The sequence below is a fragment of the Nostoc sp. ChiQUE01b genome, assembly GCF_034531255.1.
Lineage (GTDB): Bacteria > Cyanobacteriota > Cyanobacteriia > Cyanobacteriales > Nostocaceae > Nostoc.
In genome coordinates this window covers 1-57,671 of sequence record NZ_JAVRBM010000027.1, presented here as the reverse complement: position 1 = coordinate 57,671, position 57,671 = coordinate 1, and the positions used below count along the sequence as shown (strand labels likewise).

The 57,671-nt window shown below is 40.9% G+C and carries 53 protein-coding genes (1 of these 53 running past the window's edge); 20 read left to right on the top strand and 33 right to left on the bottom strand.

Translation table 11 applies throughout. The features are described from left to right. From RMY63_RS18905 to pdxA, 4 genes are all read right to left on the bottom strand, one after another. A protein-coding gene (locus RMY63_RS18905; protein WP_322730171.1) for a hypothetical protein crosses the window boundary here: on the bottom strand, positions 1-2,157 show its 5' portion. Its footprint begins 216 nt before the window's first position; the window shows 2,157 of its 2,373 coding nt (coding positions 1-2,157); the start codon lies at positions 2,155-2,157; the stop codon falls past the left edge of the window. A 1-nt stretch (position 2,158) separates the two neighbouring features. Continuing rightward, a complete protein-coding gene (locus tag RMY63_RS18900; protein ID WP_322730170.1) occupies positions 2,159-4,108 on the bottom strand; it encodes a hypothetical protein in 1,950 nt (649 codons plus the stop codon). Positions 4,109-4,142: 34 nt separating this feature from the next. After that, a complete protein-coding gene (locus RMY63_RS18895) occupies positions 4,143-5,243 on the bottom strand; it encodes a caspase family protein (RefSeq protein WP_322730169.1) in 1,101 nt (366 codons plus the stop codon). A gap of 404 nt (positions 5,244-5,647) precedes the next feature. Continuing rightward, positions 5,648-6,739, bottom strand: a complete 1,092-nt coding sequence (pdxA, locus tag RMY63_RS18890) for a 4-hydroxythreonine-4-phosphate dehydrogenase PdxA (RefSeq protein ID WP_322730168.1) — start codon at positions 6,737-6,739, stop codon at positions 5,648-5,650. 204 nt (positions 6,740-6,943) lie between these two features. Here pdxA and RMY63_RS18885 point away from each other — a divergent pair, with 204 nt between their 5' ends. The 7 genes from RMY63_RS18885 (at position 6,944) to RMY63_RS18855 (ending at position 12,032) form a co-directional block, all read left to right on the top strand. After that, positions 6,944-7,048, top strand: a complete 105-nt coding sequence (locus RMY63_RS18885; RefSeq protein WP_094344256.1) for a PetM family cytochrome b6-f complex subunit 7 — start codon at positions 6,944-6,946, stop codon at positions 7,046-7,048. A gap of 260 nt (positions 7,049-7,308) precedes the next feature. Next, positions 7,309-8,307 (top strand): SDR family oxidoreductase, encoded by a 999-nt coding sequence (locus RMY63_RS18880; RefSeq protein ID WP_322730167.1) that lies wholly within the window; start codon positions 7,309-7,311, stop codon positions 8,305-8,307. Positions 8,308-8,437: 130 nt separating this feature from the next. Further along, positions 8,438-9,355, top strand: coding sequence for an NAD(+) kinase (locus tag RMY63_RS18875; protein WP_322730166.1), 918 nt, complete (start codon positions 8,438-8,440; stop codon positions 9,353-9,355). A 334-nt stretch (positions 9,356-9,689) separates the two neighbouring features. Beyond that, complete coding sequence (gene nblR / locus RMY63_RS18870; RefSeq protein WP_322730165.1) at positions 9,690-10,376, top strand: response regulator transcription factor NblR; 687 nt, start codon at positions 9,690-9,692, stop codon at positions 10,374-10,376. Between the two features lie 152 nt (positions 10,377-10,528). After that, on the top strand, positions 10,529-11,035 hold the full coding sequence (locus RMY63_RS18865; RefSeq protein ID WP_322730164.1) for a DUF192 domain-containing protein: 507 nt from the start codon (positions 10,529-10,531) through the stop codon (positions 11,033-11,035). A 510-nt stretch (positions 11,036-11,545) separates the two neighbouring features. Then, positions 11,546-11,773: a DUF2949 domain-containing protein gene (locus tag RMY63_RS18860; protein WP_012410503.1), complete on the top strand. Its 228-nt coding sequence runs from the start codon at positions 11,546-11,548 to the stop codon at positions 11,771-11,773. A 91-nt stretch (positions 11,774-11,864) separates the two neighbouring features. Beyond that, positions 11,865-12,032 (top strand): hypothetical protein, encoded by a 168-nt coding sequence (locus tag RMY63_RS18855; protein WP_322730163.1) that lies wholly within the window; start codon positions 11,865-11,867, stop codon positions 12,030-12,032. An 83-nt stretch (positions 12,033-12,115) separates the two neighbouring features. Here RMY63_RS18855 and RMY63_RS18850 read toward each other — a convergent pair whose 3' ends face one another. The 5 genes from RMY63_RS18850 to RMY63_RS18830 all read right to left on the bottom strand — a co-directional run bounded on the left by RMY63_RS18850 (position 12,116) and on the right by RMY63_RS18830 (position 18,847). Continuing rightward, positions 12,116-13,270 carry an alanine--glyoxylate aminotransferase family protein gene (locus tag RMY63_RS18850; protein WP_322730162.1) on the bottom strand — a complete coding sequence of 385 codons (1,155 nt, stop codon included), beginning with the start codon at positions 13,268-13,270 and terminating at the stop codon, positions 12,116-12,118. 1,648 nt (positions 13,271-14,918) lie between these two features. Further along, positions 14,919-15,026 (bottom strand): DUF5615 family PIN-like protein, encoded by a 108-nt coding sequence (locus RMY63_RS18845; RefSeq protein ID WP_416212533.1) that lies wholly within the window; start codon positions 15,024-15,026, stop codon positions 14,919-14,921. Between the two features lie 3 nt (positions 15,027-15,029). Continuing rightward, positions 15,030-15,356, bottom strand: a complete 327-nt coding sequence (locus RMY63_RS18840; protein ID WP_322730161.1) for a DUF433 domain-containing protein — start codon at positions 15,354-15,356, stop codon at positions 15,030-15,032. Positions 15,357-15,551: 195 nt separating this feature from the next. After that, positions 15,552-18,200 carry a leucine--tRNA ligase gene (leuS, locus tag RMY63_RS18835; RefSeq protein ID WP_322730160.1) on the bottom strand — a complete coding sequence of 883 codons (2,649 nt, stop codon included), beginning with the start codon at positions 18,198-18,200 and terminating at the stop codon, positions 15,552-15,554. Between the two features lie 269 nt (positions 18,201-18,469). After that, positions 18,470-18,847 carry a hypothetical protein gene (locus RMY63_RS18830; protein ID WP_322730159.1) on the bottom strand — a complete coding sequence of 126 codons (378 nt, stop codon included), beginning with the start codon at positions 18,845-18,847 and terminating at the stop codon, positions 18,470-18,472. 128 nt (positions 18,848-18,975) lie between these two features. Between RMY63_RS18830 and RMY63_RS18825 the strand changes: the two genes are divergently transcribed. Continuing rightward, entirely contained in the window at positions 18,976-19,164 is a 189-nt protein-coding gene (locus RMY63_RS18825) for a hypothetical protein (protein WP_292705282.1), read from the top strand. 199 nt (positions 19,165-19,363) lie between these two features. Further along, on the top strand, positions 19,364-19,876 hold the full coding sequence (locus RMY63_RS18820) for a gamma-glutamylcyclotransferase family protein (protein ID WP_322730158.1): 513 nt from the start codon (positions 19,364-19,366) through the stop codon (positions 19,874-19,876). Between the two features lie 49 nt (positions 19,877-19,925). Here the strand turns inward: RMY63_RS18820 and RMY63_RS18815 are convergent, their stop codons facing one another. From RMY63_RS18815 to RMY63_RS18805, 3 genes are all read right to left on the bottom strand, one after another. Next, the gene (locus RMY63_RS18815; RefSeq protein WP_322730157.1) at positions 19,926-20,540 is read right to left on the bottom strand and encodes an anti-sigma factor family protein; all 615 of its coding nucleotides are present in this window, start codon (positions 20,538-20,540) and stop codon (positions 19,926-19,928) included. 157 nt (positions 20,541-20,697) lie between these two features. Next, positions 20,698-21,354 (bottom strand): sigma-70 family RNA polymerase sigma factor, encoded by a 657-nt coding sequence (locus RMY63_RS18810; protein ID WP_322730156.1) that lies wholly within the window; start codon positions 21,352-21,354, stop codon positions 20,698-20,700. 365 nt (positions 21,355-21,719) lie between these two features. Further along, entirely contained in the window at positions 21,720-21,872 is a 153-nt protein-coding gene (locus RMY63_RS18805; protein ID WP_322730155.1) for a hypothetical protein, read from the bottom strand. 651 nt (positions 21,873-22,523) lie between these two features. Between RMY63_RS18805 and RMY63_RS18800 the strand changes: the two genes are divergently transcribed. Further along, entirely contained in the window at positions 22,524-23,168 is a 645-nt protein-coding gene (locus RMY63_RS18800) for a L,D-transpeptidase (protein ID WP_416212535.1), read from the top strand. A gap of 76 nt (positions 23,169-23,244) precedes the next feature. Here RMY63_RS18800 and RMY63_RS18795 read toward each other — a convergent pair whose 3' ends face one another. The 5 genes from RMY63_RS18795 to RMY63_RS18775 all read right to left on the bottom strand — a co-directional run bounded on the left by RMY63_RS18795 (position 23,245) and on the right by RMY63_RS18775 (position 28,739). Continuing rightward, positions 23,245-23,784 (bottom strand): late competence development ComFB family protein, encoded by a 540-nt coding sequence (locus tag RMY63_RS18795; RefSeq protein WP_190909652.1) that lies wholly within the window; start codon positions 23,782-23,784, stop codon positions 23,245-23,247. A gap of 121 nt (positions 23,785-23,905) precedes the next feature. Beyond that, on the bottom strand, positions 23,906-24,841 hold the full coding sequence (locus RMY63_RS18790) for a M23 family metallopeptidase (protein WP_322730154.1): 936 nt from the start codon (positions 24,839-24,841) through the stop codon (positions 23,906-23,908). 521 nt (positions 24,842-25,362) lie between these two features. Then, a complete protein-coding gene (locus tag RMY63_RS18785) occupies positions 25,363-26,061 on the bottom strand; it encodes a DevA family ABC transporter ATP-binding protein (protein WP_322730153.1) in 699 nt (232 codons plus the stop codon). Between the two features lie 199 nt (positions 26,062-26,260). Further along, entirely contained in the window at positions 26,261-27,433 is a 1,173-nt protein-coding gene (gene devC / locus RMY63_RS18780; protein ID WP_322730199.1) for an ABC transporter permease DevC, read from the bottom strand. A gap of 109 nt (positions 27,434-27,542) precedes the next feature. Further along, on the bottom strand, positions 27,543-28,739 hold the full coding sequence (locus RMY63_RS18775) for an ABC exporter membrane fusion protein (protein WP_416212534.1): 1,197 nt from the start codon (positions 28,737-28,739) through the stop codon (positions 27,543-27,545). A gap of 617 nt (positions 28,740-29,356) precedes the next feature. On the opposite strand from RMY63_RS18775, the gene RMY63_RS18770 reads away from it, so the two are divergent. The 3 genes from RMY63_RS18770 to RMY63_RS18760 all read left to right on the top strand — a co-directional run bounded on the left by RMY63_RS18770 (position 29,357) and on the right by RMY63_RS18760 (position 30,869). Beyond that, complete coding sequence (locus RMY63_RS18770; protein WP_322730151.1) at positions 29,357-29,749, top strand: hypothetical protein; 393 nt, start codon at positions 29,357-29,359, stop codon at positions 29,747-29,749. Positions 29,750-29,774: 25 nt separating this feature from the next. Continuing rightward, a complete protein-coding gene (locus tag RMY63_RS18765) occupies positions 29,775-30,395 on the top strand; it encodes a hypothetical protein (RefSeq protein ID WP_322730150.1) in 621 nt (206 codons plus the stop codon). A 252-nt stretch (positions 30,396-30,647) separates the two neighbouring features. Further along, entirely contained in the window at positions 30,648-30,869 is a 222-nt protein-coding gene (locus RMY63_RS18760; RefSeq protein WP_322730149.1) for a hypothetical protein, read from the top strand. Here RMY63_RS18760 and RMY63_RS18755 read toward each other — a convergent pair. From RMY63_RS18755 to RMY63_RS18745, 3 genes are all read right to left on the bottom strand, one after another. Further along, positions 30,866-31,570, bottom strand: a complete 705-nt coding sequence (locus RMY63_RS18755; RefSeq protein ID WP_322730148.1) for a DevA family ABC transporter ATP-binding protein — start codon at positions 31,568-31,570, stop codon at positions 30,866-30,868. The genes RMY63_RS18760 and RMY63_RS18755 overlap by 4 nt on opposite strands. 88 nt (positions 31,571-31,658) lie before the next feature. Continuing rightward, on the bottom strand, positions 31,659-32,834 hold the full coding sequence (gene devC, locus RMY63_RS18750) for an ABC transporter permease DevC (protein WP_322730147.1): 1,176 nt from the start codon (positions 32,832-32,834) through the stop codon (positions 31,659-31,661). After that, on the bottom strand, positions 32,831-34,138 hold the full coding sequence (locus RMY63_RS18745; protein ID WP_322730146.1) for an HlyD family efflux transporter periplasmic adaptor subunit: 1,308 nt from the start codon (positions 34,136-34,138) through the stop codon (positions 32,831-32,833). Before RMY63_RS18745 ends, devC (RMY63_RS18750) begins: the two co-directional genes overlap by 4 nt. 369 nt (positions 34,139-34,507) lie before the next feature. On the opposite strand from RMY63_RS18745, the gene RMY63_RS18740 reads away from it, so the two are divergent. Continuing rightward, positions 34,508-35,122, top strand: a complete 615-nt coding sequence (locus RMY63_RS18740; protein WP_322730145.1) for a TetR/AcrR family transcriptional regulator — start codon at positions 34,508-34,510, stop codon at positions 35,120-35,122. A gap of 159 nt (positions 35,123-35,281) precedes the next feature. On the opposite strand, the gene infC is transcribed toward RMY63_RS18740, so the two are convergent. The 3 genes from infC to RMY63_RS18725 form a co-directional block, all read right to left on the bottom strand. Beyond that, complete coding sequence (infC, locus tag RMY63_RS18735; protein ID WP_322730144.1) at positions 35,282-35,794, bottom strand: translation initiation factor IF-3; 513 nt, start codon at positions 35,792-35,794, stop codon at positions 35,282-35,284. A gap of 416 nt (positions 35,795-36,210) precedes the next feature. Then, positions 36,211-36,978, bottom strand: a complete 768-nt coding sequence (locus tag RMY63_RS18730) for a circadian clock KaiB family protein (protein ID WP_322730143.1) — start codon at positions 36,976-36,978, stop codon at positions 36,211-36,213. Positions 36,979-37,181: 203 nt separating this feature from the next. After that, a complete protein-coding gene (locus RMY63_RS18725) occupies positions 37,182-38,465 on the bottom strand; it encodes a type IV pilus twitching motility protein PilT (RefSeq protein WP_322730142.1) in 1,284 nt (427 codons plus the stop codon). A gap of 729 nt (positions 38,466-39,194) precedes the next feature. Between RMY63_RS18725 and RMY63_RS18720 the strand changes: the two genes are divergently transcribed. Beyond that, complete coding sequence (locus RMY63_RS18720; RefSeq protein WP_322730141.1) at positions 39,195-39,566, top strand: hypothetical protein; 372 nt, start codon at positions 39,195-39,197, stop codon at positions 39,564-39,566. Between the two features lie 261 nt (positions 39,567-39,827). Beyond that, complete coding sequence (gene wecB / locus RMY63_RS18715) at positions 39,828-40,961, top strand: non-hydrolyzing UDP-N-acetylglucosamine 2-epimerase (RefSeq protein ID WP_322730140.1); 1,134 nt, start codon at positions 39,828-39,830, stop codon at positions 40,959-40,961. 195 nt (positions 40,962-41,156) lie between these two features. On the opposite strand, the gene RMY63_RS18710 is transcribed toward wecB, so the two are convergent. The 6 genes from RMY63_RS18710 to RMY63_RS18685 all read right to left on the bottom strand — a co-directional run bounded on the left by RMY63_RS18710 (position 41,157) and on the right by RMY63_RS18685 (position 46,159). Beyond that, complete coding sequence (locus RMY63_RS18710) at positions 41,157-41,747, bottom strand: peptidoglycan-binding protein (protein WP_322730139.1); 591 nt, start codon at positions 41,745-41,747, stop codon at positions 41,157-41,159. Positions 41,748-42,211: 464 nt separating this feature from the next. Then, a complete protein-coding gene (locus RMY63_RS18705) occupies positions 42,212-42,673 on the bottom strand; it encodes a response regulator (protein WP_322730138.1) in 462 nt (153 codons plus the stop codon). 197 nt (positions 42,674-42,870) lie between these two features. Next, positions 42,871-43,584, bottom strand: coding sequence for a Crp/Fnr family transcriptional regulator (locus RMY63_RS18700; protein ID WP_322730137.1), 714 nt, complete (start codon positions 43,582-43,584; stop codon positions 42,871-42,873). Between the two features lie 80 nt (positions 43,585-43,664). After that, positions 43,665-44,411 carry a Crp/Fnr family transcriptional regulator gene (locus tag RMY63_RS18695; protein ID WP_322730136.1) on the bottom strand — a complete coding sequence of 249 codons (747 nt, stop codon included), beginning with the start codon at positions 44,409-44,411 and terminating at the stop codon, positions 43,665-43,667. 189 nt (positions 44,412-44,600) lie between these two features. Further along, positions 44,601-45,338: a Crp/Fnr family transcriptional regulator gene (locus tag RMY63_RS18690; protein WP_322730135.1), complete on the bottom strand. Its 738-nt coding sequence runs from the start codon at positions 45,336-45,338 to the stop codon at positions 44,601-44,603. A gap of 626 nt (positions 45,339-45,964) precedes the next feature. After that, entirely contained in the window at positions 45,965-46,159 is a 195-nt protein-coding gene (locus RMY63_RS18685; protein WP_322730134.1) for a hypothetical protein, read from the bottom strand. A gap of 504 nt (positions 46,160-46,663) precedes the next feature. On the opposite strand from RMY63_RS18685, the gene RMY63_RS18680 reads away from it, so the two are divergent. From RMY63_RS18680 to RMY63_RS18670, 3 genes are all read left to right on the top strand, one after another. After that, the gene (locus RMY63_RS18680) at positions 46,664-47,701 is read left to right on the top strand and encodes an NADP(H)-dependent aldo-keto reductase (protein WP_322730133.1); all 1,038 of its coding nucleotides are present in this window, start codon (positions 46,664-46,666) and stop codon (positions 47,699-47,701) included. 159 nt (positions 47,702-47,860) lie between these two features. Continuing rightward, positions 47,861-48,988, top strand: coding sequence for an aryl-sulfate sulfotransferase (locus tag RMY63_RS18675; protein ID WP_322730132.1), 1,128 nt, complete (start codon positions 47,861-47,863; stop codon positions 48,986-48,988). Positions 48,989-49,242: 254 nt separating this feature from the next. Beyond that, positions 49,243-49,914 carry a glutathione S-transferase family protein gene (locus RMY63_RS18670; RefSeq protein ID WP_322730131.1) on the top strand — a complete coding sequence of 224 codons (672 nt, stop codon included), beginning with the start codon at positions 49,243-49,245 and terminating at the stop codon, positions 49,912-49,914. A 70-nt stretch (positions 49,915-49,984) separates the two neighbouring features. Here the strand turns inward: RMY63_RS18670 and RMY63_RS18665 are convergent, their stop codons facing one another. Both RMY63_RS18665 and RMY63_RS18660 read right to left on the bottom strand, forming a co-directional pair. Continuing rightward, positions 49,985-50,998, bottom strand: coding sequence for an NAD(P)-dependent alcohol dehydrogenase (locus RMY63_RS18665; protein WP_322730130.1), 1,014 nt, complete (start codon positions 50,996-50,998; stop codon positions 49,985-49,987). 331 nt (positions 50,999-51,329) lie between these two features. Then, positions 51,330-52,352: a tetratricopeptide repeat protein gene (locus RMY63_RS18660; protein WP_322730129.1), complete on the bottom strand. Its 1,023-nt coding sequence runs from the start codon at positions 52,350-52,352 to the stop codon at positions 51,330-51,332. A gap of 954 nt (positions 52,353-53,306) precedes the next feature. Between RMY63_RS18660 and RMY63_RS18655 the strand changes: the two genes are divergently transcribed. Then, positions 53,307-55,187, top strand: a complete 1,881-nt coding sequence (locus RMY63_RS18655) for an ABC transporter ATP-binding protein (RefSeq protein WP_322730128.1) — start codon at positions 53,307-53,309, stop codon at positions 55,185-55,187. 318 nt (positions 55,188-55,505) lie between these two features. On the opposite strand, the gene RMY63_RS18650 is transcribed toward RMY63_RS18655, so the two are convergent. Both RMY63_RS18650 and RMY63_RS18645 read right to left on the bottom strand, forming a co-directional pair. Beyond that, a complete protein-coding gene (locus RMY63_RS18650; protein ID WP_322730127.1) occupies positions 55,506-56,594 on the bottom strand; it encodes an alpha/beta hydrolase family protein in 1,089 nt (362 codons plus the stop codon). A gap of 303 nt (positions 56,595-56,897) precedes the next feature. Beyond that, the gene (locus RMY63_RS18645) at positions 56,898-57,536 is read right to left on the bottom strand and encodes an acetoacetate decarboxylase family protein (RefSeq protein ID WP_322730126.1); all 639 of its coding nucleotides are present in this window, start codon (positions 57,534-57,536) and stop codon (positions 56,898-56,900) included. Positions 57,537-57,671 lie beyond the last annotated feature (135 nt).

The window sequence follows — 57,671 nt, the reverse complement described above, 5'->3', positions numbered from 1 at the left end:
TAACTCTTCAAGCTCATCTTCGTTGTCTGGTAATGCAAGAATTCGAGCGCGTTGCTCATAGAGCTTAGAAAGTTCTAACGATTTAGCTTCATGTGTTTGTGCAGCAATTTGTTTCTGTGCTGCAATCTGGTTTCTTCTGGCTGTGAGGTGTGCTAAAGCATCATCTAACTCAACATGTTGCATTTCTTGCCTAACTTTTGAGCGACTTTCCTCTATTGCAGTACGTGAGCGCGACAGATTACCTATACTGATTTCTAAGCCGAATTGATTAGCAATACTACCTCTTCCTACAGGGTTATTTATCCATTGATTGATGAAATCTTCTAACAGCAATAAGTTTTCAGTATCTGTGTACTGGAGGATTTCATCATCTAAAGTGTTTAATTTGGCTTTGAGGCTCTTTTCAATAGATTGTTTGATGTCGTTTATTCTGGGTAGTCGAGACTGGAATATATACCAACTATTTTTCTCAACACCTTGAATTTGAAAATCACCTTCAAACTCAACTGGGGCTTCATCACCGTTGAGTGAAGGTACTTCAAATTCAAATGAACCTATCTTTTCATATAACTCCTGATATCGCTCAGTAATTTCTGTATTCAGTGGTTTAGGAATTATAGTACTAACTTTTGCATAGAAAGATTGTTCTAGTACTTCTTTGATTTTGTCTATTAATTCTTGTTCAACAGATTTTTCTTCGATTAACTTCCCCTGTTCATCTACAGCAGGAAAGTAAAATCGCAGATAATATCGCTCTGGTTCAATACTATGTAAAACTTCTCGTACAGCATTATGGATAGCTTGCTTTATTAAGCCCTCAAGATCAACATCCGGACTTAGATAATCTTTTATCTCTCTAGGATTTTCTATTTTACCTGCAACAAAAGTACTTACTTTAACCTTAACATTAGCATCTTTGGTTGCTAAGTTAGTTTCTTCTATTTCAATATTAAAGCCTTTTATTACTTCGATAATTTTTAAATTTGGTCTTGACACAATATGCTTGATTTCATAGCCAAGAGGTTTAGCAGCTTCTTCCATATCTGCTCTAATTTTTGCAGCTATTGGCTCAAAATCTAATAAAATATCAATATATTCTTTATAAAGCAATAAAGGCTTAACAATTCTTTCCAGTTTACTTTTAACCCACACTTCTAAATTAGGAGATTGTGCCAACCTATACTTACCAATATTGTTAAGCAACATTTGGATTGTATTCTTAATAAAGATTGGCTTAGGTTCTGGATATCCTTGATATTTACATTCAACATCATATTGAATTTCCACAATTTCTTCTGGAAGTGAAGAAACTGAATTACTCGCAAGAGATAAAAACCTGACTTTACGACCTTTGTTAATTAGACTTTGGCTTTTATTTAAATAGGCGATAACTTCGTTGCTAACAGTATTTTTTAGCTCATAGCAAAATCTGTGAAGCGTAATGTTTTCAAGTAAATATTTTTTGACTTCCTCTTCAACTAAATTCACTAACAGTACTTCTTTACCAAAATTTGCTAGAGCCTTGATTTTATTTTGTTCATCAACTATCAGTTCAATTTGCATCTGAAGGTCTAAGTCATCAGTACAATCACGAACGTGTACAGGGAATTGAATTAAACCTGTGGAGAAAGGTTTCAAATACTCCTCATTAGCGAGGGAAAGCCTTAAATCAAACTTTAGACCAACCTCTTGTGTTACTTCATTCTGTACAAAATTCTGTAACTCTATTAGCTTATTAATAGAGTAATTCTCAATAAAATCAGCAGCCTTGCTACGGCTAAATTTATCGATATAACTTTGGATTTTTTCAGCAAGTTGCTCGCCTGGTTTATGATCACCACAGAGAGATTGAGCTACCTTCTCCTCATTTCCTGGTTGACAACTGGCTTGATAATTTATCGAAATTGTGACTTCACGGTCATTTGCAAAATCTTTCAGTTGGCAAATAAGAGCTTTGCACTCAGTAATATTGGCAGCATCATTAGTATTAGCTACAAGGTAATATGCTAAATTACCCGTAACTAAGCGCTTCCATCCTGAAATTATTTCTTTGGAGCGGCTGTCAATAATTACAATTTTTTCTCTATTAGAGAAATTAGCTTTAGTAGCCGCATCAACTTTCCGAATGACTTTATCTAGAGGATATACTTGACTCATTTTAATCTCCTTTTTTAGTTACTAAGTTAGTTATTTGCAAAGATTTGAATTGTTTGTTAAGTTGTCTAACTAAATTACGTTTATAACTAAGTTGTCTCTTGAGTTTAAAATTGCCAGATTGACCCTGCAATTCAGATGCACTCAGGAAGTATTCAGTCAGATATGTCCAAACCTGAATAAGTTCTGCTTGTCGGGAACGATTAATCGTTTGGATGATTTGCCGAAGCAACTTATTAACCAATTCAGCAGCTTCTGGAGCAGGTTCTTTCTTATCCAAACCCTGCAAAATCATGAACCAATCTGCAATTAAGCCACCAATGACATGTATGGGGTTAATATTGTTATCAACGATATGCTTGAGTGCTAAATTTCCTTCATTATCTGGATGGAACAGCCAGCTAATTATGATTGCTATTTTTTTATCCGCATCGCTACCATGCAAAGGTACAAACAGTTGATACTTGGATGGCCAGTCACCATAGTATTTCTCATCAAGTTTTGATGTCGTCTCAAGGCAATATTCAACTAATAACTGTAAGGCATATTCATTAGAGCGAGAATAGCTTTCTGGAGAACGGTTTGAGCTAGGTAGCCATTCTTTAATAAGCTCTAGTATCTCATAAATTTTGGAACTACTTTGCTTCAGGAGATTGAACAAGAATTTATAAGCATCAGAACGAATTTCTCCATTTCCCCGATCTAATAGCTGCTTTACCCAATAAAGTCCTTTAAATTCCGCCACCGAATACAAATCTTTGACAATTGCTAGAACAGCATCATATCTTTGCTCCGATATTAATCTTTCCATAAAGTTCTCAGCTACACCCTTTAACTGAGAAGTTTTTAACATTTTATATATCAAAAATGATATGCGTGTAAAGACAATATTTCTTCTTTGTTCCGCTTCAATCTCTGCTAGCATTTTGTGAAGCTTTTGCTCGTTTTTAAGACTAACATCAATGTTCCAATCAGCTTCTTCGGTTAATTCTAAGATAATTGCTAATAGCCAATTCTCTCTATAAATATCTGGATGATAAATTGCCATCTGAATTGTTAATTCTATGGCACTTGTGGCAATTTTGGGTGAAGGAACGAATAGTAGGATTTGAACCCGCTTAAATTGATTTTCTACGTATAGAGGTTGCTGTTCTTCTAAATACTCTTTTAGCTCTTTTCTCAGGTGAGGTAATGAAAAATCAATTACAAGGGAAGAATCTTCTAAGCGGACTGCCTGAAGGTAGCATTTACCCAAAAACTTATCAGGTTGATTCAGGCTATTTTTCCAAACCTCAATTAAAGGCTTTTTTTCCTGAGTTTCAATTATTTTAACCTCTCCATTATCTGTTGTTATTTTAGATTGAATTGTCAGAGATAATGGTGGTTGCTCTTTTAATAAAAATGAAACTACAATATCAAACTCATGAGGGCCTAGTTGAGGGAAGAAACTGGCTGTATATAAAACAGTATTTTCAATTGGTTCATCATTTTTAAATAATGATTCAGCTTTAACACTTTCAGGTGTACTATCAACATTATCTAATTCGGAAACACTTTTAGATTTCTCAGATACCTGAAGTAGTTCTTGAAACTGATAATCGTTTTCGAGTGTTTGTTCCTTCTCATTTACGGAGGAAGTTGTACTCTGTTGTTGAGCATATGTTAATACATTCTCTATTCTATCAGTGCCTTGTTTGTCTTTGTCTTTATGAATTTCTTGTTCAAGATGATTTATTTGGGCTTCTAATTCTTTAAGCTGGCCATCAATTTCTTGTTTACGATTTTCCTTTTTTATTATCTCTGTATTAAGCTTGATTCTATTCATAGAATCTGATTCAAGATTCAAGTCATTTCTTAGTTCTGCTATTATCTTTAGTAAATCAGAACATTCTTTATTAAGGTTATTGCATATTTCATGGTATTGTTCCAGAGATTTTTGTTTAAATGGATACATTTTTATCCATCCTTAAATAATTCATATAAATTACCTATATGCTGTTAAAATCTATGTCAATCAACTCTATTTTTTCTTGCATTTTACTAAGCTGTTTATCAATATCATCTACTCTTTCCTGATCTCGATTAATTATATTTTCGATTTTTATCCTACTTGCAACGTCGGATTCATAATTTAGATTGCTTTTTAACTGACCTAATTTGTTAGACAATTGATAACGTTCTGTTTCAAGCATTTCAAAATCTTGTTTTAACCGCTCTAATTCTTTTTGTTTAAATAGTGATACTCGACCTTGACCAATTGTGTGTGTGAAAATCGAGTTAGGTACGTCTTTACTACCGCCAGCGTAATAACAAAGGGCAAAGTTTTCATCTAAATTACTTATATTGTTAACAAATGGATGTTGCTGACCTAAACGATATTTTGAGGAATCAGATGTTTTGAGGGGTACTTGCTCAACTAAATAAGTCAAAACATCAAGTATGCGTGCAAAACCGTCTTGGGTTCTCGCCGCCTTACCTCCCAAAGCCTCAAGCAAGCAGGTAGTAAATACACTATAGGGATTACCTGTGTAAGACTTCTCATTTTCACGAGAGGAGGCGATTACAACACGACCTCTGCCACTATCTAAGGCTTGTAATAAGCTTGGAGGTACTGGTGATTTTATAAAGTTTTCTTCTCCATCTTTGAGTGCTGGCATACCTGCTGCATGACAGCAGTCTAGTAACACAATAAGTTTACGGGAGTTGATAGCTTCAATCTTCTTTGTGAATTCATCTCCAGAAATAGCCTTATTAGTTTGTCTCCTTTGAGCATAATCGTGTGTCACCAAGAAATACTCAGATATTCCATTCAGACCTACAGTACGACCGCCATGACCAGAGAAGTAAATAATCACTGTGGCATCAGGATTTTTACTTACATTTTCGCTCAGATGATCAAAAGCTTCAATGACTTCTTGCCGATTTGCTTTATCCTCTGTTAAAAGTTGAACCTGATGCTGCGGATATGCAGCACGATTTGGATCTACTAACACATCACGTAAAGCAATTGCATCCTTAACAGTAACTGGTAAGTCAAAACCAACACCGATCATTAGGGCGTGACCATTTGAAAAAGTTGCATTTGACATATAAAAGTTACAGTATTTCTAAAAAACTTAATAATAATATAAGTACGCACATAGTACGTACTATCAAAAATGCTTTGGCAGCCAATTTTTTCCCTGAGCGGTTATTCTCGTGCGTATTACTTACATCAACAGCAATGCCAGCCGCGCTTAGTTTGGGAACATCATTTAAACCACGTATGGACTTAGTAAAAGTATGATTTACTAGTAAATCATACTTTTATTATTAGTTTTTGTTAAATATTGGTGAAGTTTGCGCGATCGCCTCCGGATTTTCACTACATAGCGATTCAGACTCTAAAATACTGCATTATCCAAATATACATCGCAAGCCAGGACGAATATTTACCCAAGTAAGGAGAATAAATAACAGGGTAACTCCTAGTAAATATTGCAACAAAGAACTTTTAACCACAACCCACCGCCAATCTTCGACTAACCAATTCAGCCGCTAAATGTATTGCTGCTTTCATACTTGTAGCATCAGCAATTCCTTTACCTGCAATATCAAACGCTGTTCCATGATCAGGTGAAGTCCGAACGAAAGGAAGACCAATAGAAGTATTAACTGCCCGATCAAATGCCATCAGCTTCACCGGAATTAAGCCTTGGTCGTGGTAAAGTGCCAAGTAGGCATCAGCTGGATTTTGTACTAAAGAATTTCCATACCAAGCTTGACCAGGCTTAACCCACATTGTATCTGGCGGTATCGGCCCATCTAGTTGCAATTGTGGTCGCTTTTGTCGCTCTTGCTCCAACCAGGGAATTAACCAATCCTGTTCTTCATGTCCAAGTTGTCCCTGTTCCCCACTGTGGGGATTTAACCCGGCGATCGCAATTCTTCCTCTATATATACCAAAATCTTTCTCTAAACACTCCACCAACAAATCCAGTTTTTGTGTCAACAACTGCGGTGTCAACACATCGGCTACTTGACGTAGGGGAATATGTGTGGTAGCTAGTATTGCGCGGAGTGTCCAATTAGTATGAGGCGATCGCGCTACGAATAACATCCCAAAACGGTCAACACCTGATTTTTGTGCTAAAAGTTCCGTTTGCCCTGGATAATTGTATCCTGCGGCTTTCCAAGCAGATTTAGCGATCGGCCCTGTGACAATACCATCAAATTTACCAGCCAGTGTTTGAGCGATCGCATATTCCATATATGCAAAACTAGCCGCACCACTAGCTGCATTACCTATTCCTGAAGTAATTTGATCTTTAATTTTTCCATCCAACTGCACATCGCTGACTGACAACTCATCTGGATTTGCCAAAGCTACTAAATTCTCAGTTAAATTCAGTTTGTGATAAATCTGTGCGAGCAAATCTCCGTTACCCACTACTGTAACGTCATATTTTTTACAAATTTCTGGATCAGTTAAAGCTTTCAAAATCACCTCCGGCCCAATCCCCGCCGGATCTCCTAACGTCAGCGCCAAACGCGGACGATTCTCTTTGCCAAAATTTACTAAATTACCTTGATTATTTTGATACATAAAATATCTTCATAATTATTCTCATTAAATTTTCTCAATTTACCCATATCCTTTCTCCCAACAGTAGGCATTGCCCCCCAAGCCAGTAGGGATTACCTGCTAAACTAGTTTAAAATTATTTACACAGGTCTAATCCTAGCAACTATTAAAAAGCTTCTAGTAGACCTAGTTTACACACCACATTGCATAAGGAGAATCACACCAATGGGCGGCGAAATTTTGAATGCAGCTCTATTGTCTTTCGGTTTAATCTTCGTAGGCTGGGGCTTAGGCGCATTATTACTGAAAATTCAGGGCACAGAAGAATAATTAGTGCTGAGTTAGGAGTAGTAGAGACGCGATTAATCGCGTCTGTACAAGAGTTATTATTCTTCCCACTCCCCATTCCCTACTCCCTACTCCCTTTTGTCATCGAAATGAGAAAAAAGCTTGTCCGTTAATCGGACAGCTATTTTTTCATAAGTCTATCCAAATAAATTGATTTTCTGAGAAAAGATGTAAACTTTTGTTTGCATAGGTTATTCTGATAACATTCTTTTCATAAAACATTAAGATATATTACAACCCTCATGACATTATTAATCGTCGGTGCCACTGGCACCTTAGGAAGACAAGTGGCTCGTCGTGCTATCGATGAGGGATATAAAGTACGCTGTCTTGTCCGCAGCAGTAAAAAAGCAGCTTTTCTTAAAGAATGGGGTGCAGAACTCGTCCCCGGAAATTTACGTTACCCCGATACCCTAGCAGAAGCTTTAGTTGGCGTAACCCAAGTTATTGATGCCTCAACATCTCGCCCTACAGATTCACTGAGTATCAAACAAGTGGACTGGGAAGGCAAAGTAGCATTGATTCAAGCAGCAAAAGCAGCGGGTATAGAGCGTTTTATTTTCTTTTCGATTTTAGATGCTGATAAATATCCAGAAGTGCCGCTAATGGAAATTAAGCGGTGTACAGAACTATTCTTGGCTGAGTCAGGCTTGAATTATACCATCTTGCGGCTAGCTGGGTTTATGCAAGGGTTAATTGGTCAGTATGGGATTCCCATTTTGGAAGGACAGCCAGTTTGGGTAACAGGTAATTCTTCTCCCATCGCCTATATGGACACTCAGGATATTGCTAAGTTTGCAATCCGAGCATTGAGTGTACCAGAAACGGAAAACCAAGCTTTTCCTGTAGTCGGTACTCGTGCATGGAGTGCAGAAGAAATTATCAACCTGTGCGAACGCTTATCTGGAAAAGATGCCAGAGTAACGCGGATGCCAATAAACTTACTGCGTGCTGTGCGGGGTATTATGCGATTCTTTCAGTGGGGATGGAACGTTGCAGACAGGCTAGCGTTTACAGAAGTATTGGCTAGTGGTAAACAGTTAAATGCTTCAATGGATGAAGTATACACAGTGTTTGGTTTAGATCCGCAACAAACCACAACCCTAGAAAGCTATCTACAAGAGTACTTCAGCCGAATAATGAAGAAGCTCAAAGAGGTAGACTACCAAAAAAATAAAAATAAAAAGCAGAAACCTAAAAAAACTCCTTTTAAAGAGTCTTCAAAAGCCAATAGTCAATAGTCATGACAAAACAGACATTAGTCGTAAAACTCTAGACTCTGGATATTTGACTCTAGATTAATGACTACATGACCAAAAATGTGTAACGATTACATAATACAGAGCATCGCCTAAACTTGGATATTTGAGTGTGCCGAAAGCAGGCATTATCTACAATGACGTTAAACCGATAGCGGGCCGTGTCGCTATCGAGTTGAAAGACAAGCTAACCGCAGCCGGTTGGAATGTATGTATCACATCGAGTATTGGTGGTATACTGGGCTACCCTAACCCGGAGAGTCCTGTGTGCCACACCCCCATTGACGGTCTGACACCCCCTGGTTTTGACTCAGATATGGAGTTTGCAGTGGTATTAGGGGGAGACGGCACTGTTCTAGCAGCGTCTCGTCAAGTAGCCCCTTGTGGTATTCCACTGCTAACAGTGAATACCGGCCACATGGGATTTTTGACAGAAACTTTCCTGAATCAATTGCCCCAAGCACTAGAACAGGTGATGGCAGGTGAGTATGAAATTGAAGAACGAGCTATGCTCAATGTCAAAGTGTTTCGGGATGATTCAGTGCTATGGGAAGCCTTATGCCTAAATGAAATGGTGCTACACCGAGAACCTTTGACCTCTATGTGCCATTTTGAAATTGCCATAGGACATCATGCGCCAGTAGATATTGCCGCAGATGGTGTGATTGTTTCTACGCCTACTGGTTCTACAGCTTACTCATTGAGTGCTGGTGGGCCAGTGGTGACTCCTGGCGTACCTGTTTTACAGCTAGTACCAATTTGTCCCCATTCCCTAGCTTCTAGAGCATTGGTATTTCCAGATACTGAATCGGTCAATATCTACCCAGTCAATATCCCTCGGCTGGTAATGGTAGTAGATGGTAATGGAGGGTGCTATATCTTACCAGAAGATCGAGTATATATGGAGCGATCGCAATATAGGGCCCGATTTATTCGCCTGCAACCGCCTGAGTTTTTCCGAATTTTGCGAGAAAAATTAGGTTGGGGTTTACCACATATCGCTAAACCAGCTTCGGTAGAATTGCCGTAGTCATTAGGAGGCAGGAGGCAGGAGGCAGAAGGCAAAAGTTTTTGAATTTTGAATTGATTTCTCCCTCATCCCCCCACTCCCCACTCCCCACTCCCTACTCCCCCATTTGCTGATTTCCTTCCAGAATTACTGGTATAGAGATGTATTTGAAGTTAGTTATTAAGATTGCATCCGAGAATTCGATGGCTGACACCTGAACGTGCTAAAACATTCCTTAGCAGCGTGTCAAATCAGATTACTCCATCACTAAAAACTCGTAATTGCACTTTATAACTGAGGTAAAGATTTTCTCTGGAATATCTTTACAATCCCAAATCCAATATCTCAAATTGTTATGACAGTTGCTCAAAGTCCCTGTGTTTTGGTGGTTGAAACCGATGAGAGCCTTGCCAATCAGCTTTCTTGCGATTTGCAAGAAGCCGGCTATGAATCAATTTTGGCTCATGATGCGACGAGTGGTTTACAACACTGTCGCGATCGCCAACCTGCTTTAATTGTTTTAGACCGGATGTTAGCAGGAGAATCAGGACTCTCATTGTGCAAAAATCTGAGAAGCACTGGTATGCGATCGCCTGTATTGATTTTAATGGCAAGGGATACAGTTGACGATCGTGTAGCTTGTTTAGAAGCTGGGGCGGATGATTACATCCTCAAGCCTTACCGCTCAGAAGATTTTTTGAAGTTAATTCGCCTCTACTTAAAACCCGATGTGGATACCACGGAGCAATTACGCTTTGGGGATTTAATTTTAGACATAGCAACTCGCCGTGCTATACACAACGGGCGACCAATTGACTTGACAATGAAGGAATTTGAACTATTAAAATTCTTAATGGAACATCCCCGTGAGGTGTTAACCCGTGAACAAATTCTCGAAAATGTTTGGGGTTACGACTTTCTGGGTGAGTCGAATGTAATTGAAGTGTACATCCGTTACTTGCGGTTAAAAATCGAAGATGAAGGTCAAAAGCGCCTCATTCAAACAGTGCGAGGCGTAGGGTACGTTTTAAGAGAATCCTAGTATACTGTAACGGAAGTTTGCCTATCTCCTTACCTCTTTCCCAGTTTCAGATTGGGAATGCTTTCTTTGGGTGCTGCTACCTCCCACCCAAGGGGTTTTTCTGCCTACAACACTGTAAAATTGAAATCTAAATTACAAAATCGAAAAGCTATATGACTCGTCGGCTAAGTTTGCTCTCGATAGTGCTGAGTATTTTTCTGATGGGTTGTTCTGTGCCAACAACAGCTAAATCTCCTAGCCTTAGCTCTGGTTCTGAAGCTCCAGCACCAGAGAGTTTAGGTCAAAAACTACCAATTTCTGCTAAAGCCATTGTGCCTAATGGTACAACCATTCAATTAGAGGTAGCGCAGACGCCACAACAGCAAGCGATGGGGTTAATGTATCGGCCAGCTTTGCCAGATGACCGAGGGATGCTGTTTGGGTTCCCTTCTGCACAACCAGTCAGTTTCTGGATGAAGAATGTACCTGTACCTTTGGACATGGTATTTCTACATAAAGGTGTAGTTAAATATATTCAGGTTGCTGCACCTCCTTGTGCAAGTGAGCCTTGTCCTACCTATGGTCCCAATACACCAGTTGATAAGGTGATTGAACTTCGTTCTGGAAGATCTGCCGAATTGAAGTTGAAAGTGGGCGATATTCTCAAAATTGAGTTTTGAAACTCCGGTGCTTTGCGGGGATAAAAACTTGGGTAATTACTCGGTTGAGAGCCTATACGGTCGAAATATATGTTGTTTTTGTAAAAAATATCACTTTATGTGGTCAAACAGCACTTGTAACGCTACTATTTAAAAACTGTAGTAATAATGTAAAATTCTACTGTCTCAAACCTGAAATCGCAGTCTTCAGGTTTGGTCTCAAAAATATTCCCTTGGGCGCAAGTGTAAATAGTCGCCAATAAGAGAGTATAGGCTATGGAATCTTTATTACTACCTGTGTAATTAAATAAAACACAAAGGTAAATAAGATGAAGCCAATTTAATTAGGTAAAAATACTGCTTAATAAGCTAGCAGATGACTTGTATGAGAATTTTTATTTCTCAGACCATCTATAGGAAGCCTTTTTTAAAGGCAGATTAACAAAAACTGTGCTGGGGTGTATAGCCGATAACGGCACAGTGAGAGATGAAATACTGGCTACTGTCTACCGAGTAATGGTGAACTGATATATGACAATACATTCTGCACAAGGAGGTGAGATCCAAATGTCACCATCAAAATATTCTCGACTGATTCATTTTTTGCAAGAAGATTTGGCAATTTCCACAGCATCACTAGCGGTGGCGCTTCGGCATCGGGAGCAAGACCCAGGCCCTTTGGCAATGATTCTTTGGCAATATGGGTTAATTACTCTAGAGCAATTAGAACAAATTTATGATTGGCTGGAGACGGCGTAGGTTATAGCAATTTTGGATTGTAGATTTTAGACTTTGGCTTAAAAGTTTCTACCAAATGCATATTAGCAGGCTCTCAAACAATACTATATTTATGCCAATTTTGGATGATACTAAGTTGCCAAAGTTAGTTTTGTTTGGTGTCAAAGATACAGTACGATTTTCTTCAAAGCAAATAATACTATCTAGGGCAACTTGGTGTCATTTAGGAGGATTGAGGAATGTCACATCAACTCTACCTGATGCAAAGGTTGATATATAGCTCTCTTGACTCTAACGGTTTCTACTCTATATACAAATCAAAAGAGCGAGTTGATAATTTAACTCGCTCTTTTGATTTAGTACTTAAGACTGACTAAACACTTTAACTGCTGCTGCTATACCAGAACCAGGGGTGAAGTCTTCGTAGCCAAGTTCTGTGAGGGTAACTTCTAAGGATGCTATACAGCTAAGGATATCGCGATCGCTCACAAAACCCAAATGACCAATACGGAAAATTTTATTGCTCAAATGATCTTGACCACCAGCTAAAGCAATATCAAACCGTTTTTTCATCAATGACCGAATCTTATCCGGTTCAATTCCTTGTGGTGCTACAGCCGTAATCGCCGGACTAGCGGAATTATCTGCTGCCAGCAGGGGTAAATTTAATCCTTTAATGGCGGCACGAGTAGCATTTTTGAGCCGTTCATGTCGAGCAAATATTGATTCTAAGCCTTCCTCTTTCATGATTCGCAACGTAGTGTGTAACGCTACGATCAAGTTCACAGGCGGAGTAAATGGAGTTGTATTTTTAGCTGTGGCTTTGCGATATTTGCCTAAGTCCAAATAATATTTCGGTAGCTTTGCAGTTTTGTAAGCTTCCCAAGCTTTGGGACTGACAGAGACAAAACCCAATCCCGGCGGAATCATATAACCTTTTTGGGAACCAGAAGCGACAATATCCAAACCCCAAGCATCCACAGGTAGATTGAATGCACCCAAGCTCGTGACGGCATCAACGATAATTAAAGCTTCACCGTGTTCTTTAACGTGGCGGTTGATGCTTTCTAGGTCATTCAACACACCCGTCGAGGTTTCGCTGTGGGTAATGATTACGGCTTTGATTTGCTTTTGGGTATCTGCTTGGAGTTTTTCGGCAAATACTGCGGGGTCTAAGGGTTTTCCCCATTCCACCTTAACTTCTTCTACATTCAAACCGTAGGCTTGACCGATTTCTACCCAGCGTTCGCCAAATTTACCATTAGAACCAACTAAAATGCGATCGCCTGGAGAGAGAAAATTAATTATTCCCGCTTCTACAGCACCCGTACCACTGACATTCAGCATCAGCACATCACTTTGAGTTTGGTGCAGCCACTTGAGGTTTTCTGTCACCTCTGCCAATATGTTGCTAAATTCACTAGTACGATGCCCAATCGGATGCTTGGCTAATGCCAGTAAGGCAGCTTCTGGCACCGGTGTAGGGCCTGGAATCATCAGCATCAGCTTATCGTTCATGTGTCTATCCTAAAAGTTAAATAAAAGTCAAAATTGTGGGAAGTTGGTTAAGTCTGATAGCAAATCCTAGATATTCATCTACAAATTCCACTCAGCTCGTCACCAGCATTGTTGTATATTTTCCAAATTCATAGGAAAAGTATCCTGGGAGTTAACGATCGGTCAGCTTGACCTTTGCAATTTATACCAGACTCCAACTCAGATAAAACCTTTGTTCCAGGCAATCTTACCACACACATAGATGCCAGGTTAAGGTGTCTGCTCGTAGGCGAACGGCTATTTTAGCCAAAGATGAAACATCTATCTAGATGAGGCATAGGTACGATAAATTCTTAAAATCTACCTATAATCTACCTCAGTTGTTTTTATATAGGACTTACGCAAAAACCCTCTCAAACTTTCATTTCTCCGTGACCTCTGCGTCCTCTGTGGTTCGTTTTCCGTTACCTGTGCATAACTCCTATTATAAAAAAACGCGAAATCGTTTTGAACATCGCGGTAATTGTCGGTGAAAAAGTTGTGTTTTGCTTCCACGAAAGAAGTAACCCCCTACACTATACGGAACACTTGGATGTCACCGTTTGCTAAGAGATAGAAGATACCCAACCCAAACTTTTCAATCTATTTGGGTTAAAGATTTGTTCTTGGGTTGCCATTCTCTAAAAAATACCTTCATCTATGATTTATTTGAGTCAAAATCGCTTCGATACTAATATCCAAGCCTTTTCTAGCTTATTCGATAGCGACTAATTTGACGCAAAAGTTGAGATATCTATGCTACTATTTGCTGCACTTTTTGATACTGCACTTAGTAGTAAGCGATGCCGACAGCGGGCGCTAATCAACTATAAGTTTTTATACTATACTTACAAAATTGCTACAATCATGCTTAGTCTCCTTAGTTACTATTCACGGTGAGTCGTTTTTAACTAGTGTTCAGTTCATAAACTGTCACTCACTAGATCCCCGGTATTCTTACAAAAGAGATATTCTTAGTTAGTGCAAGGAGTGATACCATTTCACCACATGTTTGTCACAAGTTATCCCCGTAATACTCCCTCCTCAGGGAGTGTTGCAGATTTCAAATGTTGCATCAAACGAGTGAGTTGGTATAAGCTTTTACGGAAAAGCGCTTGAGTGAGCAAAACTCTCAAGCGCTTTTTTGTTGTGTATAAATAAAACAGTCCAACTCTCTGGATGATCGGATAGATGTTTTTAAATACACATACACCAGAGAAGTCAACTACTGCTAAGAGAGTTGTTGCAACATATACTTGACGACTTTAGCATTTGCGCGTTCCATCAAAACCTTTTTAAGTGACTGGACGTACCACACGAATTAGTTTTCCTTGCAACGTTACTTCTGCTGCCACAGCCTCATCTATCTGTGCTGCAAATTGTTCCCAATTACAATTTTCGTACAAACAATAATACCGAAGTGGTTAACATCACGACGATGCAAACGGATAAAATCAACTCTGTTGATAGTTATAGCAAGCGAATTAAAGGTTAGGACATCTTGAAAGCGTGGTGTTAGGAATAGTAATGTTTTACCTCCTGCCTCCTGCCTTCTGCCTTCTGCCTCCTGCTATAATATTGAGCGTTCTTGACTTATGGCAAATGCTAGCACTTCCTCATCAGGTATACTTTAGTCTGCATTTTCTGCTTCTTGAACTGTCAAAACATCATGTCCCAAAGCGCGTAATAATTTTACAACTGGAAATGGAAACTGCTCATCTGCATAAAATCGTGCCATCGATTAGGCAACCTGATTACGCTCAATTGCCAATTCGATTTCATTGGGATGAGCTTCTGCATATACCCAAGCATTAGCTAAATCTGTAGCTGTAATGGTTGGATAGCTCGTCAAAAGGTCAGCATCACTATATCCAAGATTGCGAGCTTCCACAAGTACCCAAACGGGAATACGAGTTTTAGCGATACGAGCCTCTCCACCACAGACTCTAGGAGTTTTTTCAATTCCTTGCCAATTGTTGCCAAGACTTTGAGCAAGTAACTGTATAGCCTGCAATTTTTCATCAGGACTGAGGGCAAGAAGTTGTTGTTCTAACTCTTTGAGTGTCACGGATGTAAATCCTCTGATGTTTTGTCAGGCTACATTTACAATTTTATCGATTCTAAGTACAACATTTCATTAATTTGTAGCAAATTATCTGCGCCTCTATCCTGCGGGAAGGCGTTCGCGTAGCGTCTCGTAGAGAAGCGCATTTGCGTTTAAATTTCAACCCTCAACTCGTGACGATTTTATGCAAAGCTGTACTTAGCTAACTACAAAATTCACCAATTTTCCAGGCACTACAATTACCTTTTTAATCTCTTTACCTTCGATGTAACGCTGGGCAATTTCTGATTCACGGGCATATTTCTCCAACGCTGCTTTATCTGCTTGTGCTGGTACTTGAATCGAGCCGCGAGTTTTACCCATAACTTGAATCACTAAAGTAATTTCATCAGCTACCAAAGCAGCCGGGTCAAATAATGGCCAAGTTTGAGTATGAACTGAATCACTTTCACCCAATAAATGCCACAATTCATCAGCAATGTGTGGTGCAAAGGGTGCTAGTAACACCACCAAAGTCTGAATTCCTTCTGCATAAATTGGTGAATTTTTCGCTTCGGCATCAGTTAAAGCATTACTCAACTTCATCAATTCTGAAATAGCTGTGTTGAATTGATATTGGTCTTCTACGTCTTCTGTCACCGCTTGAATAGCTGTATGAATTGCCCGCCGTAACTCCTTTTCTGCTTTAGTTAAATCAGAGAGTTGAGCTTTTTTACGGGATACCCCAGCCGCAATATAATCTGTCACCAAACGCCAAACCCGATTTAAAAAGCGGAATTGTCCTTCCACATCGGCTTCATCCCATTCCAAATCTTTTTCTGGCGGCGCTTTGAACAAGATGAACATCCGCGCTGTATCTACACCGTATTTAGAAATTACATCTTCTGGTGCTACACCGTTGCCCTTTGATTTAGACATGGTAGCGTAGAGACGTTGCAATGGTTCACCTGTATCAGGGTCACGGGGGTCGGTTGGATTGACCAAATTAGAAGGAATCCATTTATCTTTACCACCCTTGTTGGGATTTAAGTAAGTTAAACCCTGTACCATCCCTTGAGTTAACAGACGTTGGAAAGGTTCGTCAAAGTTTAACAAGCCTCTGTCCCGCAGAACCTTAGTAAAGAACCGCGAATATAACAAATGTAAAATCGCATGTTCAATCCCACCCACATACTGATCGACTGGCATCCAGTCGTTTATTTTACCAGAATCGAAAACCTGTTGTTGATTCTTAGCGTCAGGAAAGCGCAAGAAATACCACGAGGAATCAATAAAAGTATCCATCGTGTCAGTTTCCCGCTTCGCTGGAGTGCCACAAGTCGGACAAGGTACATTTACCCAGCTTGACAACTGAGTTAAAGGTGAACCGCCACGTCCAGTAAATTCCACCTCTTCTGGCAACTGTACTGGCAAATCTTTGTCAGGAACTGGTACTATCCCACAGTTGGGACAGTGAATTACAGGTATCGGTGCGCCCCAGTAACGCTGCCGCGAAATTAACCAATCCCGCAAGCGATATTGCACCCGCACTTTACCAAAACCTTGTTGTTGGGCGTATTCAATTATTGCTTGTTTCGCATCTGTGGAAGCCATACCAGTAAAAGCCCCAGAATTAATTAAAATTCCTGGTTCAGTGTATGCCTGGTTGTATTCAATTTGAATGAGTTGCGTGACTTCATCAATCTCTGATGTTGGGGTTAAGTCAAAACCTGCAACATCATCCGGGGAAACGATAACAAAATCAACTGGCAAATCGTAATTTTTGGCAAACTTAAAATCCCGGACATCGTGTGCTGGTACACCCATCACTGCTCCAGTACCATACTCATACAGTACATAGTCAGCAATCCAAATCGGCACTTCTTCCCCTGTAAATGGGTTAATTGCCTTACCACCTGTGGGGATACCCCGCTTAGGTTTGTCTTCAGCGGTACGTTCCAACTCACTTTGATTAGAAACTTCTTTAATAAAGGCTTCTACTGCTGTTTGTTGTTCTTTTGTGGTGACGCGCTTTGTTAAGGGATGTTCTGGTGCTAACACTAGGTAGCTGACACCATAAACGGTATCTGGACATGTGGTGTACACGCCGATTTTTTCATCTATCCCAAAAATAGGAAATTCTAAGTAAGCGCCTGTAGATTTGCCAATCCAGTTTGCTTGCATCGATTTGACGCGTTCCGGCCAACCTGTCAATTTATCTAAGTCATTGAGTAATTCTTCGGCATAATCGGTAATCTTGAAAAACCACTGGCGTAATAATTTGCGCTCAACTATTGCCCCACTGCGCCAAGAACGTCCTTCGTTATCAACTTGCTCATTTGCCAGTACAGTTTGATCGATAGGGTCCCAGTTTACAGCTGCTTCTTTTTGATAAGCTAACCCTGCTTGCAAAAACTGCAAGAAAATCCATTGTGTCCACTTGTAATAATTTGGTGAACAGGTAGCAAGTTCACATTCCCAATCAATGGATAAACCAAGACGCTGCAATTGTTGCCGCATCTGAGCCATATTCTGATAAGTCCACTTTGCTGGTGGTACACCACGGTCAATGGCGGCGTTTTCTGCTGGCAAGCCAAAGGCATCCCAACCCATTGGGTGTATTACTCGATACCCTTGCATTCGCTTGAGGCGGGCAATAACATCGGTAATCGTATAATTACGGACGTGACCCATGTGTAGGCTGCCCGATGGATAAGGGAACATGGAAAGAGCGTAAAATTTTGGCTTGTTGCTAGCTGTCGGTGTTTTATCTAAGCCAAGTTCTACCCATGTTTTTTGCCATTTTTCCTCAATTGCTGCTGGGTTATATCGGGAATCAACAGAATGACCTATTTCCAATGGTTTCATGCCTGTTACACTTTATTTCTACTAATTTTCTAGTATTTGACCTTTACTAGAACATTTGAACTACTATGTTGAGGGAATTATCTGTCTAGTAATTTTCTAATTTAATTTGCAAAATCAATTTACTATTTCTTTCTACTCCCTATTCCTATCTATCTTATATCCCTAAAGTTCTTAGACTAATACTCTAAGAACTTTGGGTATATAGGACATAAAAAAGTCCCTAAGCTTAGGATGTTGGGGACTAGGGTGTGTTATGGTCTTAAACTGATTTACTGGGTTAGCAGTCCGATCGCCATTTCAAGGTGCATCTTAGCTTTGTGCAAGTTAAGCAAATTCTCTTGATCATATCTGTCAGGATAGCTCATCGCTTTGCCCTCCATCGTCAGCTTGATCAGCGCTGCTTGCTCATCAGTGGGTGAATTCATCTCATCTACCACCCCTTCAAGGAATTGAATAACGCTAAAGCCTGGTGACTTCAATCCTCTTCCCTGGCTTAGTTGAGTGAGTGCTATCTGTGGAAATGCCATTAAGGTGACAATCCAACTAGTCTTGTAGCCTCCATTCCCAGTAGGCTTTAATCCGTAACGCCTACATAAGTCTCTCAACTCAGCAGTGGTTTTGATTTCGAGTTCTGACCTTGTGAACATAAAATAGAGTTACCCATTTATAAAAGTGGTATCGGTGGTGAACCATTTACCAGGATGAAAACACCACCGATTTAAAACTCTATTTGAATGTTAACCTTCCAATCAAGCTATATTTACTTTTCGCAATAATGCCTAATCCTAAAGGTAATCCTCAGAATTTAGAACCTGCACCGTCAGATAGAGAGATTAAGTTAACCGAACAATTAAATTTTCGTGTCACCAAGGAAATGAAGGAAGAGGTGAAGGCACAGGAAGACCCTCCAGAATTTTGTAGAGAAGCAATTCAGAAAGCACTGGATGAGAAAAAAGGAAAGTAGTACTTAATTGTCGAGCTACTAATCAGAGTAAATAAAAATACCTCCAGATATCAGTTCTACAGGTATCTACTATGATAGGTTTTTATTGCTGACCAATTCTATGGAGAATTCACCAAAAATCCTCCTACTGAATCTGTTATCGTATCTGCCTCTATGTTGTAGATAGTAGGCAAAGAAATTCAGATGGTTAAAATAGGCGATGGTTGAATCAAATCTAAAATTTACTGATTTGGTGCAGGTTTTTGTTTACGGCACGCTCAAACCAGGTGAAGCTAACTATAAAAGATACTGTAGTGGCAAAGTAGTTGATGTCAAAATAGCTCTTGTACAAGGCAAATTATTTGCTCTGCCAATGGGCTACCCAGCGATGACGCTAGGGGATAGCCAAGTTTACGGGTATTTACTCTCTTTTTCCAACCCAAAGATTTTAAATGAGCTAGATGTGCTCGAAGATTACCAGCCTAATAGACAAACGCCAGAAAACCTCTATAATCGACAAATTATCGAGGTTTATGAGCCACAGTCGCTCTCTTATAGTTGGGCTTGGGTTTATTTAATGACTCTAGAGCAAGTTGAGCAATTAGGAGGCTTCCTCCAACCTGGTGGCTGGTGGAGCGGCTGTAGTTTAACCCCAAAGTTTTGTTTTTACTTGCGTAAAAAATCAATTCCAGATGTAATCCTCATCCCCCGCTCCCTATCCCCACCCTACTAAGAGTTGAGGGTGGGGACTTTTGCGTTTCGTTAAACTGTTAACTTTGCGATTAGTTTATATCCTGTTTGGGGTCGTGTCGTTGCGGCTGTACCTGATAAATTGAATTTTCTGGAGAGGCTACTGCTGCTTTCGGAATTTCAATTACCGGGTTATTTAGTCCCACCATCAGCGGCGAAGGGGGAACTATAGACGCTGAGGAGGTTTGTATAGGTTCTTTTTGTGGTCGTTGTGCCAGTTGCGGCACCATCGAACCACCACCTACTAAGCCAGATACTGCACCGATCGCGCAAGCGGCAATGGCCGCAGCTCCCACCATCCAGTTTAAACTGGAGCGACGGCGCAAACGTGTCAATACTTGCTGAACTGTTTCTTCTGGCGACTGTTGGGCTGCTGGCACCGGGAGCGTCCGCAAGCCTTGGCGCAGCTTTAACAGTCGAGCATACAGACATTGAACTGAGGCATCATTTGCTAGCCATTCTTCTACTTGCCTGCGTTCGGTGGCTGTGACTTCACCATCCAGGTAAGCACTTAATAATTCGAAGCGATCGCGCTTCACCATATCCATAAGACCCGTTGATTCATTGGTATGCTTGGCCATTCCATCTGACAAATCTTGAGGAAGTTGCAAAGGAGAACGGTCGTAAAACTGAGAATCAGTAGTCATCTTAACATTATTACCAATTCATACACGGGTAAACTGGGCGGGAATTTTGGGAAAATTAGGCAATTTTCCTCCTAAAGGCAGAAACAATCTACGTCTTTCTAGTAATTTTTAATCTATGCTTAAATTCTGCCATTGGGCAGAGGCAAGATGCTGTAAATTAGGAGTCTAGATAATTCTGCAAGTGGGCTTGCAGCCTCGATCTAGCTCTGGCTATTCTTGACTTCACAGTTCCTAGAGAAACTCCAGTGATTTCGGCAATTTCTTCATAAGCCATGCCTTCGATTTCTCTGAGGACAATGGTAGTACGAAAAACTTCTGGTAAATCGGCGATCGCTTCCCGCAATTGCTCGTAAAACTCTCTAGTTGTCAGTTCTTCCTCAGGACCTGGGGTATCACCAGCGATTTCCCAATCCATCTCACCGTCTTCTAAGGAACGGGGGGCATCCAGTGACAAAGGACTCATAATCCGCTTGCGTTTCCGTAACTCGTCGTAAAACAAGTTGGTGGCAATGCGGCTTAACCAGCCCCGAAATTTAGCAGGCTCTTGTAATCGGTTAATATTCCGATACACTCGAATCCAAACTTCTTGAGCCAAATCAGCTCTGTCAGGCCAATCTGGAGCCAGGTGGTAGAGAACTCGATCGACTTGACTTTGATAGCGGCGTAATAGTTCCGCAAAAGCAGCACGATCTGGTCGCAGTCCGGCTTGACAGCGCAAAATTAAATCGTGGTTAGGGAGTTTGTCAACTTGCACTGATGCTTCTGGATACTTTGCATCAACCGTTGACCAGGATACAGTAATCGATTGACTCATAGATCGTACTGGCTCTAAATCATCCCTATCTATTAGACCTGCTAATGAGACAGAAGTTCCATGTTCAGGTGACGGATTTATGACTGGAACACTGAAGCATACAATTTTGGATACATTTATAGCAATAAGCAGAGCCACTTTTCCTTATACTGCTCCCATAGTTGCCTAAGACCCAGCAACGAGCAAAGGCGCGACACGATGCACATTGTAGTACTTTTAGCAACTGGGTATATACGCTTGATCAAAATAATTAAATTTGGCTATAAAAATGAAGATAAAAGTTTGTAATTTTAACTTCTTGATACCTTTAAAATTCGGGTAATAATTTCTGGAAGTTAGGTTGCTGTGGTTGCTAAGATGGTGATTTAATTTTTTGATTTCGTTACCAGAATAGTTGCTGATTGTTCTGGTTGTAACCCGAAGGCAGCACTAGAGTTATGTTGCTCTGGTACGCGAACTTGAAAAAAGAAATTGAGGGAAAATGTAATTGTTACCGCTAGCAATAGTTTTTCAAACATGATTTTTCATCCACCCACACCATTAATGATTGATTGCGACATTTCAAGATTTCCACCAAAAAGTCTGAGGAGAGGCTTACGATCCTCAGAATATTTGAGGAATGGGGTTGCTCACTTGGAATTTTGCCGCTGGGACAATTTGCATAGTCTTAGTTTGCCCAGAAGTGTTGGCAGATTTACAAAGGAAATGATAAGTATTGATAAATTTTTGATAATTGGATGATGAACTCATCCAATTGCTCGGCTGGATATGTCAGGGATAAACAATAGGCGATGGCAATGGTAAGAAACGAATCTGTAGGGCGTATGGTAATGGTGCTTTGTTTTGGCACAGCATTTTTATCCTTAGCTGTCCATTGGCGCATTAGTACGGCAAAACAGCAGTATGAGAAGTCTGCATCTACTTTGATGCAGCGAGATTCTACCCGAACCAATCTTAGGGGAAGTCGGACAGAGGGAGTCTACAAAAATCTTTCCCAAGTGAGTTTGGGGGAAATTGCACTGGCTGGATCTGTGCCACCTGATGAAGTTACCCAAGGCTCGACTGCCCAGAGGGTGTTTACACCAAAGTCCTCTGCTATTAAACCTAAAACTAAATCAAAAATAATTAAGAAGAATCTAGCTAAAACAACTACTCGTAGGGCTTCTACCATTAAGTCGCAAATAATTAAGAAGAATCTGGCGAAAGCAACTACTCCTAAAGCTTCTACACTCAAGCCTTCTACCATTAAGCCTCAAACTCAGCCCCAAACTATTAAGAATAATCTAGCTAAAGCAAGCGACCTACCAACTCAGACGCGGCTGGTGGCACAAGTAGAAAGACAAAATCCAGTTGCGGATAGTTGGCCAAAAGGTCTGTGGTCTCAGGCTTCAGCCCAACAAATACCATCTAATAGGCTGGCAAATGTCAAGGCCCAAGTGATAGTTGATTTAAGCGATCGCCGCACTTATGTATACGCAGGAGATGAGGTAATAGCCAGCTATCCCATTGCTATTGGTAAGAAAGGTTGGGAAACCCCCACAGGTTCTTTCCAGGTGATCCACATGCGACACTATCCAATCTGGCGTCACCCGATTACTGGCAAAGTATTTCAGGCTGGTACAGATAGTCCCTTGGGAGATAGATGGATTGGTTTTTGGTCAGATGGACGGAATGAAATTGGCTTTCATGGCACGCCGGATATTGACTTGGTAGGAACGGCTGTATCCCACGGCTGCCTAAGAATGCGTAATTCTGATGTCCGATTGTTATATGAGCAAGTGAGTTTAGGGACAAAAGTGTTAGTACGTGATTAATTAGTTAAAAATCATTAGTCCTTTGTCCTTTGTCATTTGTTTTAGACAAAGGACAAAGGACTAATGACTCTTAAAATTATAATTTTTGCTCAAAGTTAGGTGCGTATGTTTGGAGTAAAGCACTAACTTGGCGTACAACCTCATTACCAGTGTTTTTGCCCAAGGCTTGCCGTTCTGGGAAGAAATTGGGTCGATCAAGATAACGGTTAATCGCCTCACTTATTTGTTGAGAAATTAAGTCTTGCAGTTGTGCCTGAGCCGTTTGGCGCTGGAAGTTAGCACCCTCTTCTGTAGTAGCATACAAAGGTGGTAGCCGATTGAGAGCGTAAGCGGCAATATCCCCGACATCTAAAGAACTTTCGCTGGTGGCTTCAATTTCTGCGACTCGGGCGATCGCTTCTGTCAGTACCAGTTCTTCCATCACGTTAATGAATTGTTTGCGAGGTACCGCCACTACCTCACCAGTTAATAGCGCACCCATCAGCCGATCCAACGCCATATACTCTTCAATTGAGAGTTCCGAGGCGTTATCACAGATTCTACCGACTTCTGCTTCCATTGCTGGTGTCAAATAACCATCCTGGAGAGCTTGTTCTACAATTTTTTCGATGCTCATAACGCTTATCATCATTTATGTTAGCCAAGCAAGGTAGGGACGGTATCAATCCAATTTATTTTGCGTAATTCTCAGCAAAAAATACACAAATTATGCAAAGACAGGATCAATTCTGCCTCTACTAGTTAACAACCTTAGTTCGCCAAGGTGTTGGATCAACAGATTTTTCGTTGACATATAGACCCCAGTGTAAATGTGGTCCCGTGGAAGCACCTGTTGAACCCACTGCACCAATTAGTTGACCAGCTTTCACAAAATCACCTTCTTTAACGTTAATACGACTCAGGTGCATGAAAATACTGGTTACTCCTTGACCGTGGTCAATGCCAACTACGTTACCGTGTATCCGAAACCCTTGGGATACCCTACCTACCAAAGCAACTCGCCCAGCGGCTGGGGCAATTACCGGTGAACCGGCAGCACCAGCGTAGTCAAGACCACGATGATAGTAGTCTTTTGCAAATGTACCATTATAGTAGCGACGTACACCATAGTTTGTACTCATCCGCCCTGCATTTGGCTTCAGGAATACTCCATTCCAATACTTTTTTGGTGTTTGTAGCGCCTTAAAAGCCGCCACACGCTTCAGTTCATACTCTGTGGCATCCACTCCGGCTTTGCCCGGTGGCAAAGTAATGCGTTGTACGGGGAATTTACGATTAAGCACATTCACTGCCAAGTTTCGCACTTGACCATCCCCTGCAACCCGAAGTGTTCTAGTTCCAGCTTTTTCTAGTGGAGTTGTGGGAACAAAAGCCCGATACTGATCAGGTGCAATTTCAAAGGCTGGGTATGTATTTTTACCACTGGCTACTGTTGGATTTCTACCATTCTCTGGATTATCTAGATTAATCACCACCGAGAGTGTATCCCCTAATTTAGGATTAGTTGGAATTACCTTTACTTGCAAAGCATCTACAGGCAATGCCAAGGTGATCGGGAGAACAGCAAATATTCCCTTTAACATATTTATTGCACGGCAATTGGCTGTCAAAGTTTTGACATCAAAACTGAGCAACTTTTTGTTTGAACTACTAGCGCTATTCTCAATAATCATAGAACTACAAAAAAAACCCTTGCTTGTATTGGAAAATAGATTAGCTTATTATCGCTAGTGTTTCTTGCTTAAAGCCAATATTGCTGACAATCATAAGTTTTTGGAAATTCTCCAGGTACTTATGGATTGCAAGGGCGAATCATTTTATCTGTAATTTTAGGAAATTGGTCTGAACTCTAATAACCAAGGTGTATGACATTGGCAATGAGCATAAAATTTAACTGTGATTACATAAATAATACTTGAAAGAAATCTTGGAATCAACTGGACACTTTTTCAACTGGACACTAATATCACATTCTTAGGTTGAAATTGATATGGGGAAATTACTTAAACTAGGTGAGTAAGTCAGTGAGGATAAATTAAACTATATACTAGTCGTAAATATTTTAATATTTGCTGATAATAGCGCTTTAGTTGGCAAAAAACTGTGATATTAAGGCAAAAATGTGAGTCTGCCATGTCACACTTCAGATTTACTTTATAAATCAACTCTCAATTATGGCATACGCTAATGAACTTTAGGCTGATAGTATTACTTTTGACTTGAGTTTGCCATCTTCCATGTGAACGATGCGATCGGCAATGTCTAGAATGCGGTTGTCATGAGTAACCATCAAGATGGTACAGCCTTGTTCTTTTGCTAGTTTGTGCATGAGATTGACTACATCTCGGCCTGATTGACTGTCAAGGGCGGCGGTGGGTTCATCTGCGAGGATTATTTGAGGATGACTGACTAAAGCACGAGCGATCGCTACTCGTTGTTTTTGTCCCCCAGACAGTTGACCAGGATAGTAATGTAAATGATTTCCTAATCCTACTTGCTCTAACATTTGGGCTGACCTAGCTCGCATCTTTTTTAACCCAAGATGTTTGTGCAATTCTAAAGCCATTTTGACGTTTTGGAGTGCTGTTAAACTACCATGCAAGTTATGTGCTTGGAAAATATAACCGTTATGGCGTCGCGCTTGCACTAATTCTTCAGCACTAGCACCACAAAGTTTTCGTCCCAACACCTGCAAACTACCAGATTGGGCAGAACGCAATCCACCCACCAAGGTCAACAAGGTAGTCTTTCCAGAACCAGAGGGCCCAGTCATGATAATAATTTCACCAGCGTTAATCTCTAAGTTGATATTACATAAAACTTGCTTGCGGAGTGAGCCGTGACCAAAGTGGTGGTCGAGATTCTGGATGGAGATGATGGATTGACTAGTCATAAATAGATCGATTACTCGTGACGATCGTCATTAGTCATTTGTCCTACCCTGCGGGAAGCCCTTCGGGTGACGCTCCTGCGTCGCTAACGCTGCGCTAACAGCAGTCGCTTATGGGGGAAACCCCCAAGACCGCGCTGCTTCACCGCTAGCGCGTCTATGTCCTTTGCAAATGACCAATGACCAATGACGAATGACAAATTTAAAACATATCAGCGGGATCGGTGGCTTGGAGTTTGCGGGTGGCGATCGCACCGGAAATTGTACACATAATGATGGTCAGTATTAGCACCTGCAATGCCCGAATCGCAGTCATGTACATAGGTAAATTTGTAGCACTGCGAGTCAGTTGATAAAGCGCTAAGGAAACTCCTAATCCGGGGAAAAAGCCCAGTGCTGCTAATATCAACGATTCTTCAAGCACTACACCTAGCAGGTAGTAATTGCGATATCCCATTGCTTTAAAGGTGGCGTATTCTTGAATATGGGCATTAACATCGTTAGAAAGGACTTGATAGACGATGATCACACCCACCACAAACCCCATTGATACACCTAGACTGAAAATAAACCCAATTGGGGAATTTGTTCTCCAGAAGTTATTTTCAAATTCAATAAATTCGGCGTGGGTTAATACTTTGACATCATCTCTGAGGTAGGCTTTGAGCATTGCTGCTACTTTTTTCGGTTCATAACCTGGTTTCAAAAGAATCAAACCTAGACTGACACTGCTGGACTGTCGCCCAGAAAATAGCCGCAAAAAATTTTGATCGCTGGTAATCAGGTTGCCATCAAAGCCAAAGGAAGCCCCGACTTGGAATAAGCCACTAATGGTAATTGTGCGCCGTTCTATTTCGGTAGTCAGGGTTTTACCTTGGTCAATTTGAGCGATCGCTTTTTGATAATCTCCTCTTGCACCACGATCGAACAACACGGTATCCGGCATTTTGATCGCTTGTAATTGCTGGTTAACATCGCGTAAGTCAAAGGCTGGCTTGTCTGGGTTAAAGCCGATAACTAATACCCCTGTCTCACGGTGCGTTTGGGGATTCTTCCAGATTGTGTTGTTGAAATACATTGCTTGGGCCGACTTTACCCCTGGTATATCCATTGCTTGGTAAAGTCGCCGCCGAGAAAATGTAGACAAGCTTGGTAAGTTACGGGCTTGGGGACTGGTTAAAACAATGTCTGCTTGCAAACTGCGATGTAATCTGGTGTTACTGTCATACAGCGCAGTTTGAAAGCCTAGCTGCATGAACATCAGAAGATCCGCAAAGGCAATGCCTGATAATGCCACTAAAAGACGGCTTTTTTCATGATTCAGTTGCAGCCATCCTAGAGGAGTTCGTCGTTGCAGTTGTTTAATTAATCCCATCATAAGAAGTGAGGAGTAGGGGGAGCAGGGGGAGATGGGGGAGCAGGGGAAGCAGGAGAGAATAATAATTCCTGACAAATGATCAATGACAAATGACAAATGACAAATTTCACAATTCAATTACTGCCTTAACTTGCATATTAGTTAAGGTGGCGGCTTTTTGGCTGGAAGTTTCATCTAGTCGGATGTGGACTTCTACTACTCTGTTGTCGATATTGTTGACGGGATCTGTGTTAGTGACATTCTGTCGTCGCACTTGCAAGCCTTTGCGATCTACGATTCCCTGCAATTCAATCGGGAGGTGATCACCAAAGATTCGCACTTGCTGCCCTGAATGCACTTTGCCGATATCGCTTTCGTAGACTTCGGCAATGACATACATCTGGCTGGTTTGTCCAATATCTGCAATGCCATCATTTGATACTAATTCCCCAGGATGGGTATGGATCTCAAATACCTGTCCATTTTGGGGCGATCGCACTACAGCCTGTTCAAGATTGACTTTTGCCAGATTCATGGCTGCTACGGCACGATTGACTTCTGCTTGGGCGGCTTCTACATCCACTCCACGCACTTCAGCGATTTCATTGAGTGTTGCTGTAGCTTGTTTAACTTGTTCCTGACTAGTTGATTGGGTACGATTTAACTGTGCCTGGGCTTCTTGCAAGCTTTTTTGGGCAGTTTCCAAGTTTAAACGCTTGTTATCTCGTTGGGAGGCGGAAATTGCGCCCTGTTGATATAGTTGCTGATAGCGTTCGTCTTCTGCTTGGGCGTTACGCACTTGGGCTTGGAATCGCTCAATTGTCGCGGCTTGGGCATTAATATCACCTTGACGTTCGGCTTTTACACGAGCGATCGCAGCTTTTTGGGCAGCAATTTCACCGTGTTTAGCACCTGCTTGGGTGCGGTTCAGGTTTGCCTGGGTTACTTTTACCTGTTCCTCCGCTTCTTTTAATGCCGCTTGGAGGCGATCGCGGCTGTTCAAAATTGCGATCGCTTGTCCTGCTTTTACCCTATCCCCCTCCTTTACCAACAACTTTTCTACCCGACTTCCTTCTGCAGACACCGCAGCAGAGAGTTTAATTACCTTTCCCTGTGGTTCGAGTCGCCCTAAAGCTGTTACCGTTTTTAACTGTGACAATTGTGTTGTTGGTACTTGTGCCTCTTGATTGGCATAATTTTGCCCGCGTTTTACTATATAAAAACTTATTCCGCCAACCAATAAAGATATAGTTATACCTATAGCAACGGATGGACGCAGAATAGACTTAGGGAACGTTCTGTACCCTAGCTTTGAGTTTCGCACCATAGATTACCTCTTAACTAGTGGCGCAGAAAAAAGAACAGATTAGGCTTTTCTCCGTACTTGTTTGCTAATTCCTACTTCTTGAGTCAGTTATTGTTGATTTATCACTTCCAAGTCCATAAAATAATTTAGAAATTGTTGAGATTTTACTTAGATAAAGTGATTTAGCTGGTTAGGATAACAACAAATATCTCTATCGAATTAGAGGTTTATGTTTTTAGCAAACTACTTTTGTTTTATGAAAGTACTCAGGTATAGTAAACGGTTTTAAAATTTCGGGTTGTAACATCGCCAACAATCATAATCAAATTAAGTAAACAACAAAAAAATTTGGTGTGATTACGATCGGTGGAAATTTGTATCAAATTTTGACGAATTATAGCTTTTCCTATTCATATTAGGTACATCATATTCCCCTCCTCGCTTGCAGGGTGGGGTTCTTGTACCTCACAAGGGCCGAGAACCGCTATAATCCCATTCAAAGATTAAAACGTTAACCAAACCAGATTGGGACACCTGTAGCTTGCAATTCTCACAAATCAAATAGGATTGCTGTATTAATTCTGTTTGCTATTGGGAATTATAAAGATAGCGATACAGAACTTTCACAATCACAATTGGCAAAGGATGAAAAAGTCGAAGTCCGTTGTGCAGTTGCTCAAAATCCCAACACCCCTGCACCCATCCGCGAAACCCTCCGCGATTTAGTTGTCCAACCCACCACCCGCCAAACTAGTCCCACGTTGCGCGGACTCAACCGCCTCTACAACCCCAGCACTGATGATTTAGTAAGCATACTTGCAGAATACGCGAGTTCAGAAAATGCCTTTGTGCGGTTCTTGACACTGCTTAATCCCCTAACTCCCCATGAAGTGCTGACTCAAGGAGCACAGTCCGCATCCTGGCTGGAACGCTACACCGTTGCTGATAATTCTGGAACTCCAAACGTTTTACGCCAGCAACTTGGTCAAGATAGTAACCAGATTGTCTGTGCAGCCGCTAGAGTTTAGTTGTGAATAATTGAGGATGTTGCAGATGGCATACAGTGATTTCACACTTGCCAAAGTTCGAGAAACGTTTCAGCTTGTAATTGATGAAAAGCGCAATCTATTCAAAGATGTGCCGCCTATTCAACCTTCTGCTACCTTAACAACGCTTTTAGAAGAATATACTCAACTAGCAACTGCAATCAACACTGAAAAAGCCCGTTCAGAATTACTAATTATGCCAGTTCTTACAGAAGTTAGGCGACAGCGAAATTATCAAATATCACTGTTTTCTGGAACAGATTTTGATGTAGATACTAGTAAAGGATTGAATGGATTTTGTGATTTCATTCTCTCTGGTTCTGAAGAACAGTTTTATATTAAAGCGCCTGTACTGACAATTATTGAGGCGAAAAATGAAAATATCAAAGGTGGTTTAGGACAATGTATTGCCACTATGATAGCTGCCCAACTATTCAATCAAAATACTCAACAAGAAGTTAAGACAATCTATGGAGTTGTCACTAGTGGAACAAACTGGCGGTTTTTAATGTTGGAAGGACTAACAGCATACATTGATATAGTTGAATACTACATCAATGATGTTGATAAAATTCTTGGCATTCTGTTGCAACCATTTCAATCAGCTTTACTACAAGCATCTTCCTAAATCATTCATTTAATATAGAGACTAGCTGCCAAAAGGAAAGTATGCTTCTTATGTCCGAAAGTATTTGTCAACAAAAAATTAAATTATACCTATTACACCATGCAACCAAAAACAGAGCAAATTCTAGCAACATTATAAGTTATTATTGAGCCTGATTCCCGCTTTAATTTACCTGGTCATGAAGATGGTGGATATATTTCACCATTTTGGGATACCTCCCAAAATGGTGAATTTAATATATTGAGTAAGAGTTTGCAAAACCTGGAATCTTTTAATGTAAAAACTTTCTCTTACTTTCCATTTAATGATTCAGTTGGTTTGATTGTTGGTAAAACCGCAAGCCAAGGTCAATTTAACATTTGGAATTTAATGATTTCCGAAGGTTTTGTTAATTTTAGCAACATAGAACTTGCTTTTAAGCATTGCCCCGACAAAATTCCTATAGCAATCCTATTTGATTCGCAATCTGCTTAAGATGCTGCAACAACAGCACTGTCATTTACTAACTTGCCATCTTCCATATAAACGATGCGATCGGCAATATCTAGAATGCGGTTGTCATGAGTCACTAAGAGAATGGTACAATCCTGTTCTTTAGCTAGTTTTTGCATGAGATTAACCACATCTCGTCCAGATTTACTGTCAAGGGCGGCGGTGGGTTCATCCGCTAAGACAATTTTAGGACGACCAACCAACGCACGAGCGATCGCAACTCTTTGTTTTTGTCCCCCAGACAAATCATCAGGATAATAATTCAGGCGTTCTCCTAATCCTACCTCTTCTAGCATTTGGGCTGACCGGCTTTTCATCTCTGTCGGCGAAATATTATTATGCACTTCCAAGCCCATTCTGACGTTCTGGAGTACTGTTAAGCTACCGTGCAAGTTGTGCGCTTGAAAAATATAACCGTTATTGCGTCGCACTTGGGTAAGTTGTGCTGTACTTGCACCACAAAGTTCTTGTCCCAATATCTGCAAGCTGCCAGATTGAGCAGAACGCAAGCCGCCTGATAAGGTGAGAAGTGTAGTTTTTCCAGAACCAGAAGGCCCAGTCATAATAATAATTTCGCCAGCGTTAATATCCAGGTTGATATCAAAGAGAACTTGCTTGCGAAGTTGACCAGAACCAAAGTAATGATCGAGATTTTTAACAGAGATAACAGGTTGACTAGTCATAAATAGCTTGATTACTGGTGATGCTCGTCATTTGTCATTTGTCATTTGTCCTTTGCAAATGACCAATGACGAATGACAAATGACAAATTTAAAACATATCTGCGGGGTCGGCGGACTGTAATTTACCAGTGGCGATCGCACCAGAAATCATACACATAATCATAGTCAAGGTTAACACCGTCAAAGCTCGCGCAACGGTCATGTAAAGTGGCAAATTTGTAGCATTACGAGTTAAATGATAAAGTCCTAAAGGTACGATCGCTCCAGGAATAAAACCTAAAACTGCCAAAATTATCGCTTCTTCAAACACCACACCTAATAAGTAGAGATTGTTATACCCCATTGCTTTGAAGGTGGCGTATTCTTTCATGTGAGAATTCACATCTGTAGAAAGTACTTGATAGACGATAATCACGCCTACTATAAACCCCATTGCTACACCCAGGCTGAAGATAAACCCGATGGCTGTATTTTTTCTCCAATAATCTGTTTCAAATTCGATAAATTCGGCTTTGCTCATGACTTTAATATCATTACCCAGATGAGATTCTAAAGCTGCTTTCACCTCTTTGACATCATAGCCTGGTTGTAGTTCAAGTAAACCAATACTGACACTACTAGCTTGTCGTCCGGGAAATAGCCGCAAGAAGTTCTGATCGCTGGTAATTAAGTTCCCATCAGCCCCAAAGGAAGCCCCGATTGAAAATAAGCCACTAATGGTAACTGTTCGACGGTCAATTTCACTTGTAACAGGTTTTCCTTGTTCAACTTGAGCGATCGCTTCTTTATAATCTCCTCTGGAAGCGCGATCGAAGAGGATGGTATCTGGCAGCTTTACCATATCTATCTGTCTGTTGACATCCGGTAAACTTAACGCTTGCTTTTCAGGATTGACCCCAATAACTAGTACAGATGTCTTTTGGCGTGTTTTCGGATTCTTCCAATCGATAAAGTTGATATACATGGGTTCTGCTGATTTCACCCCCTGTACATCCATTGCCTGATATAGCCGCCGTCGCGTAAAGGTGGATATATTTAACACGTTACGACCTTGAGGACTAATTAGGAGAATGTCAGCTTGTATACTGTTAGGAAGCTTAGTATTACTTTCAAACAAGGCATTCTGAAATCCTAGCTGCATAAACATGAGAACATCAGCGAAAGCAATGCCTCCCAATGCCACCAAGAGACGGCTTTTTTCATGACTCAGTTGCAACCATCCTAGAGGGGTTCGCTGGCGCAGTTGTTGAATAAATCCAATCATAGTTCTATTACCGCCTTTACTTGCAAATTAGTAAAACTGGAAGCATTTTGGCTGGATAGTTTATTCAATTGCACATGAACTTCCACTACTCTGGCATCAATATTACTAGAAGGGTCAGCGTTGATCAGATTTTGCCGCTTTACCTGCATACCAATCCAATCCACTCTTCCCCCTAATTCATTGTGTAAAGAATCACTGCTTACCCGCACATCCTGTCCTGGACGCACTCTCTGGATATCACTTTGGTAGACTTCTACTACTGCATACATCTGCTCGGTTTGACCTAGAGCCACAATTCCTTCATTACCAACAGTTTCTCCAGCCCGCGTATTAATCTCCAAAATTCGACCGGATTTAGGAGCCACAACGTATGCTTGCGCTAGTTCTGCTTTAATTTTATCTACGGTGGCTTGAGCGCTGTCTATCTCTGCCTGTGCATTTGCTATATCTGTGGGACGGACTTCAGCAGTTTGATTCAGGTTAGCTTTTGCTTCCTTAATCTGCTGCTGCAAGCTGGCGAGGGTTTGATCTTGGTTGGCTTTTGCTTCGTTAAGCTGTTGTTGGAGGGTGGCTACAGTTCTTGTCTGAGTGGCTTGGCTTTCAATTAACGCTTGAGTGGAAGTTTCAGCGTTTAAGCGTCTGTTACCAACTTCTTGGCTAGAAATTGCTCCTGCTTTATATAAAGTCTCGTAGCGCTGCACCTCAGCTTGGGCATTACGTTTCTCGGCTGCGACACGAGCCACTGTTGCTTGCAAGCTCCGTTGTTGCCCAAAGAGTTCTGCTTCTAGACGATTAATTGTCGCTTGCTGAGTTTTAATGTTTCCTTCTAGTTCTACTTGCAGACGATTTACAGTAGCTTGACGCACTCCAATTTCTCCCTGTTTGGCTCCAGCTTTTACCTGGTTAAGGCGAGATTTGGCAACTTTAACTTGTTTTTGGGCTTCACCCAAGGTAGCTTGTAAGCGATCGCGGCTATCCATAATTGCAATTACCTGCCCAGCTTTGACACTATCGCCTTCTTTCACCAATAGTTGCTCTACCCGATTTCCTTCACCAGAAGATGGCGCTGACAGTTGTATTACCTCTCCCTTTGGCTCCAACCGCCCTAATCCTGTTACTGTTTTTACCACAGGCTCAACTGCTACTGGTGTTTTTTGTTTTTCATTGGCTGTAGCCTGAAACTTCATCACAGCATAAAAACTGATTCCCCCTATTCCTAGTGCCGCAATTATTGCAAGTAGAACAGGCGATCGCAAAGGATTCCGAGAAGACCCTAAACCCTCTGAATTTCTGTTTTGCTCCATACTCTTTTCCCCTTACCACCAGTAGCAACTTGTACTAAACTGTCCAGTTCAATTTATGCTAAACTAAACCGACTAGTTTAGTCAAGTAGAAATTTGTACTAAACTGTCCAGTTCAATTTATGCTAAACTAAACCGACTAGTTTAGTCAATATGATATAACTAAACTCATCAATCAATTTGCTCGGTATTATGCAGCAAAATGCTATTCACAATTGAAATTGATTGTTTATTACAAGAAAGTAGAAAAGAGAAAAGCCGATATATAGAGGCTTTTGGGCTTTATCGAAGAGTATATTTATTTTCGCTATTTTGTACAGGGATATTTTGCAGCATCTATTAATATTGTTTATAAGAAAGGATGATTAATAAATGGTACGTATCAAAGCTGGCGAAGTAGATCGAGACAATTCTATTGATAAAGTGGAGCAAATTCTGCAAGGGGCAATGCAAGAATTCCTTCAACATGGCTATGCTGGTACAAGCATGGATCGGGTAGCAGTAGCAGCAAATGTATCTAAAGCGACAGTCTACAGCCACTTTCAAGACAAAGAAGGACTTTTTAAAGTCTTGATAGAGCAGCTGGCAAGCAAAAAAAACAACTCCATTTTTGGCACAGAACCTATTGACGGAGAACCAGCTGCCATACTGCACCAGGTAGCAACCAAAGCATTAGAGCAGATGGTTAATGACAAAGAACATAGTGCATTTATGCGAGTCCTAATCGGGGAATCTGGCCGTTTTCCTGAGTTAGCTAAAATTTGTGTTCGTGCGATAATTAAGCCAGTAACGGAAACTCTCACTCACTACTTAGCGGCTCCTGAACTCAACATACCTGACCCAGAAGCAACAGCAAGAATTTTCATAGGAGCATTGGTGCATTTTCACATTACTCAAGATGTGATGCATGGAAAGGACATTGTACCAATGGAAAGCGATCGCCTGATTGATGCTTTGACACACCTAATCGCTAAATGCGCCGATTGATTGGTTATATCCCGGCGCGTGGCGCTTGTTTGGTCGGAAAATCAAATTTACCTTGAGTAACAGTTGACTGTTTTTTCCATAGAAGCTACAGTACTATCTCCGGCTTTTTTCGTTCCTTACAAGCTGCCACAAATACATCCTCTAGCGATCGCCAGATAATTAGGCAGGAATGACTTGAATAACCAGGGCGCGTTTATCCAGCGACTGGATTTTACCTACTTGACTGAGATCGTTTGCAATTCGGTCTAACATCTCTCCCGCTTTGTCACGATATTGATGTTCTCGGCCTCGTAAACGAATGGCGAACTTGACAGAATCGCCTTTACTCAACCACTGACCTGCTTGTTCGATGCGTAAATTGTAATCAGCCACACCCACGTTTAGACCGAATCGAACTTCCTTTACCGTGGGTCTAGCACTTTGGCTCTGACGTTTTTTCTTTTGATATTGAAGCTTGCCATAGTTGAGAATCTTCGCGATTGGAGCGTCTTTACCTTGGGAGACTACAACTAAGTCAAGCTCTAAGCTTTCGGCTAGCTGTAACGCCTCATTGGTGTCGATCAGACCACGATTGTTATTCTCATGGTCAATCAAGAAGACGCTAGGTGATTTGATTTGTGAATTAATCAGTTGCTTTTGGATTGCGATAATGAATTTCTCCCATTTGTTCAATACTTTGCTTTACAAGCAGGTAATGCCAATTTAACACAACACTGAATCATATCCGCCGCATCCTCTCACTCCTGACCAAACAGCGACAGAATTTGCTATTTTTTGCGACTTTCTCAGACAGGCAATTGTGCTAACTGTAAATAGCTGAAAGTTAGTTGATATAAGGTGCGCGGATGGTTTAAGTTATAAAGCTCTCAAATCCTTACAGATAGGGGAATCTAGCCATTTTTGTAGTTATATCATGTTCGGCTAATCACTTATAATTACCGCATCTGTGCAAAAATCCCAAAAGCCTCTTTCCCCCTGCCCCCTGCTCCCCTGCCTTCTAAATGATAAGTCTTCAACCGGACATGATATTACCCCTTCACCAACACCTACCCATTCGGGCACTTAGCAAAAAAAACTAATCTGATTAGTTAAAATTTTTCCTTAGCAGCTAACATCTGTAAAATCTTTTCTACACGATCCAACTCTCCAACGATTCGCCGAATTGGGTGAGGCCAAACCTTGACAAGGGTAGGAGTTGCAGAAACCTGATTTAGTTCTGCTTGTTCTGGATGACTTAAAACATCAATCACCTTCAGAGTATAAGGGTGTCCGAGCGATCGCTCTAACAATTCGTGTAAATTTTGCAGAATGCGTTCAGTAGAACTGCTATGTCCGGCAACAAACAAGCGGAGAACATAACCTTGGGTAATGGCTTCTTTTTTTTGTACTATTACTGGTTGGTGATATTTTGGCACAGGTTCAGAAAGGTCTAGACGGACAATTAAATCATGATCCTCCCAAAGCTGCCCAAATGATGAATGATAGGTTGTTAACACCATGCGATCGCACAATCCCTCTTGCCAAGGAGCTGCTTGCCATACTAATTCCCCTGTGCCAAAAATAGCATTAAGCAAAGTTTGGTGTCTAATTACAGCCGGATAAGCTTCAGCAAAAGTTCGCACTTGTTGAGTGCGCGGATCTAACCAATTGTCAATAGTTGCAGTATAACAAGGCACTAAAAAGTGTGGTGGCTCTGGTAAATCTAGAATTTCTTGCAAAGCCGAACACAAATGCAAATGCCATCGACCTTGCTTGCTAGGGTCGATGCAGTAAATTAAATCTCCTCCAGGTGTAAATAGCGCAATGCCTTTAAACAGCTGGGGTGTAGATAGTTTATTTGTCGTCAAGTTATTCACAGAGGTTAGGGAACTAAAAGTAAAAATTCTCTCTTTTACCTTTTACCTTAGCTATAACCTCAACCAGGATCAGAAAGATATTTGCGACTAGGGACTGGGGATTGGGTACTGGGGATGAGGGAGATGAGGGAGTAGGAGGAGAATAATTACTGACTACTAAAATATTGACCAATGCCCAGTCCCCAGCCCCCAGTCCCCAATCGTTAAACTCGACCTCGGAGAAACTGCGCCATTTCGTTAGGAGTTGGTGACATTTCCAAAGCAGTTTCTTCAGTGATTCGTCCATCTTGATAGAGATTCAGCAATGACTGATTCATCGTAATCATGCCGTCAAAGCCAGCTTGTTTCATCAGCTCGCCAATTTCATCATACTTACCGTCTTTGATCCATTCCTTAATTGCCTCAGTATTGATCAGTACATCGTGGAAAGCAGCCCGCTTACCGTCAGTAGTGCGACACAAACCTTGAGCAATTACTGCCACTAAAGACTCAGAAATTGCCACCCGCATTGCATCCTGTTCATCACCAGAATAGAGGTTGAGAATCCGCTCAATGGTTTTGACAGCGCTATTGGTGTGCAAGGTTCCCATGACTAAGTGACCAGTTTGAGCGGCTTTTAGGGCGGTGTTAACTGTTTCCTTGTCCCGCATTTCCCCCACCAGAATCAAATCTGGGTCTTCCCGTAAAGCTGCTTTCAAAGCGTTGTCAAATTTCCGGGTATGCATTCCCACTTCCCGCTGTTTGACTAAAGACTTGCGGCTTTGATGGACAAATTCTATCGGGTCTTCAATGGTGATGATATGCTTGGCCATCTCCTTATTGATGTAGTCAATCATCGCTGCCATTGTGGTGGACTTACCAGAACCAGTGGGCCCCGTCACCAAAATTAAACCTTTATGGTGATGACAAATATCCCGAAAAACTGGGGGTAATCTCAACTGTTCCATAGTTAAGATTTTTAGCGGAATCAACCGCAACACCATTGCAGGCCCTTTGAGGGAGCCAAAAACATTAATCCGCACGCGAGCAAATTCGTATTGAGTTGCTCCGTCAAATTCTAAGGATTCTTCAAAGCGCTGAATTTCTCCCTCACTCATCACCTCCCGCAACCAACTCATAAAAGTTTCTTTATCTGTTTCTGGATAATCCCCTGATTGAATTTCTCCCCGGCTGCGGAAGCGGGGTGGTTCACCCACACCCAAGTGCAAGTCAGAATATCCCTGATCGTAAGCTTCTCTAATTAACTTCTCTAAAGTGAGTTCTGGACTGCTGTTTTGAGGGCGAACTGAATTAGGTATTGGCGGTGGACTACCCGGACGATGACCTGCAACAGGCAAATTAGTGCCCCTATCCATTGACATATCGAGTGTTTGTGTCATCTGCCGCTGCGTACTAAAGGTTGGGGTTGGCGGTGGTGGCGGCGGCATTGGTGGCAGATTACGTCCGGCAGCAGAGTTAGAATTTAATGGAGACTGTGATTCTGTCATATATCTTCACATTTGGCAGTTAAAAAGTTGAATTAACGAGAAGTAAAGTCACTTGCTTTGATGACTTTTGGAGAATGCTTGTCTGCAAGCCTTAGCGGTGATAAAAGGCGATTGAAACTCTAGAACCACGGTCAATCTATTTCATCTACCTCAACTGGTATCTTTTATTTCCTAAGCTTTCACTACTCAGAATATTTAGATAGATTATTTAACCTATCTAAACAGGTTTAACACATATAAGGACTCAAAATACCTCAGTAAATACACATGATTAATAAGTATTTTTAAATACTTTTGTTTTTAAAGTTAATATTCTCATGACTTAGATGAGAAATTTATCCCAGACATGGCCACGAATTGTCAGCAATTAACAGCACAAATACTAGCAGATCATTTATTCAGCCTGTCTAGGAATTATGAGAAAGACTACTAATTTTTATAAGAAATGTTAAGTTGAATAGGAGTGATATCATGGGGATCAAAGTTAAAAGCTCATACCTTTTAGGTTCTATACCTGAAGGTAGATGCAGTAAACAGGTTTTTTTAATAAATAGAAAATTGATTTTATATCCATAATTACAAAAAATTAACTGTAAACTTTAGTAAACAAATGCTCATTTTTCCGATTAGTTTTTATATACTAAATTTCAATGAAACAATTCAGTTTACTCGCGAAAAGTGAGATATGACTGAAATTAAAATTTGTTGTGTATTCTGGGAGGAAAAGTCATGGTTTCTGCTCAAAGCTCTAATCAAGGAAAGACCTACTCCTTGTTGATGATTAAAAGCTTTTTAATATGGACTTTTACATTAGCAGTATGTTTGTTGGTTGTGGGTTTTCCACTAGTTGTCTTCATGGCTACGGTCGGATGTCTGTTGTCGATTATCTTGCAATCTGTAATGCCTGTTAGTGCGGTTTTGCTTGTAGCAGGCGCTCTAATAATGTTTAATGTCATGGCAGTTGTATTGGCTGCGGGTGTGCTAACTGTTAAGGGAGTTCATCCTAGTGAAGTTAAATGGTTAAGCTGGCTGCATGGAGAGGCAGACCAAATGCAGGCTACTGTTTACGCTGCTTGCCCTCTAACTTGTGAGATTAAATAGTTATTACAGGTTAATTAGACAAACAGTGCGTCTGCCCGGTTAAGCCGGGTTTTTTCATGGTTTTTATAATTTGAACTTTTAAATAGTCGTTACAGATTAATTAGACAAAGAATGCATTTGCTCGGTTAAGCCGGGTTTTTTTATATCTTCTGTAATTTATCCATTAATATTTATGGTTTATGTGAGGATTGACCACCGACTATTGACCATAGACCATTGACTATAGACCATTGACTATAGATGGTAAATTACAGATGACTAATGACTAATCAAAAACGCGTTTGCATTATCTTAGGTACTCGCCCAGAAGCGATTAAACTCGCTCCAGTGATTCAGGTTTTCCAGAATTCTTCAGAATTTCAGTTGCAAGTAATTCTAACTGGACAACACCGAGAGATGGTTGAGCAAGTTATGCAACTGTTTAATATCAAGTCGGATTATAACTTGGAAATTATGCAGGTTCAGCAATCTCTAAATGATATTACTTGCCGTAGTTTACAAGGGTTAGAAGAATTATTTAAGGTAAAAAAGCCAGATTTAGTAATTGTGCAGGGAGACACTACCACAGCTTTTGCCGCAGCTTTGGCAGCTTTTTATCAAAAAATTCCTATTGGTCATGTAGAAGCAGGGTTAAGAACTGATGATATCTTCAATCCTTACCCAGAAGAAGCTAATCGCCGATTGATTTCTCAAATTACTCAGTTGCACTTTGCACCGACTCCTTGGGCTGTGGAAAATTTGCATCGTTCTGGTGTTTTGGGTGAAATTCACATGACGGGTAATACAGTAATTGATGCATTGTTAAATGTCGCTGCAACCCAAATAGTTTGCGATGTCCCAGGCTTAAACTGGGAATCATATCGGGTTTTGTTAGCAACAGTTCATCGTCGGGAGAATTGGGGAGAACCTCTGTTAGCGATCGCTCAGGCATTTTTACATATATTAGATAAGTTTCCTGATACAGCTTTGCTCTTACCATTGCACCGCAATCCGACCGTGCGAGTCCCGTTGCAGGAACTTTTAGGGAATCATCCCCGAATTTTCTTGACAGATCCTCTAGATTATGGCGAATTGGTAGGAGCAATTGGGCGATCGCATCTTTTGCTGACTGACTCTGGTGGCTTACAAGAAGAAGCCCCCAGTTTGGGAAAACCAGTATTAGTTTTGAGAGACACCACCGAAAGACCAGAGGCTGTGGTAGCTGGTACAGCCAAACTTGTTGGCACTACGACTGAGAACATTTTTGCAGCTGCTGCTGAGTTACTCAGTGACTCAGATGCTTATGAAGCAATGGCAAACGCCATCAATCCCTTTGGAGATGGTCATGCAGCAGAGCGCATTTTGCAGATTGTACAAAATTACTTCATGGGTAAGCAAGTTCGTAGTAAGGACTAAAGTTTCTAAACACTAAAGTGCTTACTACAAACCCTCTTGCACTAGGTTGGACATTGTACTAGTACAGCAAAGTGGAAATAAACAACCCATTTCCAATCAACGAAACGTTTATGTTGTATTTCTTTTGACTTTTGACTTCCGCCTTGCGGTACTAGCCTTTACCAAACCACGAGATTTTCCAAGAGTGGCTTCTGGCTAAATACCCAGAGCTACTCGAGTTTCGGGGCCTACGACACCATCTACAAGTAGACCTTTACTTTGCTGAAAGCTTCGGACTCGGCTAACAGTTTCTTGACCGTAAATTCCATCAACCCTGAGATTGCCTAAAGCTGTTTGCAGGTCTCTGACAAGCTGACCTTTAGAACCAGGGGTAAGAATCACCGAACCGCCAACGCCACCGGGTCTAGTCACAGGACGATTGTTAGGTCTATCACCAATCCATCTGGCAAAAATGTATCTACCTGTAGAAAGTCTGGCAAAACCGTTTTCATATCGTTCAATTGCTGGAAGTGTTGTGCCATTTGGTACGCAGTCCACAGACGAGTAGTTGGTGCTTGGGCCTGAACGGACACGTAAACAACTGCCGTTAGTCTTGACATAAGCAGCCGAACTCATTTGAATTTGGGTTACAGCAGCAAATAATACACCGACACCAGCTAAAGCTAACCAAGCCGAAGATTTAAGCAGTTTTTTCCAATTGAATTGAGGTTGAGGAAGATGATACTTAGTGTTTTCAGATGCCTCTTCTTGAGCAATAAACATGTGAGAATATGCAAGATATTCCATAATGCGCTCCTTTATATGAAAAAATGAGTACTTGCAGAGAATTACTTGGTCGTTCTCTGTATTTATTCTTAGTATATTTTATATCTCTGTGTTTTCCAAGTTTTTTATTGATAGCGAAATTAATAAAAAATTAGGACTTACGCAAAATATAACGAAAGTAGCGGTAATTCATCAATTACCGCTACGCAATAATCAGGTTTTCAGCTACATCTTGCGTAAGTCTTGAAAATAAAATTAACGTCAGTTCGATGAACCTCTCCCCAACCCCTCTCCGACGCGGAGAGGGGCAGAAATATTCTTAGTTGACAACGAGAAAATTATAGTTTCAAAGCCTCTCTCCCTGTGGAGGAGAGGTTTGGAGAGGGGTTTTTAGATCCGTCGAATTCACGTTAAAATTAGTCAAAAGATTCCTAAAAAAACGTCATGTCTCGTCGTAGACATCACCTTTTCAAAATAAATAAAATTTAATTAAAGTTTTCTTGCTTACTGGCTTTTGCCTTGTTGCATTCCAATATCTCAAGCCTATTGTCGATTCCAACTAAACTAGCAACCATAAAAGTTAATTCGTCTAAGTCTATAGGCTTACATCGATATATTTCATAACCTGCTAAAAATGCCATATCACGGTCTTCTTTAGAAGTAGATGCCGTCACAGCAATAGCTGGAATCTTTCTCCCTCGCTTTGCTTCCAGATTTCTGACCTTCAAGAGCAGTGAGTAGCCGTCTTCATCTGGTAAATAAATGTCACTAATTAGGATGTCTGGTTTAAAAAATGACATTATTGCTATAGCCTGCGCTGCTGAAGCAGCAGTGATAATCTCTGCTTCATTTAATTCAAATAGGTAGGTAAGTAATTTTCTTGTATCAAAATCGTCATCAACAACCAGTAATCGCAAACCTTTAAAAGACATAGATTGATTAGACATTATTTTTACCGCGCTATAGCTCAAAGACTTGAACTAGTAATTACATCAAAAGCCACGTATTTGTAAACGCTATTTAATGCCTGCTTGACTAAATCTTAAAGGAACTAACTAGCGAGTGTCTGTGCGGTGTCGGACATAGTAAGTTAAAATAATTCACTGGCGATGTCTACGACGGGCTATTCGACGTCGCACCTTGGCTAACTCCCCAGCAACCGAGCAAATTCGTTTTGGATGACTCGATAACACTCGCAAGAAGTTGCTTCTAAATCCTCTCGGTTCAGGATGTTAATTTGACCACGCTGATAGCGAATCATTCCGGCTCGGCTGAGGTTGTTAGCCGCCACTGTCACACCGGAGCGCCGTACACCCAGCATCTGAGCGATAAATTCTTGCGTGAGTGGAAATTCGTCTGATTCCAAACGGTCAGATACTGTCAGCAGCCAACGAGCCAGCCGTTCCTCTAGGGGATGAAGACGGTTGCAAGCACAGCTTTGTGTAAGTTCGGTATATATAGCTCGGACATAACGCAGCAACAGCTTTTGAATAGCTCCGCTCCGATTGAACTCGGTTCTCAGGACATCTGCATCCATCTGCATTCCAGCGCCCCCAATTTGGACAAACGCTTTTGTGGTTGTTGTCTTGCCTCCTAAAATTACTGGGATACCCACTATGCCTTCATTACTCACTATCCCAACTTCCACCGTCGATCCATCTTTCATAGTAGTGACTATAGAAATCATTGCATTTTGGGGAAAATAGACTTGTGTAATGGGTTCTCCTGGTTCGTAAATGACTTGCCGAGTGGAAAGCGAAACTAATTTCAGGTGCGGAACAAGGCGCTTATAATCACTAGTTGGCAAAGCCGCGAGTAACTTATTTACTTGCGGCTTAAGAAGAGTGTTTTCGCTCACTGAACATTAAAAGAGAAATTTGATCATAATACTTTAAATCAAGTTAATTTTGCCTGTCTGTCCGGTTTCGCACGCATAACTCAAAAAAATTTTTTGGCTCGGTTACTGGGCTTCATGCCCAGTAACCGAGCAAATTCCTTTTGTATGACTTGATGACACTCACAGGAAGTTGCTTCCAAATCCTCTCGGTTCAGGATGCTAATATGACCACGTTGATAGGCGATCATTCCGGCTCGACTGAGGGTGCTAGCCGCTACTGTCACACCGGAACGACGTACACCCAGCATCTGAGCGATAAATTCTTGCGTGAGGGGAAATTCTTCTGATTCCAGACGGTCAGAAACTGTCAGTAGCCAGCGAGCCAGCCGTTCCTCTAGTGTATGGAGGCGGTTGCAGGCAGCTCCTTGCGCCAGTTCAGAGTATACAGCTTGTACATAGCGCAGTAGCACGTTTTGAATAACTCCGCCCCGATTGAACTCGGCTCTCAGGACATCTGCATTTATCTGCATAGCAGCACCAGAAATCTGCACAAATGCTGTTGTGGTTGTGGTGTTGTCTCCTAAAATTACCGGGATACCCACCATCCCTTCATTGCTTACTATCCCAACTTCCGCCGTTGAGCCATCTTCCATAATGGTAACTATAGAAACCATTGCCTTATCAGGAAAATAGACCTGTGTAATGGGTTCGGCTACTTGGTACAGGATTTGCTGAACTGGGAGCGGAACTAGCTTTAGATGGGGGACAAGACGTTCATAATCACTCGCTGGTAAAGCTGCAAGCAGCTTATTTGGTGGTTGCTGAAAAAAGCTTTTATCTAATGACATTAAAAGCTACTCTCCTAAAGGTAGGTGACTTTAGAAAAGCCAACTCAGGGCACAAGGAAAGAACTTCAGAACTTGATCCTAATGTCGAAAGGTGTATTCTCTAAAGGAACACGAGGAAAATCTAGAAAATCTTAAATGAACGCACTTTTTCGAGTCTGTACGGTTTCGTACATAGAAGCGTCAAAAAAATTATTTTTCCTGTTTATTGGGCTTATTGCCCAATAAACGGACAAATTCATTTTCTATAATCTGATAACATTCGCAGGAAGTTTTTTCTAAAGCCTCTCGATTCAGAATATTAATCTGACCACGGTGGTAGCTGATCATTCCGGCTTCGCTCAGGATGTTAGCTGCTTCGGTAACACCAGCACGACGTACACCCAGCATTTGTGAGATAAATTCTTGGGTGAGTGGAAATTCCTCTGATTCCAGACGGTCAGAAACTGTCAGCAACCACCGAGCCAGCCGTCTCTCTAGTTTATGAAGACGGTTGCAAGCAACTCCTTGTGCTATTTGCGTGTATACAGCTTGCACGTAGCGCAGCAGCAGACTTTGAATAGCTCCGCCCCGGTTGAATTCGCTTCTGAGTATATCCGCATCCATCTGCATTGCAACGCCTGGAATCTGCACAAATGCTGTTGTGGTTGTGGTGTCATCTCCTAAAATTACGGGCATACCCACCATGCCTTCATTACTCACTATACCAACTTCTACAGTTGAGCCATCTTCCATAGTGGTGACTATAGAAACCACTGCCTTATTAGGAAAATAGACTTGTGCGATCGGTTCGCCTGCTTCGTAAAGGACTTTCTTAAGTGGGAGCGGAACTAGCTTTAGATGCGGAACAAGACGCTCATAATCAGCGGGTGGTAGAACTGCCAGCAGATTATTTGCTGGTTGCTCAAGGGCATTTTTGTTTAATAACATTGGGATTCTCCTAAACATAGCTGTCTCTAGAAAAGGCAACTTGCGGCATAAGGAGATAGCTCAAAAATTTTATCCTAATGTCAAAAGGTGTATTTTCTAAAAAACTTAAATAAAAAATTAAATTTTTATATTTCTATAATAATAGAATTCAATTAGTTATTTATAATAGCAAATAAATCCTGATATATATTAAAAAAGTTTGTATACCCTGTTACAGTATCTATCTAAAGGTTGAAAACAAAATAATACAGATTGCATAGCAAGATAGTAAGTATATACCAGAGCAAAAAGTATTTTTGCGTTGTTAAATCCTGGCTTTAGTAAAGTTAAGAGTAAGTAGAAAAAATTATTAGCGTTACTTCACATTTAAGTAATTAAACTTTTTTGAATTACTGAATTTAACTGGATTTACAGTTGCGATCGCACAATTAAATAAATTTATACTTACTTGCTTAATTTTCAGTATTTATTAACTTTTTATATCTAAGAAAAAACAAAATATACTAACAATAATAGCTTATTTAATACAAAATAAAGTATTAGTATGCCGCTTTGTGACTCCAATTGAATACATCAAAAATATCATAATCATCTCAGCAAATCTTTGAAATATTTCTATTTGATTGTTACTTAAATAACATTGCTGTACACATGAGCATCGTTGGAAGCGATCGCAGCAATAATTCCTGGTTAGACAAGTCCTTAAAATCCCAAGTCTTTGTCATTCCTATCGGCTGTTGTAAGTCTTTGTAAGTAGCGTTGTATGTTTTAATTAATACAATAAACAGACTACTTGTAAAAAAACATACTACTATAAACATTTATTAAGACTTCATTCCAGAATAATCTTAAATTTTTTGATATACTACTTTAATTGGACTGACTTACCGTAGTATACACTCAGGCTAAAGCAGTCATTTTCAGGACTTACGCAAGATGTGCCTGAAAACCTGATTATTGCGTAGCGGTAATTCATGAATTACCGCTACTTTCGTTATGTTTTGCGTAAGTCCTAATTTTCACAAAAACTCAATAAAAGCAAGTATTTTCTACTACAATTTTAGATTTTTTATCTACTTTAAACTAGCTTACTTATCTGGTTCATCTATGCAATAATAAAAAACTGTATCCACTAAATACGATTTATCTATCAATTTTTGGTAGTATCAGCAAACTAATATTTGCTGAAAAATTTATATTGGCTTAGTACTAAAATTCAGTGTTGTTTGAAGCTAATTTACTTAAAAAGAATAGCGTCATTGACAAAATGCAAAATATCCAACAAAAATATCACTGTTCAATCAACTTGATAACAGCGCAGAAGTATGAAGTATAACCAACTTGGCAAGAGTGACTTAAAAGTTTCTGAAATTTGTCTGGGCACCATGACATACGGACAGCAAAATACCATTGAAGAAGCCCACGAGCAGCTAGATTATTCTATTGCCCAAGGAGTCAACTTTATTGATGCGGCTGAGATGTACCCTGTCCCAACAAGTGGCGAAACTTATGGATTAACTGAAACTTACATTGGGGAATGGTTAAAGCGTCAACAAAGAGATCAACTTATTATAGCTACTAAGATTGCTGGCCCTGGTCGAGGTTTTAAATGGGTACGAGGTGGAGCCAAAGCAATTGACCGTGATAATATCAAACAAGCTGTAGACGATAGTCTAAAAAGATTACAAACAGACTATATTGATTTGTACCAAATCCACTGGCCCGATCGCTACGTGCCACGGTTTGGACAAACGGTGTTCGATCCGACTCAGGTGGAAAAAACAGTTCCCATCCCTGAACAGCTAGCAGTTTTTGCCGATGTAATTAAGGCAGGAAAAATTCGCTATATCGGTTTGAGTAACGAAACACCTTGGGGAGTCGCCCAGTTTGGTAACGCTGCTAAACAGTTAGGATTGCCCAAAGTTGTTTCGATTCAAAATGCTTACAACTTGCTGAATCGAGTATTTGACGGAGCCTTAGCAGAAGCAGTTTATCACGAAGAAATTGGGTTACTAGCTTATAGTCCTTTGGCATTTGGTTTCTTGACTGGCAAATATCTAAATGGCAAACCAGAGAAAGCAAGAGTCACTTTGTTTGAAAATTTCGGTCAGCGCTATCTCAAACCAAAAGTAAGTCAAGCTGTAGCAGCTTATCTAGAAATTGCCAAACGCCATCAACTAAGTCCAGCGCATCTAGCTTTAGCATTCGTGCGGAGTCGTTGGTTTGTACCTAGCACAATTATTGGTGCTACGACACTAGAACAACTCAAAGAGAATTTAGAAAGTGTAAATGTAGTTCTCAATAAAGACATTTTGGAAGAGTTGGATATAGTTCATGCTCAGTCACCAAATCCAGCACCTTAACAATTCAAAATTAAAGACAGTTTTCGCCTCGTTATCAAGCTGGAGCCTGGTAACGCCTCCCTAGAGCCTCTGGCTCTCATTATCAGAGTAGAAGTAGAGATGCGCGATGCACTCTGTCCTAGTTCTTAGATTAAAAACTAGATATTTAGTAGGTAAAATATGACTTTTACAGCAACATTAGTTGACCAGAATACTATTCGTCGTCGGGGTACTGGTTTAAGAGCTTACAATCCCGAAAAAGTATTTAAAGGATACACACTTTTCACACCTCTAACAGGTCAAGGTGAAGTCTACCTTCTGAACTTAGAAGGAGAAGTAGTACACCAGTGGAATCTGCCATATCCACCAGGGTTATACGGTTATCTTTTGCCCAATGGCAACCTTTTTTATAATGGTAAAACTCCACCAGAAGAACCCCTACGTTTTGCTTTATGGGCTGCATTCAAAAGTGGCGTTGTTTTAGAAGCAGATCCCAAAGGAAATATTATTTGGGAATATAAGCATCCAGATCATCATCACGATGGACGCAGACTAGCCAATGGCAACACAATTCTACTAGCCATTGAAAAGATACCTCAGTCTTTGGTTAAGAGCATCAAAGGTGGCGTACCAGGTACAGAACCAGATGGTGATATCTATGCGGATGTGCTTTATGAAGTGACTCCAGCAGGTGAAATCGTTTGGACTTGGCACGCCCACGAACACCTCGATCCAGATATATTTACGATTACACCCCAAGATCATCGACATGAATGGACTCATGGAAATACTGTGGGTGAACTCGCTGATGGCAACATTATAGTCAGCTTTCGTAATATCTCCACAGTTGTCATTATTGATCGCAAAACTGGAGAAATTATCTGGACGCTGGGTGATGACGTGCTAGCACAGCAGCACTTCCCGAACGAACTAGCTAACGGTAATATCTTGATTTTCGACAATGGCGCACATCGCCGTCACATTGCTCTCAATTTCTCGCGTGTGATTGAGGTAAACCGTCAAACGAAAGAGATAGTTTGGGAATACACCGACAATCCGCCCCAAAATTTCTTTAGTTCTTATATATCAGGAGCGCAACGTTTGGCCAATGGCAATACCTTAATTACAGAAGGTGCTTATGGTCGAATATTCGAGGTGACAGTTACAGGGGAAATTGTTTGGGAATACATCAATCCCCACTTTGCATCTCGGAATATTTCAGTTGAAAAATCGCCAGTAACTCGTGGAGAGCAAAATACAGTCTTCCGCGCCTTCCGTTATGCACCTGAAGAAGTGCCCTGGCTGTAGGAGAAGGTAGAGGGGCAGAGAAGCAGGGGAGCAGGGGAGCAGGGGGAAAAATAACTATTCCCTACCCTCATCAAGAATTTTGGGTTATTTGAGTATTACTCCAGTTTCAAAGTTTGGTTAGTGTCGAGAATTTTTCACGCCACATTCGCCTCAAAAAGAATTTTGTGACACTAACAATTTAAGATTTGGGATTTTGGATTCAAATTCAATTCCCAATGGCGATTAACAAGTCCTATTTACTAAGGAACTTAAACATGACTGAAATTAAAGTATACAGTGCAGTTGTTTGTCCTTATGCTCATCGTACCCGCTTGGTACTCCAAGAGAAAGGCATCGACTTCGATTTGATTGAAATTGATTTGCAAAATAAGCCTGAAGGATTTACCAAAGTTTCCCCCTATGGGAAAGTGCCTGCAATAACTCATGGTGATAACCGAGTTTGGGAGTCAGCAGTAATTAACGAGTATCTCGATGAGGTATTTCCCAATCCACCACTGTTACCCAGCAGCCCCATTGATAGGGCACAGGCTCGTATCTGGATCGATTTTGCTAACACTCGGTTTGTTCCTGCTTTTTCTACCTTGCTGCGGAGTTCAGATTCCGAAAAACATGAAGAAGCTAAACAGGAACTATATAAACATCTGGAATTCATTGAAAACGAAGGTTTAGCAAAGCTTTCTAAAGAAGGCCCTTACTGGTTTGGTGAATCTATCAGTTTGGTCGATTTCACCTACTTTCCTTGGTTTGAGCGCTGGGCTGCACTGAAGCAGTATCGCGGCTTTGGAGTACCAGAGCAATTTACCCGTCTACGCCAGTGGAAACGTGCTTTGAAAGAGCGTGAATCTGTGAAAGCGATCGCTCACCCTAAAGAATTCTACATCGAGCGATATGCTAAATTCGCTGCGCCGACTCTCGCTGCTGTTTAAAGGTAATTCATAACTATGTTTCAAGTGGGATTTAAACCCCACTTGAAACATATAATTTAACTCTTTAAAATTACGAATTACAAATTACGACTTTACCAAAGTGAGCCGCACCTTTGAGATAATGATAAGCCTCTCGTGCTTCAGTAAAAGGGAAAACTCGATCAATAATCGGTTTGATTTGATGCTGTTGCAGCGCCTGATTCATCGCCTCAAACATTTCTCGACTGCCAACATAAATTCCCTGAACTGTTAAACTCTTAAAAAGTATTGGCATGGGGTCAATTTCATTTCCTCTGCCAGATAAGACGCCAATCAAACTAATACGTCCCCCAATGCGGACTGCTTGCAGGGATTTTGGTAGAGTCCCCGCACCGCCTACCTCAACTACATGATCTACACCTGTGCGATTGGTTAATTGATAAACTTGCTTTTCCCAATCTGGTGTTGTTTTGTAGTTGATTGTCTCGTCAGCACCAAGCTGTTTCGCTTGTGCTAACTTTTCATCACTGCTGGAAGTAATAATCGCTCTAGCACCATGTATCTTGGCAAACTGGAGAGCAAAAATTGAAACTCCTCCAGTACCGAGTAATAAAATACTATCACCTGCACCAATATTGCCTTTTGTCACTAGTCCGTGCCAAGCTGTGACTGCTGCACAGGGCAAAGTTGCACCTTCAATATAGGATAAGTGGTCAGGTAATATTACTAAACCATCTTGGTGTAATAAGACATATTCAGCCAGCATTCCATCAATACCACCTCCGAGATCGGATTTCATTTTCTCTTTGGTTAAAGAGCCATAAATCCAGTCTTGGAAGAAAATACCAGCGACGCGATCGCCTATTTTCACTCGTGTCACACCTTCCCCTACCGCCACAACTTCTCCCGCACCGTCAGACATCGGAATTAACGGATATTTCTGTCCAGCACCGTAAGCTCCTTCAATGACCAGCAGATCGCGGTAATTTAAAGATGTTGCTTTGACTTGAATCAGAACTTGTCCAGGTGCGGGTTTTGGTTCAGGGCGATCGACTAATGCCAGGGCATCAATGCCGGCGTTGCTTTGAATTTCGTAAGCTTTCATGGATGTACTTGTTCTGGCTACAACTTTGGTATTGTAGCTAGCGTAAAAAAAAATCTAGAGACGTAGCAAGTGCTACGTCTCTAGAAGGGTTTTAGATAACGCATATTTAATTTCACTAATAGGGTTGCCCTCATCCCCTAATACCACTTCACGAAAAATCTGATACAGATGCAAACTTTGAAGCTTTGCTGCATCTAAGTTTTTTAATTGCGAATTGCGTTAGCGCAGCGTTAGCGAGTCCGCGTTCGCGCAGCGTCTCGTAGAGAGCGTCATTGCGAATTGTGAATTGGTATAACCCCTTCTCCCATATTGGGAGAAGGGGAACTGGATGCTACAGAGAATCTATGAACTGCTGTACTTTTTCTAAAAGTGGCTGATATTCAATTTGCTCTGCTAACTCTTGGGCATTTTGGTAGCACGATCGCGCCATTTTTTTGCGTTTCGTGGTAACGTAAACGCTTCCCATATTTAACAAAGTTGAAATTTCTCCGAGATTATCGCCTAGTTCTTGATAAATCACAATGCTTTGCTTGTAAAACTTCATTGCTTGGCGATGCTCTGCCAGGGTGCTGTAGGTAAAACCAATGTTGTGAAGGGTTGTTGCTTCACCAGAGCGATCGCTAATTGCTCGACGTGTCAAAAGAACTTGATAGTAGAGCAACAGCGCTTGTTTAGGTTTTCCTAAATCATGATAGACAGAAGCAATATTGTTCAAGGTCGTTGCTTCTGCAAGCAAATTCTTGACAGCTCGTTGAATTGGTAGTGCTGCTTGAAAAAATTCTAGCGCTTGCTCAAACTTACCTAAAACATTGTAGGCAAATCCAATGCCATTGAGCGTTATTGCTTCACCAGAAAAGTCACCTAACAATCGCCGCATCCTCAAAATTTGGTGTTGTAGCAACAGTGCCCGTTTTGGTTCTCCTAAGCGGGTATAAATTAATGCGACATCATTAAGAGTAGAAACTTCACTTTGAGTATCTTGCGATCGCCTAAAGATTGGCAGTGCTTTGTCAAAATATTTCAACGCTTGTGAAAAGCGTCCAAGATGGCTGTAGGTAGAACCCAGATTGCTAAGTGCAGTTGCCTCTGCTGGCGTGTTGCCAATTTCAACAGCAACCGAAAGCGCCTGATGAAAGCGCTCTAATGCTTTTTGAGGTTGCCAGCAACTGAGGTGAGCTAAACCGAGGTCATTTAATGTATAACCTTCTCTGGCTCGGTCTGGAATTGCTCTAGCCAAGTGTAAATTTTTGGTTGCAAGATCGAGAGACTCTTGAAATTTCCCCCGTTGGTAGTAGCGGTTTGCTTCCTCACGACGTTGTTCCCATTCTTTGACTTGATTTAAAGGTTGCGTCATCTGACCTCAGTTGCATTCTGCGATAAGTAGGTAGGACATCTCTTAGGAATGAACCCCTCTTAGGTTTCCCAAATTTTAACCCCAATCTTCTATCTTTAGATATAAGACGTAAACAGATAAGTATGCTATTGTTTCATACTTACAGGAATATTTATGAAGCAATTAATACAAATACTGTAGGGGCGCATAGCAGTGCATACGTGTCAACTTAAGCCGAAAACTATATCAGACAGGCGTTTTGCAAATCCCTCACGCGCTTATCCCCTAACCCTTTCTCCCAAGGGAGAAGGGGGAATTGAATGTCTAGCTCCTCTCTCTCTCTTGGGAGCTACGGTGTACACACAAGTCTTCTAAAGCTGGCCTACACCTTGACCTGCAATGCCAGTGCATCGACTTGCAATAGCCAGTGCATCCACACGCAATCCCAATGCATCGACTTGCAATGCCAGTACATCGACACGCAATGCCAGTGCATCGACCTGCAATGCTAATGCATTGACCTACAATGCCAATGCATCGACCTGCAATGCCAATGCATCGACCTGCAATGCCAATGCATCGACCTGCAATGCCAATGCATCGACCTGTAAAGATTAGCCCACCCTACGTTACAAAGCAACTCTAAAAGACTTGTGTGTACACGTAGCTCTTGGGAGAGGGGCTGAGGGTGAGGGCAAAATGTTTTCACCAATTTTTATTTGGAAGTCCCCTGTGGGCTGCGGTTGTGAATCGTTTTGAGCCGCCAAATTAAATTAAACAATGGCAACATTTCTGGGTAGGGGACTGATAGTTTTAAGATTGCAAAATGTAAAGGGAATCATCCAAATCTTGAGGAATATCCGGTCTGATTAGTAGTCTTGCGGTTTCTATCTCAGGCATGGTATCAGAGTAGGAAGATAAACGCTACTTTAAACAAGCGTGTTTTTTTCCAAACATTAATATAATGCTCTTACTATGAGCATCTACCAATCTCTGAAAAAATCTTATACACCAGATCGTCGGCGTGAAAATGACTGGCGGTTATTTTTGCGTTTGGTGCCTTATGCCCGTCGTAACGGACGGCTACTGGCGCTGTCGATGTGCCTACTCGTGCCGATCGCACTAGCTAATGCCTTACAACCTTTCTTGATTGGCCAAGTAATCTCCCTGATTCGTAACGAACCAAGCACTTACGAATTTTTCAGGAATCGTCCCTTCTCGCAAGGGCTAAATATCCTAGAGGGATTATTGGTAATTGCGATCGCCATCCAATTGCTGTTGACAGGTTTCCAAGGTTATATAGTCCAAAAGCTAGGGCAACAAATCACCGCCGCAATTCGCCAAGACTTATTTCAGCATGTAACATCTCTAGCAGTGCGCTTTTTTGACCGCACACCCGTAGGTAAATTAATTACCAGAATCACCAGCGATGTGGAAGTGTTAGGCGATGTCTTTTCGACTGGGGCAATTGGGATTATATCTGATTTGTTTTTAATGCTGGTGACTTTGGGTTTAATGTTTTCCATCCAGTGGCAACTTTCTTGCTTGCTGTTATTGATGCTGTTACCAACTAGCTGGGTAATTGTTTACATTCAAAAACAGTACCGCAAAGCCAATTACAAAGGGCGAGAAGAACTTTCGATCCTGAATTCACAGCTACAAGAAAATGTGCTTGGTATTAACGTCGTGCAGTTGTTCCGTAGAGAAAAATTTAATGCGGAATTGTTTCGTGCTACGAACAGCAACTACACTCAGCAAATGGATAAAACCATCTTTTATGATTCATTTGTTTCAGCAACCTTAGAATGGATTGGACTGATTGCGATCGCAGGTGTTTTGTGCGTGGGTGGTTGGTTGCTGTTGGAAAAAAACTTGACTTTCGGGACTTTATCTACATTTGTATTGTATGCCCAGCGATTATTTGACCCTTTAAGGGCTTTTGCGGAAAAATTTACAGTAATTCAAGCTGGTTTCACTGCCATTGAACGCGTAAGCGATATATTAGATGAACCGATAGAAATTCGCGATCGCGCCAATGTCCGCTTCTCAATATTTGATGCAAAATTTGGCTACATCGACGAAATCGTGGCAAATCTAGAATCCCCAAACCTCACTTCTCCCCCAGAACTGGGAGAGATTCGCTTTGATCGCGTCTGGTTTGCTTACAAAAATGATGATTACGTAATTAAAGACTTAGATTTCACCATTCATCCTGGTGAAAAAATTGCATTAGTTGGCCCTACCGGTGCAGGTAAAACTTCGATTATCCGTCTTTTGTGCCGCCTCTATGAACCCACCCAAGGACGCATTCTCATAGATGGCGTCGATATTCGGGAAGTACCACAAGCAGAACTGCGGCGTTACATGGCAGTAATTTTACAAGAAGGCTTTTTGTTTGCTGGCGATGTTAAAAGCAACATTTCTTTAGGAGATGGCTACACAATTGAACAGATTCAACAAGCAGCCCAAGAAACCAACATTGCCCAGTTTATAGAAGAATTACCCCAAGGTTATAATACTCAACTTCGAGAACGGGGCACAAATATTTCTAGCGGTCAAAAGCAACTTTTAGCCTTTGCGCGGGCTGCCATTCGCAATCCGCAAATTTTGGTACTAGATGAGGCTACCGCTAGTTTAGATGTTGGCACAGAAGCTTCAGTTCAAGAAGCATTAAACCAGCTTTTACTTAGACGTACCGCCATTATTATCGCTCACCGCTTGTCTACAATTCGCAATGTAGACCGGATTTTTGTTCTCAAACGGGGCGAATTAATCGAACAGGGAAGTCATGAACAACTACTGCAACAAGGAGGGCTTTATGCCACTCTACATAACTTGCAGATGTTGGGAAGTTAGGATATTTTCAGAATAATCTAAAGGGGGAAATAGCGATCGCTATCTCTGTGACGACATTTACACCAACAACTGAAAGAGTGATAAAAATGTGCAGCTTAACCCTCTTCTGTCACTCTGGGAAAATAAAAATAAGAGCCAAATTTTGAACTGTAGATAGAACGCGCATTTGAGCGTTTATTTTTTAACAGAATGACTGAAATCAATATTTTTGGTAAAAGTCTTATGTTGTAAGCCTTTTAGATTATTCTCTTCCGAAAGTGATAAAAGAGGGTTAAATACACCCTACAAAATAATCAAAGTAGCCCTGGCGTAGAGTCACTAGCAACTTGGGTTATTATGATGTTTTGATTTATTTGTTACTTTTTGCAATTGAGTAATAATCACTCGAGCAATACCTAATCCAAAAAGCGCAACAGTCGGCGCCGATTCAGGAACACGTTCACTAATTACTGTAACATTGGGGTCAGTAGCATCACCCGTGAAATACACATAATTAAAAGCGTCTTTATCATTAAGAATACTCGCGCGTAAAAACAATCCACTCCACCGAGCTAAAGTTTCAATTGCTACCTCTTGAGGTATTGTAGGTGTGTTTCTGTCTGGGAATGGTCCAGGTGGGTTGTTGGTATTTGTGATACCGTAATGATTGGCGCCTGTTAAAGTTATCAAAGTTTTTGGAGGATTTTGTATATTCTCATAAGTTCCATCAGTAATAAAAGGAGGTATTATACCATCCAGTGTTCCTTTTAATAAAGCAACAGGTATTCCCGAATTATTAATAGGAATGTACTCCACAGGTAAAACGTTTGGAGTGCGTGCTAAACCTGTGGCATAAAAGACGCCAGCTACGACTTCAGTAGGCAAGGTTGTAGGTGAAGAGCAAAAACGAGGCAGGCAAACATCTGCAATTGCAGATAATCCGACACCACCACCAAACGAATGTCCTAGCAATCCAAGTTTTTGAGTATTAACAATACCTGCAACAGGTGAATTAGAATTAGAATTTTCTGTTCGCATTTGTGCAAGAACAGCATTAATTTGCTCTGTTTCAGAAAAAAGTCCTTTGCCTAATGGTGACAGTGTGCGCTCGTTATTAGGTACAACTACAACAAATCCGTAGCGAGCTACCGTACTAGCATAATTTGAATAATCTGATTTATCTACATTGGCGCCTTGTAGTAACAGTGCAATAGGAAAAGAGTAGTTATTAGTTTTTAAATTAGATGGGTTAGGAAAATAAATATCAGCGACATCATTAGTTGTAGATATATTTGTTGTATAGCTTGTAACATCTGTAAATATAGGAGAGGGATTGAACGTTGTAGCAGTGGCTGTTTTACTCATACTTAATACAACTAATGATGCATCTGCAACTACTAACAAAGTTTTAAGTTTCAGCACACTCATACTCCTTCCACACTTACAAATTTATTTTCATTCTAGTATCAAGTGTTTTGATTTTAATAAATAACTTTATTTTTAGGTACGCCAAGCTTCGAGAGATAGTTAACGACTAAAATTATTGTAAGGGAACTCCAAAAAATAAATTATCCAATTTTTGGAATCAAAACGACTTTTCCTCCCCCTGCAAGAACTACCCTAAAAGCGATAGGATATTTTTTTATTTGGAAGTCCCTAACTTCAAGCGGCTTTGTTGCATGAAATAGAAAAAGACACACCTTCTCTCAATAGAGTGGTGAATCAGTGATTTCATGAAATGGTGGTATGACCTACCACTTTTGGCGCATCAACCCGTAAATTCATCTGCTCACACCGCACAGTTAACCAAGGCTGACCTAAACCTATTTCAGAAAAAGGACTTTCGGTGGGGATTTCTAACTTAGAACCAATCAAACCCAACACAGACTCAAATTCAGCAGGGAATATCAGCAAATCACTACCCTTGACACTGAAACTAGAGACATTTAACCGCTGTCTCCATGCCAAGCTTTGTTGATTATACTTAAGGCTGCACAATTTCCGGTTTTCCTGATGCACAGTAACATACTTTCCTTGTTCCCAGGTAAACTTAGCTAATTCCTTTGGTAGTCCCCAAATTTCTCGACCACCAGCCACCGAATCAGCATTATCTACATAAATATGAGAAATCCAAGCGCCGATTTTTCTCTGGTAATTAACCAAAGCTGGGACAACAATTAACTCACTATACTCCAGTACTGAGCCTGACCCGTAATTAGAGAGATACACGCTACCGAGGGTTTTACCAGGCCATACAGAAATAATTTCTAACTCTAAGGGAATCAAAGGGCGTACTTGGTCAATATTTACCAAATGCAGAGTTTGGATAGCATAACCTTGAAGTGTCCAAGGTGCTTGTGGATATGGCATAAAGGAGTTAGGAGTTGAGAGTGAGGAGTTAGGAATAAAGTTAAGAATTAAGATCAAGAGTTACCAATATTAGTTCTACTCTAACTCCTAACTCCTAACTCCTAACTCCTAACTCCTAACTCCTAACTCCTAACT

What these genes read in the sequence shown, in the direction of transcription:
- RMY63_RS18695 (WP_322730136.1), bottom strand. Translation starts at nt 44,411, where the DNA reads ATGTCATTAGATAAAAGCTTTTTTCAGCAACCACCAAATAAGCTGCTT.
- RMY63_RS18745 (WP_322730146.1), bottom strand. Translation starts at nt 34,138, where the DNA reads ATGGAGCAAAACAGAAATTCAGAGGGTTTAGGGTCTTCTCGGAATCCT.
- RMY63_RS18815 (WP_322730157.1), bottom strand. Translation starts at nt 20,540, where the DNA reads ATGACTACTGATTCTCAGTTTTACGACCGTTCTCCTTTGCAACTTCCT.
- RMY63_RS18805 (WP_322730155.1), bottom strand. Translation starts at nt 21,872, where the DNA reads ATGTTTGAAAAACTATTGCTAGCGGTAACAATTACATTTTCCCTCAAT.
- RMY63_RS18900 (WP_322730170.1), bottom strand. Translation starts at nt 4,108, where the DNA reads ATGTATCCATTTAAACAAAAATCTCTGGAACAATACCATGAAATATGC.
- RMY63_RS18865 (WP_322730164.1), top strand. Translation starts at nt 10,529, where the DNA reads ATGACTCGTCGGCTAAGTTTGCTCTCGATAGTGCTGAGTATTTTTCTG.
- RMY63_RS18820 (WP_322730158.1), top strand. Translation starts at nt 19,364, where the DNA reads ATGGTTGAATCAAATCTAAAATTTACTGATTTGGTGCAGGTTTTTGTT.
- RMY63_RS18860 (WP_012410503.1), top strand. Translation starts at nt 11,546, where the DNA reads ATGACAATACATTCTGCACAAGGAGGTGAGATCCAAATGTCACCATCA.
- RMY63_RS18680 (WP_322730133.1), top strand. Translation starts at nt 46,664, where the DNA reads ATGAAGTATAACCAACTTGGCAAGAGTGACTTAAAAGTTTCTGAAATT.
- RMY63_RS18705 (WP_322730138.1), bottom strand. Translation starts at nt 42,673, where the DNA reads ATGTCTAATCAATCTATGTCTTTTAAAGGTTTGCGATTACTGGTTGTT.
- RMY63_RS18755 (WP_322730148.1), bottom strand. Translation starts at nt 31,570, where the DNA reads ATGACTAGTCAACCTGTTATCTCTGTTAAAAATCTCGATCATTACTTT.
- RMY63_RS18655 (WP_322730128.1), top strand. Translation starts at nt 53,307, where the DNA reads ATGAGCATCTACCAATCTCTGAAAAAATCTTATACACCAGATCGTCGG.
- devC (WP_322730147.1), bottom strand. Translation starts at nt 32,834, where the DNA reads ATGATTGGATTTATTCAACAACTGCGCCAGCGAACCCCTCTAGGATGG.
- RMY63_RS18650 (WP_322730127.1), bottom strand. Translation starts at nt 56,594, where the DNA reads ATGAGTGTGCTGAAACTTAAAACTTTGTTAGTAGTTGCAGATGCATCA.
- RMY63_RS18830 (WP_322730159.1), bottom strand. Translation starts at nt 18,847, where the DNA reads ATGTTCACAAGGTCAGAACTCGAAATCAAAACCACTGCTGAGTTGAGA.
- RMY63_RS18675 (WP_322730132.1), top strand. Translation starts at nt 47,861, where the DNA reads ATGACTTTTACAGCAACATTAGTTGACCAGAATACTATTCGTCGTCGG.
- leuS (WP_322730160.1), bottom strand. Translation starts at nt 18,200, where the DNA reads ATGAAACCATTGGAAATAGGTCATTCTGTTGATTCCCGATATAACCCA.
- RMY63_RS18710 (WP_322730139.1), bottom strand. Translation starts at nt 41,747, where the DNA reads ATGGAATATCTTGCATATTCTCACATGTTTATTGCTCAAGAAGAGGCA.
- RMY63_RS18765 (WP_322730150.1), top strand. Translation starts at nt 29,775, where the DNA reads ATGGCATACAGTGATTTCACACTTGCCAAAGTTCGAGAAACGTTTCAG.
- devC (WP_322730199.1), bottom strand. Translation starts at nt 27,433, where the DNA reads ATGGGATTAATTAAACAACTGCAACGACGAACTCCTCTAGGATGGCTG.
- RMY63_RS18685 (WP_322730134.1), bottom strand. Translation starts at nt 46,159, where the DNA reads ATGTTTATAGTAGTATGTTTTTTTACAAGTAGTCTGTTTATTGTATTA.
- RMY63_RS18895 (WP_322730169.1), bottom strand. Translation starts at nt 5,243, where the DNA reads ATGTCAAATGCAACTTTTTCAAATGGTCACGCCCTAATGATCGGTGTT.
- wecB (WP_322730140.1), top strand. Translation starts at nt 39,828, where the DNA reads ATGACTAATCAAAAACGCGTTTGCATTATCTTAGGTACTCGCCCAGAA.
- RMY63_RS18885 (WP_094344256.1), top strand. Translation starts at nt 6,944, where the DNA reads ATGGGCGGCGAAATTTTGAATGCAGCTCTATTGTCTTTCGGTTTAATC.
- RMY63_RS18665 (WP_322730130.1), bottom strand. Translation starts at nt 50,998, where the DNA reads ATGAAAGCTTACGAAATTCAAAGCAACGCCGGCATTGATGCCCTGGCA.
- RMY63_RS18725 (WP_322730142.1), bottom strand. Translation starts at nt 38,465, where the DNA reads ATGACAGAATCACAGTCTCCATTAAATTCTAACTCTGCTGCCGGACGT.
- nblR (WP_322730165.1), top strand. Translation starts at nt 9,690, where the DNA reads ATGACAGTTGCTCAAAGTCCCTGTGTTTTGGTGGTTGAAACCGATGAG.
- RMY63_RS18880 (WP_322730167.1), top strand. Translation starts at nt 7,309, where the DNA reads ATGACATTATTAATCGTCGGTGCCACTGGCACCTTAGGAAGACAAGTG.
- RMY63_RS18855 (WP_322730163.1), top strand. Translation starts at nt 11,865, where the DNA reads ATGCCAATTTTGGATGATACTAAGTTGCCAAAGTTAGTTTTGTTTGGT.
- RMY63_RS18810 (WP_322730156.1), bottom strand. Translation starts at nt 21,354, where the DNA reads ATGAGTCAATCGATTACTGTATCCTGGTCAACGGTTGATGCAAAGTAT.
- RMY63_RS18690 (WP_322730135.1), bottom strand. Translation starts at nt 45,338, where the DNA reads ATGTTATTAAACAAAAATGCCCTTGAGCAACCAGCAAATAATCTGCTG.
- RMY63_RS18740 (WP_322730145.1), top strand. Translation starts at nt 34,508, where the DNA reads ATGGTACGTATCAAAGCTGGCGAAGTAGATCGAGACAATTCTATTGAT.
- RMY63_RS18660 (WP_322730129.1), bottom strand. Translation starts at nt 52,352, where the DNA reads ATGACGCAACCTTTAAATCAAGTCAAAGAATGGGAACAACGTCGTGAG.
- RMY63_RS18850 (WP_322730162.1), bottom strand. Translation starts at nt 13,270, where the DNA reads ATGAACGATAAGCTGATGCTGATGATTCCAGGCCCTACACCGGTGCCA.
- RMY63_RS18670 (WP_322730131.1), top strand. Translation starts at nt 49,243, where the DNA reads ATGACTGAAATTAAAGTATACAGTGCAGTTGTTTGTCCTTATGCTCAT.
- RMY63_RS18845 (WP_416212533.1), bottom strand. Translation starts at nt 15,026, where the DNA reads ATGGCACGATTTTATGCAGATGAGCAGTTTCCATTTCCAGTTGTAAAA.
- RMY63_RS18795 (WP_190909652.1), bottom strand. Translation starts at nt 23,784, where the DNA reads ATGAGCATCGAAAAAATTGTAGAACAAGCTCTCCAGGATGGTTATTTG.
- RMY63_RS18785 (WP_322730153.1), bottom strand. Translation starts at nt 26,061, where the DNA reads ATGACTAGTCAATCCATCATCTCCATCCAGAATCTCGACCACCACTTT.
- RMY63_RS18790 (WP_322730154.1), bottom strand. Translation starts at nt 24,841, where the DNA reads ATGATTATTGAGAATAGCGCTAGTAGTTCAAACAAAAAGTTGCTCAGT.
- RMY63_RS18720 (WP_322730141.1), top strand. Translation starts at nt 39,195, where the DNA reads ATGGTTTCTGCTCAAAGCTCTAATCAAGGAAAGACCTACTCCTTGTTG.
- pdxA (WP_322730168.1), bottom strand. Translation starts at nt 6,739, where the DNA reads ATGTATCAAAATAATCAAGGTAATTTAGTAAATTTTGGCAAAGAGAAT.
- RMY63_RS18645 (WP_322730126.1), bottom strand. Translation starts at nt 57,536, where the DNA reads ATGCCATATCCACAAGCACCTTGGACACTTCAAGGTTATGCTATCCAA.
- RMY63_RS18825 (WP_292705282.1), top strand. Translation starts at nt 18,976, where the DNA reads ATGCCTAATCCTAAAGGTAATCCTCAGAATTTAGAACCTGCACCGTCA.